The sequence below is a fragment of the Enterobacter cloacae complex sp. P15RS genome (genome assembly GCF_014895905.1).
Classification (GTDB): domain Bacteria; phylum Pseudomonadota; class Gammaproteobacteria; order Enterobacterales; family Enterobacteriaceae; genus Enterobacter; species Enterobacter quasihormaechei.
Genome location: NZ_JADBQL010000022.1, coordinates 61,297 through 118,223 on the forward strand (window position 1 = coordinate 61,297; position 56,927 = coordinate 118,223).

The window sequence follows — 56,927 nt, forward strand, 5'->3', positions numbered from 1 at the left end:
GAGCCGGTGCTGATCCTGACGGCGCGGGATGCGCTGAACCAGCGCGTGGAAGGCTTGCGCCTGGGGGCGGATGATTACCTGTGTAAACCGTTCGCGCTGATTGAAGTGGCAGCCCGCCTCGAAGCGCTGGTGCGCCGCAGTCACGGGCAGGCGCGCAGCGAGCTGCGTCACGGCAAGGTCACGCTCGACCCGACAAGCCTTGTCGCCACGCTGGACGGCGAAACGCTGGTGCTTAAACCAAAAGAGTTCGCCCTGCTGGAACTGCTGATGCGCAACGCGGGCCGCGTGCTGCCGCGCAAGGCCATCGAAGAGAAACTCTACAACTGGGATGATGACGTCTCCAGCAACGCCGTCGAAGTCCATGTACATCATTTACGCCGCAAGCTCGGCAGCGAATTTATCCGCACCGTGCACGGCATCGGTTATACCCTGGGTGACGCATGAAACTGACCCAACGCCTGAGCCTGAAGCTGCGCCTGACGCTGCTCTTTTTGCTGCTTTCCCTGGCGGCCTGGTTTGCCGCAAGCGTGGTCGCCTGGCACCAGACAACCGACAAGCTCGATAAACTGTTCGATACCCAGCAGATGCTGTTTGCCAAACGGCTGCTGACGATGGACATGGACGAACTCCGCGCGCCGGAGCGTATGCGCGAGGTGCCGAAAAAAGCGAAACACGGCCATCTTGACGACGACGCGCTGGCCTTCGCGATCTTCACCGCCGACGGCAGCATGGTGCTTAACGACGGCGAGAACGGGCGCGACATCCCCTATCACTACCGCCGGGACGGGTTTGATGACGGCCGGTTGCAGGATGACAGCGACGAATGGCGTTTCCTGTGGCTAACCTCCCCGGACGGGAAATACCGCGTGGTGGTCGGTCAGGAGTGGGAGTACCGACAGGATATGGCGCTGGACGTGGTCAGCTCGCAGCTGACGCCGTGGCTGGTGGCGCTGCCCGTGATGCTGCTGTTGCTGATTGTCCTGCTGAGCCGGGAACTGAAGCCGCTGAAAAACCTGGCGCAGACCCTGCGCTCGCGCTCGCCGGATGCGACCGATACGCTGCCCACCCACGGCGTGCCGACGGAGGTTCGTCCCTTGCTTGATGCGCTTAACCATCTTTTTGCCCGTACACAGGAGATGATGGCCCGCGAGCGCCGCTTCACCTCGGACGCCGCCCACGAGCTGCGCAGCCCGCTGGCCGCGCTGAAGGTGCAAACCGACGTGGCGCAGCTTTCGCACGACGATCCCGAGGCGCAGTCTAAAGCGCTGGGGCAACTGCATGCGGGCATCGACCGCGCCTCCCGGCTGGTGGACCAGCTTCTTACCCTGTCGCGCCTGGATTCACTGGATAACCTTGATGACGTCGAACCCGTAGCGATGGCTGATTTGCTGCAATCCGCGGTGCTGGACATCTGGCATCCGGCGCAGCAGGCGGGCATTGATGTTCGGCTCAACGTTAATGCGCCCGAGGTGATGCGTCATGGGCAGCCGCTGCTGCTGAGCCTGCTGGCGCGTAACCTGCTGGACAACGCCGTTCGTTACAGCCCGCGCGGCAGCGTGGTGGACGTGACGCTGAATACCCAAAACTTTACCGTGCGCGATAACGGACCGGGCATTTCTCCTGAAGTGCTGGCACGCATCGGCGAGCGTTTTTATCGTCCACCCGGGCAGGACGCTACCGGCAGCGGCCTGGGGCTGTCTATCGTGAAGCGTATCGCAACGCTACACGGGATGCGCGTCTCGCTGGACAATGCGCCCCAAGGGGGCTTTGCGGTGACCGTCAGCTGGTAAGATTATTGCGCTTAGCGCAAAAGACTTTGCACATTTTGCTTATTTTTCCGCTCCGTCCTCGCGCGTAGAATACCCGGCATACTCTCAGCATCGAGGACAAATAATGAGCAACATTCTGATTATCAACGGCGCAAAAGAATTTGCGCACTCTAAAGGCCAGCTGAATGACACCCTGACCGAGGTCGCGGATGGTTTCCTGCGCGACGCCGGACATGATGTTAAGGTCGTGCGCGCGGACAGCGATTATGACGTGAAGGCCGAAGTGCAGAACTTCCTGTGGGCCGACGTAGTGATCTGGCAGATGCCGGGCTGGTGGATGGGCGCACCGTGGACCGTGAAAAAATACATGGACGACGTGTTCACCGAAGGTCACGGTTCGCTGTATGCCAGCGACGGCCGTACCCGTTCAGATGCGTCTAAAAAATACGGTTCCGGCGGCCTGATTCAGGGCAAAAAATATATGCTCTCCCTGACCTGGAACGCGCCTCTTGAAGCGTTCACCGAGAACGATCAGTTCTTTGAAGGCGTGGGCGTAGACGGCGCGTATCTGCCGTTCCACAAGGCTAACCAGTTCCTGGGAATGACGCCGCTGCCGACCTTTATCGTCAACGACGTGATTAAAATGCCGGACGTCCCGCGCTATATCGCAGAATACCGCAAGCATCTCGCGGAAATTTTTGCTTAACTGTTAGCCTGGAATTAGAAGGAGTTAACCATGCTTACCGTAATTGCTGAAATCCGTACGCGTCCCGGCCAACATCACCGCCAGGCGGTGCTGGATCAGTTCGCAAAAATCATCCCGACCGTTCTGAAGGAAGAAGGCTGCCACGGCTACGCGCCGATGGTGGATGCCGCTACCGACGCTAGCTTCCAGGCAACCGCGCCAGACTCCATCATCATGGTGGAGCAGTGGGAAACCGTCGCCCACCTTGAAGCGCATTTGCAGACCGCGCATATGAAAGCGTGGAGCGATGCGGTGAAAGGGGATGTCCTTGAAACCCACATCCGTATTCTGGAGCAAGGGGTTTAAGTTCTGTGAAATTTGCCGGGTGGCACTGCGTTTACCCGGCCTACAACTTTCCCCCGCAGGCCCGGTAAGCGTTAACGCCACCGGGCTTTTTTTATCACCTTACCGCTCAACTGCTATGCTTATTCTGACTTCATGTTTAACAGGAGGATGGAATGGGTCTTTTTAACTTCGTGAAAGAAGCAGGCGAAAAGCTGTGGGACAACCTGACCGATCATAAGGGTCAGAGCGACAAAATCACCGAGCACCTCAAGAAACTCAACATTCCCGGTTCCGATAAAGTTCAGGTTAACGTCACCGACGGCAAGGCCAGCGTAACGGGCGACGGGCTGACGCAGGAGCAGAAAGAAAAAATCCAGGTCGCCGTCGGCAACATCGCGGGCGTCAGCGAGGTGGAGAACAATATCACCGCAACGGACGCCAAAGATGAAGCAACCTACTATACGGTGAAATCCGGCGACACTCTAAGCGCCATCTCTAAAACCGTGTACGGCGATGCCAACCAGTACAACAAGATCTTTGAGGCGAACCGCCCGATGCTCTCCAGCCCGGATAAAATTTATCCCGGCCAGACGCTGCGTATTCCTAAGGCATAACGTCTGAGGCTATTGGTTCACGTCGCGCAGAGGAACAGCATGAAAATCGCTTGTCTTGGCTGGGGCTCGTTAATCTGGAAAAGCGGCGCGTTACCGGTAGCCGGTGAGTGGCAAACCGACGGGCCATCACTGCCCGTCGAGTTCTGCCGCGTAAGCGATGGCGGCGAACTGGCGACCGCCATCTGCATGAACGCGCCCGCCCTGCCTGTGCTTTGGGTATGGCTGAACGCCACTTCGCTCAGCGTGGCCTCTCAGGCCCTGCGCGAGCGGGAGGGCATTCCTGACGATCGCTGCGATGGTATCGGCTCGCTGCTGATAACCGGACGCAACGCGGGAGTGATCTCAACATGGGCGAGGGAGAGAGGAATTGAGGCGCTCATCTGGACCGGGCTCCCTCCGAGAAGCGCGTCGCAGGAAGGCAGGGTTCCTGCCGTGGACGAGGCCATCGCTTATCTCGACGGCCTCAGCGGACAGACCCGCAGCCATGCGCGGGACTATATTTGCCGCGTGCCTGCCCAGCTTGATACGCCCTACCGGCGCGCCATAAAAGAGGTGCTTGGGTGGTGATACCCCTGCCCGTTACCAGTACAGCTTCCAGCTCTGGGTGAAGCGCACCAGCGCCTCAACATAGAAGTAATCGCCCCAGCTTGCGCATTCATCCACGCCTTTGTTGCTCGCCAGGTGGTAGACCGAGTGCTTCAGGATCCCGTTGCCCTTCTCGTCTTTGCCCATCAGATAGTGCTTCGTCAGCGACGACATGATGCCTTTCGCCCACTCCAGATAACCCTCCCGGTCCGGATCCGTCACCGGCAGATGCTTCACCAGCTCCAGCAGCCCGCACACCGCAATCGCCGCCGACGACGAGTCGCGCAGCGCATCAGTGCCTACCAGCGCCAGATCCCAGTGGCAGACGTAATCTTCCGGCAGGCGGTTGAGGAAGTAGTTCGCCAGCCGTTTCGACAGGGCAATCATCGTTTCATCGCCGGTATAGATATAGCTCAGCAGGAAGCCGTAAATCCCCCACGCCTGCCCGCGCGACCAGCACGAGTCGTCGGCATAGCCCTGCTGCGTGTTGCCGTAGCGCGGCGCGCCGGTTAACACATCCATATAGTAGGTGTGGAAGGTGGAGGCATCGTCACGAATAAGGTACGTCGCCGCCTGCATGACGTGCGCTTTGGCCGCGTCGGCAAAACGCGGATCGCCCGTTTGCTCGGTTGCCCAGTAGAGCAGCGGCAGGTTCATGTTGCAGTCGATGATCATCCGTCCGGCCTGATCGGGATCGGAGAGATCGCCCCACGCCTGGATGATCTTCGCCTTCTCATGGAAGCGCTCCAGCAGCGCCTCCGCCGCCAGCAGCGAGAAGCCGCGCGCCTCGCGGTTGCCGGTGAGTCGCCAGGCCGCCACGCAGGAAAGCGTGTACAGGAAGCCTAAATCGTGGGTGTTGGTGTCGTTGCGCCCGGCGATGCGCAGGCCAAACGAGCGCACGTGTTTTTCCGCCATCGCGCGAAATTTCTCCTCGCCGCTCATCTCCCACGCCAGCCACAGCTGGCCGGTCCAGAAGCTGGTGGTCCACTCCACGTTTTCGGTCAGCGGATAAAAGCCCTCTTTGCAGGTCTCCGCCGGGAATTTGTCGCCGAACACCGTTAAATGACGGCTAATCAGGTCGAGAACGTGGCCGCGGGCCGAACTCAGCTCATCGCTGAATGCGCGGGAATCAACGGGCGCAGCGATAGCAGACAGACGTTCCTCTTTGATACGACTTAACATATTTCGGTTCCTTCTTTGACGGCGTAATTAGCGTGTTGAGGTTTCTGCTACGTTCAGCGCACGGGCCCCGCGCCACTTGCTCTGACAGGCGGATAACGTAAAGGCAGAAATAAGGGTAAAGGTCAGCGCCGTAGCGCCCATGATGATATAGGTGTGCTCAAAGCCGATGCGGTCGTACATATAGCCGGCAGGAGAAGAGACCACCACGTTGCCAACGTACAGCATCGCCTGATAGCCAAGTAAATACATGGTGGCATTGACGCGCTTGTCGAAATGCTCGGCGATATATTTAAAGACCGACACCAGCAGCAGGCATATTTCCAGGCCGTACAGCGGCTTAAGCACGGAAATTAACAGGTGAGAGTCACACATGCCGGAAATAATTAGACGCGCCCCGACAACCAGCCCGACAATTAACAGCCCGCGCTTGGCGCCAATAAAATTCACAAACAGCGGGACCACCATATACATGACAAATTCCATGCCCGACTGCACCGTACCGAGGTAGCCAAATACCGCGTTGCCCTCGTGAATATCGTCGAAGAAGGTGACGAAATAGCGCGAGAACTGCTGCTCGGCGATAAACATCATCCACGCCACGCCCGCCACGTACAGGCAGAAGGCCCAGAATTTGCGGTTTCGCAGCAGGGCGTAAACGTCAGACGGGGCGATTTTCTCTTTCGTCAGCACCTCCCCTGCGTGAGCGGAGTTAGTGTTCACTTTCAGGTTCAGCAGGACGATCAGCATCACCACCGACGCCACGCTGCCGAGAATAAAGTTATACGCCGGTGAGAGGTTAAACAGCAGGCCGGAGAAGGACGACGCCACCGCCCAGCCGAGCGAGCCCCACATGCGAATTTGCCCGAACTCCATGCCGTTCAGGCGGCTAAAGCGGTCGGAATAAGATTCGCACGCCGCCACGCCCGCGTACCAGGCAAAGCTTAAATAGAGCGCGCCGATAATAATCCCCAGCAGGGTGTTGGACATTAACAGCGGCTGGTAAACATAAATAAAGAACGGAGCCATTAGCGCCGACATGATCACCACAAAATAGAGCAGGTATTTGCTCATGCCGATCTTATCGAGAATATAGCCGTAGATCGGTTTGAGAATAACGGAGAAGATCCCGTTAACCGCAAAGACGGTTCCAATCACCGACCCGCTAAGATTGGCTTTCTGGCCGAGCCAGATCGCCAGCAGGCCAATGCTGGCAGACCAGGTAAAGAAATAGAGAAAAATAAAGCTGCTGATTTTGTAATATTCCGTTCTGCTGGTTGTCGATGTACTTTTCATATCATCCTCGCCGACGTGTAGGGCCAGATTTTTTATAGTGTGAACGACAGCTTACGTTCGCTTCCGGGTTCGTGGATCACGACCTGGTGATGGGTAATGTTCAGCTGCGGTACCGCCGCAGCTATCGGTTTTTCGCAGGCCAGGACGGCGCAGCAGAGCCAGCTCTCCCCCGGCGGGAGTTCGGTTTGCAATAGCGGAATGGAGGCGCACCCGGCAAACATCACGCTGCTGTTGGGCGGGGTGACGACGCTGCCCGGCGCGCGGGTGATATCGGGCGAGAGATCGACAATCGCGCTGCTGCCGTTTTCTGCCGTCAGGTAACTTCCCCGCTCGCGCAGCTGGTGGTCCGTTTTCAGCACCGCAAAGCCGCCCTCGACGGTTTGCAGGGTACGTGCGCTGTTGATACGGTGCAGGCGCAGGTGCCACTCCCCGAACGGGATTTGCCAGGTCTCTATGTGCACGTCGCGCCACGGCGACCAGCGCGAAAAAATATAGTTTTCCTCCACCCGAACCTCGTCGCATTCGCGACGTCCGCGGAAATAGTCGTCTCCGTCCGCCAGCAGCAGCATGGAATCGCAGGCCGCATGCTTCAGGCCAAAACGCCCGCGCTCAATGGTGAAGCCGAAGCGGCTGGAGTAGGCAAATTTGGTGTATTTCGCTTCGGTGTTGACGTAGTTGTTCAGCTCCAGCTGGCCGGCGGTGAGCATGACGACGTGCTGAGAGTCTTTCGAGTGCATCAGGATCTGCTGCGCGTGCGGGATCACGCGCGTCTCAGCCAGCGCGGGCAGCGGCTGCTCGTCGGCCTGCCAGAACGGATGCGTCTCCGGCAGCGCCAGAATCAGGTAGGTTTTCAGCGCCCAGTACGGTGAACCGGGGGAGTTGTAGTCCTCGCACATCGCCAGGTTCGGGCAGGCAAAGCCGAGGGTGAGAATGCCGTCGCGGTCGGTAATCGGCTGCTGCTGCCACCAGCGCAGATGCCGCAGCACGATGCCCTTCACGATGCCTGGCGTGAACACGTCCAGCCCGGAAAAGGCCACCGCGCTCCAGAAGGCGACCATCGCAAAGCGGTAGGTCAGGCTGCGGCCAAACGGAACCGAGGCGCCGTCGGCGGCGGACCAGTAGATAAAGTCTTCCGCGAAGAGGCGCGAGCGCTCGCGCAGTACCTCCGCCCTTGCCTCGTCACCGCTCAGGGTGGCGTAAATCAGGCCGTAGAAGTGGAAGGCCATGGAGATGTAGTAGTCTTTCGGGCGGCCCGGGCCATCGGAATACCAGCCGTCGCCGAGGTAGTAGGCGTCCATCAGCGTAAAGCGACGGTCAATGGCGGCCTGGTCGTACGGCAGCCCGGCGCGCTTAAAGCCGAGCTGAACCATAATGGCAAAATAGTTCCAGTTGCTGTCCGGCATCTGCGCATCGGTGATTTGGTTGAGCCACGCGTGCAGGTTCATCACCTCGCGTCCGGTAAAGCGCGCGGTGAGCGTCTCCCCCAGCAGAGCAAGTCCCAGACCGTAGGCCGCCATCTCCACCAGACGCTGATCGTACGGGCCGGTTTCGCCCCAGTAACCGGTGCTTTGCGGGTCGGTACCGATCTTGATGGCGGTAAGGTACTTCTCGCTGAACGGCGTGCTTTCGCCGGACGCCATCAGCGGAAACAGCCCCCACAGCGCGCGGGAAAGGCCCTCCATCTGCGCAATATCCGTTGTGTAATGGGCGCAGGTATCACCCAGCGAGAACCGTGAACGGTTTGCCGGAAATTGCGTGTCCAGCGCTTGTAAAAGCTCATTCAACGACGCCACCACATCCTGGCGTGAAGACAACGGATTTGATTTTTCTTTGTTTGCCGCCCACATCGGTTCGCCCTCGTAATCAACTGCGGCAAAGCATAGTGAATCCGCAAGGGGCAGAAATGTTAGCCGTGTCACAGGCATGAACGATGAATAAACCTCCAGTTGAGAAAATTTAAAAAGGTGGTTTATAAAGACGATCAGACGGGAAAAAGTTGAGTTTTATTGCACTATGCGCGACACGCCGACATCCGACCTTCTGGAACTGATCGCCCTGAACGATACCGTGGCCTCGTTCAGCCGCCTGTTTGCCAATACCGTGCGCTACCATCACTGGCATCAGTGTCTGGAGATCCTCTACGTGGAAGAGGGCTTTGGCGTAGCGATCGTCGATAATCGTCACTACACCATGCGCCCCGGAAGGCTGTTTTTCTTCCCGCCTTTTACGCTGCATAAGGTGATGGTGGACGAACAGGCAGAGGCGATTTACCGCCGCACCATCATTCACCTCGACCAGCATGCGGTGCTGAAGATCCTGCGGGATTTTCCCCAGAGCCAGCAGCGGCTGGAGCGGCTGTCACGCCGCGGGGGCGAAGCGTGGGTCGCCGATTTAGCCCACTGCCATCACTATATCGACCATCTGTTTGGCTGCTACAAACCGCCGATGAACAGCGAGAGTATCGCCAGCCTGCTGATCGGGCTGTTTGCGATGCTTCCCGCCGATCGCGACGGTGAGCCGGGCAACAGCCAGGGGATCGCCAGCCGGGTGATGTTCTGGCTCGACGAGCATTATCAGGAGAAATTTCGCCTGGACGCGCTGGCCAATGAGCTGGGGAAATCCCGCAGCTACGTATCGCGAAAATTCCATGCGGAAACGGGCGAAAAAATTCATGACTATCTGAACACGCTAAGGTTGCGTAAGGCGTGTGAGTGTTTACTCCACACTGATTCAAGCGTGCGTGACATTGCCGCACAGACGGGTTTTTCCGACGTGACGTGGTTTATCAGCGCGTTTAAAAAAGGGATTGGCGAGACGCCGTTGCAGTACCGGAAAAACCATCGTGCGGTGTGATCGAGGGGACTGCTCACGGCTTATCATCCAGCCCACACGGAGAAAGTGTAAATCAACCGCTCTTCTTGCCCGGCTTTAACCCTCGGTGAAATTCGTTGATGCGCTTCATGGACCTGATGGTGCGCTGCGGCTCGGTGGAGGCGACGGACAAAATAATCATCTCCAGACACAGCAGCACCGTGCCGTGCAGCGGGATTTTGCCCTTCTCGCCACCGCGCGGGACGTGGATCACCACGCTGGCCTCTTTGCTAAAGCGTGAGTCAGTGGCGTTGGTCAGCAATATGGTGGGAATGCCCAGGCGCTTCGCTTCACGCAGCGTCGTCAGCCCTTCCCGGTGCGCGGATTTTTGCGCCATCATCACCAGCACATCACCGCGCTGTAAGGCTATCAGCTGTTCGGCGAGGCCGATACCGGTGCGGTTGAGTGGGATCGCAGGCAGGCCGATGCGGCTAAACAGGCGGGAGGTATACTCGGCCAGGATGCCGGATGCGCCAATACCAAAAATTGCGACCTGTCTCGCCTGCGCCAGCAGCGACACGGCCTGCGCCATCGCGTAACGGTTACCCGGTTCGGACAACACATTACAGGTATGCTGATGCCCTTCCAGCACAAAATCGATGCTCGCGTTGACGTCACTGGTCAGCGTATTCACCGTGGTGGACATCTTCTCGCTGGAGGTGACCACCGGACCAAACCACTGCTCAAGCGTCTGCTTGAGATCCCGTAGCCCGCCAAACCCCAGCGCCTGAATGGCTCGCACCACGGTGGCGTCCGAGGTTTTTAGCACTGCGGCGATCTCCATGGCCGTCTGTTCCATAACGGCTTCACGGTTTTCATTGATATAGCGCGCCACCTGGAGCAGGCGCGGTGTCAGCTGGTGCGCCCGCGAGCGAAAGCGGTCGCCGTAGACATCAATTTTTCGAATCATCGTGCGGCCTCCGGCAGCGGACGACCCGCTATCTGCGACTGCACCTGCGCGACCATCAGTCCTAGCGAGGCGAACGAATTTGAGATCGCTTCCTCGCGGGAGATCAGCACGTAATGCCCGGTCCGGCAGGCGTTAAGAAACTGGCACCAGCCCGGCATCACCGCGTCCATCGCCGCCAGCTCGTCCTGCGGTTTACCGCCTGTATCTCCGCGCCAGGTGGCAAAGACGAAATCAGCATCCAGCTCCGGCAGGCGCTCGGCGCTGACGTCGATGCGCCCGCCCTCCGGGATGCTCTCGATCAACGGCGGAAACGTAAATCCCGCATCGCGCAGTACGCGCCCAAGTGAATGGTAGCTGTGCATGGCGTTAATCTTTCCCTGGTTAGCCTGAATCACCGAGACGGTGATTTTGCGGGTATCGATGGTCGCCTTCAGGGCCTTAATTTGTTCCTGGTAGCGACGTTCCAGAACCTTCAGCTTCGCCTGCGTGCCGGTCAGCTGTGCCAGCTTGCGGTAGATTTCCGGCGCGCCGCCGTCCAGGTGATCGATACTCACCGTCGGGGCAATTTTTTCCAGCTGTTCCACCGGCGTGTTGCGGGTTGGCTCAGTGATGATCAGGTCCGGCTTCGCGGCGGCGATGGCTTCGATATCGATATCCGCGGTGCCGATGAATGTGATGTCGGCATTATCAAAATCGATGCCCGTCAGCATACCGCTGGAACGCAGAAAATGGCTGCCGTCCGGTCGGGTACGGCCATGGCTGGCAACCGGCGGTACGCCAAGCTCGATCAGCGGAATGGTAATATCCAGGTCGTGCAGGGAAACAATTCGTTTCGGCTTAACCGGCACCATCACTTTGCGGTTCAGGTCGTCAGTAAACGTCTGCGTTGGCTCTGCGGCTCCGACAGCAAAGCCCACCAGCAGCAGCATTGAGAAAAGTACGCGCATCACACACTCCTAAAATCGGTCCCGTCGTTGCCAGAGCAGCAGCAGGAAAAATGGTCCGCCAATCAATGAAATGACAATGCCCGCCGGCAGCTGCAACGGGAGGAATGCCAGCCGCCCGACGTTATCCGCCAGCAGTACCAGCAGCGCGCCCAGCACGGCGCTTCCCGTCAGCAATACGGTTTGCCCGCCGCGCAGCAGCAGGCGCGCCATATGCGGCGCAATCAGCCCGACAAAACCTATACTCCCCACGCAGGAGACGCAGGCCGCCGTCAGCACCACGGGCGCAAACACGCGCAGCAGCGCGAGACGTGAGGTGCGTACGCCGAGCCCCGTTGCGGCCTGGTTGCCGAGCAAGGCCACGTCCGCGGCGCGCCCGGTTAAAAGCAGCAGGGCAAACGCGGGCAGCGCCCAGGCCGCAGCCATGCCGAGCAGGGTCCAGTTAGCGGCATGCAGGCTTCCGGCCAGCCACAGCATCGCGGTCTGCACGTCGCGCACGTCGGCAGTGGTCATAAAGACGCCCATCGCGGCGGCAAACGTCCACGACACGCCTATGCCGATCAGGATGAATCGCGGACGCGAGATATCGCGAGACAGCGCCACCACCAGCAGCGCGGTGAGTAGCCCACCCGCCATGCCGACCAGCGGACGCCACGCCAGCCCCACTGCCGGAAACTGAAAAATCAGCAGCAGCACCGCCGCGCTACAGCCCTCTTTCACGCCGATGAGTCCGGGATCGGCGAGCCCGTTACGGGTGATGGACTGCATGGCTGCCCCCGCCATGCCAAGCATCGCCCCGCACAGCACCGCCATCAGCAGGCGCGGCAGGCGGATATCCATCACAATGTAATGCGCATCCGCCGTCAGACGTTCAGGGTAAAACAGCGCACGTCCGATGGCGGAAGCAGGAATGGGCAGCGAGCCGTGCGTCAGGCCAAAACTCAGCAGCAGTAAAGCGGCAAGGGTTAAAACGGTCAGATACCGCAGCGCCCTCGGGCGAACCAGCGCCGAGAGGGGCCCGAGACGTAACGCACGCAGTCCGGCCCGGTTCATTTGAACATCCTCGAGGCCATGAAGATAAAGATCGGTGCGCCGACCATGGCGGTCATGACGCCCGTTGCCAGCTCATAGGGCGTAAACAGCGTGCGGGCGGCGATATCCGCCAGCAGCAGAACCAGTGCCCCGCACAGGGCCGAAAGCGGAACCATCACCCGCAGATCCACCGAAACCAGACGACGCACGAGCTGCGGCACCACGAGCCCGATAAACCCGATCGGCCCGGCAATGGAAACGGCCGCGCCGCACAGCAGGGCAATGGCCAGCAGTGCGAACAGGCGGGTTTTTAAGAGCGACACGCCAAGCCCCTGCGCCATGCTGTCGCCCAACGCCAGCATGTTCATTGCTGGCGACAGCCAGAGCGCCAGCACAAAACCCACGGCTGCTACCCCAGCAGCGCTGCGGATAGCGTCTGCGTTTAACCCCGCCAAATCTCCCGCCAGCCAGGTCCGCATGGCGAGCAGCGTCTGTTCATCCAGAATCAACACGGTGGCGGTAATCGACGAGGCAAACGCCGACATCGCCACGCCGCACAGCGTGACCTTCATCGGCGTGAGCCCGGTACGCCCGGAAGAGGAAAACATCAGCACCAGCAGAAACAGCACGGCGGCGCCTGCGCAGGCAATCAGCGGCCGCCCAAACGGCAGTGACAGCCCGAGGGCGCTAGTCAGCACAACCGCCAGCGCAGCCCCGGCATTTAGCCCCAGGATGTGCGGTTCACCGAGCGGATTGCGGATCGCCGACTGCAACAGCACGCCCGCGACGCCGAGCGCGGCGCCCGTCACCATGGCGGCGCACAGGCGTATCAAGCGCAGCCTGACGATCACGTTATGGTCAAAATTGCGCGGATCGAAGTGGAAAAATGCCTCCACCACCGTTCGCGGAGCGATAACGCGCGCGCCAATGCCCAGGTGGGCAATCGCACCTGCCCCCAGCAGCAACGTGAACAGGATGAAAGCCAAAGACGTGCGCATCATGATTTGTCGACCGACTGGCGAAACGGCATAAAAAAGGGTTTACCGGTCAGCGGATTAACAGACATATGCACATCAACATCAAACACCGATTTAATGAGCGCCGGCGTGCAGGTGTCGCCTTCGTGCAATACGCCCTCGACTTTCCCCTGACGTAAAAAGACCAGCGAATCACCGTAGTTTACGGCGAAGTTGAGATCGTGCAGTACCACTACCACCGTGCGTCCGTGCCGGCGCGTGAGCGTATGCAGCAGTTCGAGGATCTCTACCTGATAGCGAAGATCGAGGTAAGTGGTCGGCTCATCAAGCAGGATATACGGCGTTTGCTGTGCCAGCGCCATCGCGATCCAGCAGCGCTGGCGCTGGCCGCCGGACAGGCTTTCCACGGGCAAATCGGCAAACGCCGCCGTGCCCGTCAAACATAACGCCTCTTCCACGGCCCGCTCATCTTCCTCGCTCCACTGGCGCATAAGGTTCTGCCAGGGAAAACGCCCGCGCGAGACCAGCTCAAATACGGTTAATCCTTCCGGCAGCAGCGGAGACTGCGGCAGGATGCCGAGCTGCCGGGCAACCGCTTTGGTGGGCTGCGCGTGGATGGCTTTGCCGTCGAGCACCGCGCTGCCGCCAAGCGGCTGGAGCAGACGCGCGATGGTGCTCAGCAGCGTGGATTTTCCACAGCCGTTCGCCCCCACCAGAACGGTTATTTTCTGCTGGGGGATCGTGAGGGAGATATCATCAACGATGATTTTTTTCTGGTAACCCGCCGAAAGGTTCTTCAGAACCAGACCCGAGGTTGTCGTGTTGTGAGCCACGTGAATGCCAACGTAATAAAAATAAAACTCATTCTCTTTTAAGAAGTTTGCCGCTGCGCCGTGTAGTAGTCAAGCCATGTAAAGCCCTAAAAAAACCAGGGGTGAATGCATAACACAACACAGTCATTAAGAATTATTTTTTGTTTTAATTCATAAAGTTAAACATCTGACGTCGCGCTAAATAGCCGCGATAACTCCCTGTAGTCGATTTTTTCTTTTTTTCATTTACTACTACATTTGCTCATGTTTGAATGATTCTCAATTACAAGTTCGATGCCATTCAGGCTAACGAACAGACCGTAAGGGCAATGACTCACACATTTCTCCGCGAGCCTTCTCTCGCCGGATTTTTCGGGATAACAGATTTAATGGCTAAATTCACACCTTCATTCTCTGGGATAAAAGGGCGCGCGCTCTTTTCACTGGTGTTTATGGCTCCCCTGGTACATGCAGCGGCAAAAGACGGCGACACCCTGACCGTTACCGCCGATCCGAATGCTACCCTTGACGCTACCAGCGGCTACCAGCCCCTGAACACCTCCACCGCCACGCTAACCAACATGCCGATGCTGGACATCCCGCAGGTGGTGAACACGGTTAGCGACAAAGTGCTGGAAGATCAACACGCGACGACGCTCGACGAGGCGCTGTATAACGTCAGCAACGTGGTGCAGACCAACACCCTGGGCGGCACGCAGGATGCCTTTGTGCGCCGCGGTTTTGGCGCCAACCGCGACGGGTCGATCATGACCAACGGCCTGCGTACCGTGCTGCCACGCAGCTTTAACGCGTCAACCGAGCGCGTGGAAGTGCTGAAAGGTCCAGCCTCAACGCTGTACGGGATCCTCGACCCCGGCGGGCTGATTAACGTGGTGACCAAACGCCCGAAAACCCAATTTGGCGGCTCGCTATCAGCCACCTCCTCAAGCTTTGGCGGCGGTACCGGGCAGTTCGATGTCACTGGCCCGGTTGAAGGCACGCGCCTGGCGTATCGCCTGACGGGTGAATATCAGGATGAAGATTACTGGCGCAATTTTGGCACCGAGCGCAGCACTTTTATTGCCCCGTCGCTGACCTGGTTCGGCAATGATGCCACCGTGACGGTGCTCTATTCGCATCGCGACTATAAGACGCCGTTCGATCGCGGGACAATTTTCGATCTCAATACTAAGCAGCCGGTAAACGTGGATCGCAAAACCCGCTTTGACGAGCCGTTTAACGTCACTGACGGGCAATCCGATCTCGCTCAGCTCAACGCGGAATATCGCCTCAACGGCCAGTGGACCGCGAAGTTCGACTACAGCTTTAGTCAGGATAAATACAGCGATAACCAGGCGCGCGTGATGGCCTACGATTCAAAAACCGGCAACCTGACTCGCCGCGTGGATGCCACGCAGGGATCGACCCAGCGGATGCACACCACCCGCGCGGATCTTCAGGGGAACGTGGATATCGCAGGCTTCTACAATGAGATCCTGACCGGCATCTCGTATGAGAATTACGACCTGCTGCGCACGGATATGATCCGCTGCAAGAACGTTAAAGGTTTCAATATTTACAACCCGACGTATGGCGATATTGGCAAGTGCACCACCGTTTCAGCCTCCGACAGCGACCAGACCATCAGGCAGGAGAGCTACTCCGCCTATGCGCAGGACGCGCTGTACCTGACCGATAAATGGATTGCCGTTGCCGGTCTGCGCTACCAGTATTACACCCAGTACGCGGGCAAAGGCCGTCCGTTTAACGTGAACACCGACAGCCGCGACGACCAGTGGACGCCGAAGCTGGGCCTGGTTTACAAGCTCACGCCTGCGGTCTCTTTATTTGCCAACTATTCCCAGACGTTCATGCCGCAATCATCAATTGCGAGCTACATCGGCAACCTGCCGCCAGAGACGTCAAATGCCTATGAAATCGGCGCTAAGTTCGACCTGTTTGACGGAATTACGGCTAATATTGCTCTGTTTGATATTCACAAGCGCAACGTGCTGTATACCGAGAGCGTGGGTGACGAAACCGTGGCTAAAACCGCAGGCCGCGTGCGCTCGCAGGGCGTGGAGGTGGATCTCGCCGGATCGCTTACGGAGAACACCAACATTATCGCGAGCTATGGCTATACCGACGCGAAAGTGCTGGAAGATCCGGACTACGCGGGCAAACCGCTGCCGAACGTGCCTCGCCATACCGGCTCCCTGTTCCTGACGTACGATATTCACAATGCGTTTGCCGGGAATACGCTGACAATTGGCGGCGGCGGGCACGGCGTAAGCCGTCGTTCAGCAACCAACGGTGCAGATTATTATCTGCCGGGCTATTTCGTGGCGGATGCATTTGCGGCGTACAAAATAAAGCTGCAATATCCGGTGACGCTACAGGTGAACGTGAAAAACCTGTTTGATAAGACCTACTACACGTCGTCGATTGCGACCAACAACCTGGGCAATCAGATTGGCGACCCGCGTGAAGTGCAGTTTACGGTGAAGATGGCATTTTAATAAGAACGGCCCGGTGGCGATACCCTCTACCGGGCCAGGACTTTTAACAGGAAAAATCTTAATTGCCCCGATAGCTAACAATCTCCGCATTTCAATTAATTCTTTATTCGGAATAAGCCGCTGTGAAATAGTAAAAGCTTCCTTAATCCTGGCTCCAAATTCTTAAATCCAGCCTTTTACTATATCGTTCTTATGCGCTGTTGATTACTATATTGCCCCTCAGGTAGAAGGAGTCAGTGAAGCCACCAAAAGGACAAGCGGTAGTATGATTTCGATTTTGCTTGCAGACGATCATCCAGCAATTTGCTTTGCTTTAAAGGTACTGCTGGAGAAACACGGAGATATGGTCGTCAGTACCTCTACAGGTGAAAAACTGCTGACCCAGCTGCATCAGCAGCGTCCGGACTTATTAATTCTGGATCTCGAACTTAAGCACGCCGATGGCCTCGACCTGTTGCCCCGAATTAAACAACACTTCCCGGAACTTAAAATCCTGATCTTTACCAGCCAGTCAGCAGGGTTATATGCGCTGAGAACGCTCCAGGCCGGGGCGCAGGGCTTTATCAATAAAAATATGCCGCTGGAAAACGTTGAGCCACTGTGCCGGCTTATTATGACGGGCTATCAATGTTTTCCCGAAGGAACGCTGTTCAAAGCCGCCAGCGTCAATGAAAAAAGCGATGCGCCTGAATCACTCTCAAGCCGCTTCTCGGATCGTGAAATGGCCGTTCTCAATTACCTGAAACAGGGCAAGAGTAACAAAGAGATTGCCGATCTCCTGATGCTCAGTAATAAAACCATTAGCACCTACAAAACCCGGATGCTGCAAAAATGCGGCTGCGACGATCTCAATCAGCTCATTTCGCTGATCTTCAGAGAGTCTGATAATGAGAATACTTAGCGGACTGCTGCTGTTGCTCGTCGCGTTTATGGCTCAAGGTGCGACGGCGCAAGAGCCTCTTAAGCTTCTCTCCCGCAGCATGGAGACGATTGCCGACCCGGGGCTGAGCGCAAGCGAATGGCGCTGGCTGCGTGAACACCGCAAGATCCGCCTGGCCGTCTGGCTGCCGATGTCGCCGCCCTATGACATTACCACCGGCCTGAATGATTACGGTGGCATCAATGCCGATTTCCTCGGTCTGGCGGCGGATAACCTGGGCGTCGAAATAGAGGTGATTCGCTACCCAAACTATCAGGCTGCACTGGAAGCGTTACGCGCAGGGGAAGCCGATTTCATCGCGCAGGCCAGCGATAACCAGCATCATCAGGGGCTGATACTGAGCCACCCTTACAGCCCAAATTCTGCCGTTGAAGTGGTCAATAACGAAGCCACACAGGATGATGCGGTCAGAAAGATTGCCATCGCGCCGGGCTACGATCCTCAACGCGTCCTGGAGCGCTACCCGAACGCGGAGATCGTCCCCTTCTATTCACCACGCCACGCGCTGGAAGCACTCGCGTTTCGAAAAATCGACCTTTTCTTTTGCGATGGCGTCACCGCTCGCTATCTGGTGAACCAGTCCAACATCAGCAACTTACTTATTCGCCCTCTCGACACCCCCTTCCCCGTGTCAGGATTTTCCTTTGCGGCAATGCCAAAGATGCACATCTGGATCACGGTGCTGAATAACTTTCTGGCCGCGTTACCGGAAAGTGCGAGCGTAGAGATACACCGTCGGTGGAATGGCGGCATCCCGCTTTCACTCAGCGAGCAGAAACCGGTCTTTACGTCGCTGGAGAATAAATGGATTGATGAGCACAAACGTATACGGGTGGCAGTGGCCGAGGATAACCCACCGATTGCCTTTTTTGATAAAGGCGGCAAGATGCGTGGCATTATTGCCGATGTCCTGACCGCATTACAGCTTCGCACCGGGTTTACCTTTGTTATCCAGCGTTTTCCTACCCAAAGGGCGGCCCTGGCGTCGGTAAAAGCGGGAAAATCGGATTTGGTTGCAGGCGTGACGCAGGGGGATATCTGGCGCACCGATTTACTGACCACCCGCACCTGGCTCTATAACTCCTGGGTGATGGTCGGACAAGCGCACTCAGTTCCTGGCGCGGTGAGTCCCGGCGTACTCAGCCTGGACGGGCAGTCGCCCGAAGAGTGGTTACGTAAGCAGAGCGGGGGCCAAACGGAAAAGGTCGACACCTGGCGACAGGGGCTTAACCGCATTGTTCACAGTAACGACAAAATGATGGCCATGCCGCTGATCGTCGCCAATACGCTCCTGGCGAATAAAGAGTATGCCGCGCTCCGTATTCTGGGAAGCATCGACATCGACCCAATGCGATTTTCGTTCGGGGCGTCCCGCCAGTCCTGGCCTTTGATCACCATTCTCAATAAAGCGCTCATTAATATTCCGCCGGAGGATCTCCATGCCCTGACCCGTGGCGGAAACGCGGGTAACAGCTTCACGTCGACAGGACCAAAACAGGTCGCGCTGAGCACGGTAGTGAGCGTCGGACTGGCAATCGCGTTCCTTCTCTGCCTCGCCGCCGCGTGGGGTTATCGTCGCCATCTGCACTATCAGCAGCGCATGCTGAAAATCATTTCGGCCCAGCGACAATCCAGGAAACTTGCGCACCGCGCCAGCCGTGCGAAAAGCGTGTTTCTGACAACCATGAGCCACGAGATACGCACACCGATCGGCGCCATCATGGGGATGCTGGAGCTCGTGATGAAACGCCCTGGCGATACCCAGCAAAACCGCCAGTCCGTGCAGGTGGCGTGGGATGCCGCCCAGGCCCTGCTGGATTTGATCGGCAACATACTGGATGTGTCGCGTATCGAATCTGGCCGTCTGGTGCTTCGCCCCGAGCGTTCCTCGCTGCGCAAGCTGATTGAGGAGCCCGCCATGTTGTTCGAAGGCATGGCGGCGCAAAAAGGGCTGGCCTTCGTACTGGAACGTGATGCCGAACAGCGGGAGGACGTATTGGTCGATCGCAGCCGTTTCAGGCAGATTCTGGTTAACATCGTCGGAAACGCGATCAAATTCACCGAACGCGGACAGATAACGCTGAGCGTGCAGCTCGACGGACGTGACGAGGGCTATCTGCTGTTGCGTATCACGGTCGTCGATACCGGGGTAGGTATCGACGAGGCCACCCAACAGCGGTTATTCCAGCCCTTCGCTCAGGGAAACACCCCTAACGTTGCACAGGGGAGCGGGCTGGGCCTTTATATCTGCCGCACGTTAACAATGATGATGGGCGGCAGTTTAGCGATCCACAGCGAGCCAGGACAGGGAACGACGGTCACAGTCTCCCTTAAGCTGCCGATAATGGCAGAACGCCAGGATGTTCCTGATATACAGCCCGCGCCCCCGCTTTCTCGCCCCTCCCTGCGCGTTTTGATTGTCGATGATAATCCCGTGGGCAGAATGGTACTCAGCCAGCAGCTGAGCTGGCTCGGTCATCGCGCGTTCGACGCCGACAGCTCAACCTCTGCGCTGGAAGCACTACAGCATGCGCAACCGGATGCGGTGATCACCGATTGCAATATGCCAGGCATGAGTGGGTTTGAGCTGGCACAGATAATTCATACGAACTACCCCGACATTGTGGTCTTTGGCGCGACCGCTGACGCACGGGAAGTTGTCCGGGAGAGGGCAAGAGAAGCCGGTATGCGCCACTGTCTGTTTAAGCCGATCACCCTCACTATGCTTGCGGAACTGCTGGCTCCCCTGAAGGGATCAGCCCCGATTGCCGAAAGCTCGCAAGGGTCAATAGCGTGCAACCTGCCGCCCGAATTGCTGGAAGGGGATAACCTGCCCCTGTTCCTTTCGCTCCAGATTTCGGTCATTGATGAATCCCTTGCCCACCTGCGCGCCTGGCTCGTGACGCCGGATACCGCTCTGCATGAGACGCTGCACAAACTGCGCGGCGGGCTGGCGTTACTGGGCGTGCCCGCGTTGATAGCCCGCTGTGAAGCCCAGGAAGCCAACCCGGACCGCGACGGGATCCACCAGCTGTTAGCTGAACTTGAGCAGCTACGCGCCGCGTTACAGCGTTGGTACGATTCAGGACGACAACCTTAATCCACGTCCTACATGCGTTGAGGACGCGTCTGCATCGTTTTGGCTATCCGCGTTGCAGTACTCTTTTGTTCACAGGAGATTGCCGGAGCATCCGTTCAGGCAATACATCAACAAAGGAGAAAGACTATGAAGAAATTAGTTTCCGTTCTGTCTGTCGTTGCAGCTGTTGGTATGTTCGCAACAGCATCAGCACATGCCGCTGAAAGCTGTGCTGCTAAAAGCGCTGCGCTGGAAAAAGAGATCAAAATTGCCCAGCAGTACGGCAATATCTACAAAGTGAATGGCCTGAAAAAAGCCCTGGCAGAAGTCAAAGCCCACTGTACTAACGCAAGCGTTCTGGCTGATGCCCAGAAAGACGTGCGTAAGCTGGAGAAAAAACTGGCTGAAAAACGTGGCGACGTTGCTGAAGTTCAGGCCGATCTGGCAGAAGCTAAAGCGAAGGGTGATGCTAAGAAGATCGCCAAGTACCAGAGAAAACTGGCAGAAAAACAGGCCGATCTGCGTGAAATTCAGCAGGAGCTGAATCAGGCTCGTGCTGAGCTGGCTGCCCTCAATAAATAAGCCATAGCGAGCTTAATCGTGGGCAGCAAAAGCTGCCCACGATGTTAACGCAGATGCAGATCCACCATGCAATTCGAGTGATGGTGCTGTTACTGACAGCAAACGCTGCGTCTGCAAATGAAAAGACATGGGTTATTCTTAATAACGACTATAAAGGCTCAATCTTTCTGGATTTTCACTCCGGTAAACCCTGCCTGACGCGTCCTCTCCTTGAAGAGTGGGGCGTAAAATCCTCCGTGCTTGACAGGCTTCACTGGGACACCAGGGCATGTCTGAGCGCCGACTCGGCGAACGCCTTCGACCTCCAGTCCTGGTATCGTCCGGATGCCAGCCTGCTCACGCTTTTATTTCCCCAGGAGGCGTTTAATCCGCAGCAAAACGGGGTCAGTACCAGCCGCTGGGATGATGGAATTAATGCCCTGTTTGTTAACTACCGGCTGGACGTCAATAACCAACGTGCACAGTACCGTTGGGATACGCCGGGCACCGATGCAACGCTCGTGCTGGAAAACGGCCTCAACGTCGGACCATGGCGCATGCGCTACCAGAATACATTCTGGCGAGAGGCGGACCGCCAGCACGGCTCTTACAGCAATTCAGCCTCTGTCTGGCGCAGTATCACCTCTATGCGCTCCCGGCTTAACCTTGGCGACGGTTACACCTCATCGAACCTGTTCGACAGTATGTCCTATCGGGGGATTTCCCTGGCCAGCGATGAGGCGATGTTCCCGGATAGCTGGCGGCCCTATTCGCCGCTGATTAACGGCTATGCGCGCAGCGAAGCAGAAGTCACGCTTCGCCAGAACGGCGAGCGCGTCTATCGCATTCACGTCCCACCGGGGCCCTTTGTTATCCGTGATTTTTATCCCCCAGATTTACAGGGCAACCTTGAGCTGACGATTCAGGAGAGCGACGGGAGCGAGCGTACCCGGTCCATTCCGTACTCGATCATGCCCAATCTGGTGCAGTATAAAATGTTCAGTTACGAGCTGGTCGCCGGGCGTTATAAACCCTTTCACGGCGTGGAGCTGGATAGAGATCGTTTCTGGCAGAGCACGCTCTCCTGGGGCGTCGCCCCGCGCGCTACCGTTTTTGGTGGCATACAGCAGGGCGAGAATTACTTCAGTCATGTTGTGGGTTTGGGCGGCAATATGGGCAAATGGGGAGCGTTGTCTGTGGATATACGTAACGCCCGTTACCGTCAGCAGGGCAAAGCGCTGAGCGGCAGCGTCGGGCGAATGCGTTATGCCAAAACATTTTTTCAAACCGAAACCAGCCTTAACGCCCAGCTTCAGTGGTACCCGCGCGGTAGCCAGTATCGTTCGCTTGAGGAGCGGTTAAACCGCGCCTCGGTGCTGGCCTGGGGTTTTGATGATGACACCACCCAGCGTGCCCTTGAGGGCCAGATTGAGCTGACGCAAAACTTCGATGAAAACTCGAGTCTGAGCCTCTCGTGGCGCTGGCTGAAATCACGCGCTCGCGAGGCGGGCAGTAACAGCCTCACCCTGAGCCTTGACGCCAGCTGGGAGGACGTCGATTTTTCGCTTTATGGCGGCTATGACCGCTACGGCGACTCTGCCCCTGAATCAACGCTGGGGTTTAACATCAGCATCCCCTTCAGCATTGGAAGCCATTTTACCAATGTGGGACTGGTTTCTGACCTCGCCAGCCGAAACAAGAATACCCATGGAATCAACGTCAATGGCTCGCTGCTGGAGGATTATAGCCTGCGTTATGACGTGACGGCGGAGCATAGCGAACACGGGAACGATGCCCTGAAAAGCAGTATCGGCTATCAGTACAACAGCGGGGAGCTGAACGTCAGTATGACCCGCAGCGGCACGCAACGTGATTATCATGGTGACGTCAGCGGCAGCGTGCTGTTATATCAGGAGGGGGTTGTCCTGGGCCAGACGCTGGGAAGCACTGCGGCACTGGTTCAGGTGCCAGGTTCGGCGAAGATTGGATTTTATAACCAGTTCGGTTCGACCACCAACGCAGAGGGCGATCTGCTGGTGAGTTACCTCACCCCCTGGCGAGTAAACCGCATCACGGTTGACAGCCTCAGCCTGCCTGAAGGGACCGATATGGATGTGAATGAGCTGGAGACCGTCCCCACCGACGGCGCAATTGTTAATCTGCGTTTTTTGAAACCGGAAAAGACAGCGTTTCGCTGACGGGATTATGGAGCAATGCCCCGGTGCCCGGCGATCCCTCAGCCGCCTGGGAGGCTGAGGGCCAGTACATCAGGCTTCAATATCCGCCATATCGCCTTTCTCCTGTAGCCAGTTACGTCGGTCTTCAGAACGTTTCTTGGCCAGCAGCATGTCCATCACGGCGTTGGTTTGCTGTTCGTCTTCGTCGCTGATGGTCAGCTGCACCAGACGGCGGGTGTTCGGATCCAGCGTGGTTTCACGCAGCTGCATCGGGTTCATCTCGCCCAGCCCCTTAAAGCGCTGCACGTTCGGTTTGCCCTTCTTGCGTTTGAGCTGCTCCAGCACGCCCGCTTTCTCTTCTTCCGTCAGCGCATAGTAAACTTCTTTGCCGAGGTCGATACGGTACAGCGGCGGCAGCGCCACGTGGACGTGACCGTTTTTCACCAGCGTGCGGAAGTGCTTAACGAACAGCGCACAGAGCAGCGTGGCGATGTGCAGCCCATCGGAGTCCGCATCCGCGAGAATGCAGATCTTGCCGTAGCGCAGCTGGCTCAGATCGTCGCTGTCCGGATCGATGCCGATCGCCACGGAGATGTCGTGCACTTCCTGCGAGGCCAGCACTTCATCGGACGAGACTTCCCAGGTGTTCAGGATCTTACCCTTGAGCGGCATGATCGCCTGATATTCACGATCGCGCGCCTGCTTGGCCGATCCGCCCGCCGAGTCCCCTTCCACGAGGAACAGCTCGGTGCGGTTGAGATCCTGCGCGGTACAGTCCGCCAGCTTGCCCGGCAGCGCGGGGCCGCTGGTCAGCTTTTTACGCACCACTTTCTTCGCCGCGCGCAGACGACGCTGGGCGCTGGAGATGGCCATTTCAGCCAGCATCTCAGCAGCCTGAACGTTCTGGTTCAGCCACAGGGTAAACGCATCTTTCACCACGCCGGAAACGAACGCCGCGCACTGGCGCGACGACAGACGCTCTTTAGTCTGACCGGCAAACTGCGGATCCTGCATCTTCACGGAAAGCACGTAGGCGCAGCGGTCCCAGATATCTTCTGCGGAAAGCTTCACGCCGCGCGGCAGAATGTTGCGGTATTCGCAGAACTCGCGCATCGCATCCAGCAGGCCCTGACGCAGGCCGTTAACGTGCGTACCGCCGAGCATGGTTGGGATCAGGTTGACGTAGCTTTCGGTCAGCAGCTCGCCGCCTTCCGGCAGCCACAGCAGCGCCCAGTCCACCGCCTCGGTGTCGCCTTCGAAATTACCGACGAACGGTTTTTCTGGCAGGGTCGGCAGGCCGTTAACCGCTTCGCTCAGGTAGTCGTTGAGACCCTTTTCGTAGCGCCAGCTCTGCTCGGTGTTGTTAACGTGATCCTTAAAGGTAATTTCCACGCCGGGACACAGCACCGCTTTGGCTTTTAGCAGGTGCGACAGGCGAGAAACGGAAAAACGTGGGCTGTCGAAGAAGCTTTCGTCAGGCCAGAAGTGGACGCTGGTGCCGGTGTTGCGCTTACCGCACGTCCCGACGACCTGCAAATCCTGCACCTTTTCGCCGTTTTCAAACGCGATGTTATAGACCTGACCGTCGCGACGGACGTTCACTTCCACGCGCTTCGACAGGGCGTTAACCACGGAGATCCCCACGCCGTGCAAACCGCCGGAGAACTGGTAGTTTTTGTTGGAGAACTTACCGCCCGCGTGCAGACGACAGAGAATCAGCTCAACGGCAGGGACGCCCTCTTCCGGGTGAATATCCACCGGCATGCCGCGGCCGTCGTCGATGACTTCCAGCGACTGATCGGCGTGCAGGATAACGTCCACGCGTTTGGCATGGCCTGCCAGCGCTTCGTCCACACTGTTATCAATTACTTCCTGGCCCAGGTGGTTTGGGCGCGTCGTATCGGTGTACATCCCCGGGCGGCGGCGAACCGGCTCAAGCCCGGTGAGTACCTCAATGGCATCAGCGTTATAGGTTTGCGTCATGATTTAAACTAGCAATTCGCATTGATTGTCAGTGGCTGTGCAGTCCAAGAAAATCGACAATCTGGGTGAAATGATCTTCAAAGCCCGTGAAAGCATGGTTTCCGCCCTCCTCTACAGTCTGGCGGCAGGATGCGTAATACGCCACTGCCTGGCGGTAATCCAGCACTTCATCTCCCGTCTGTTGCAGCAGCCAGATAAGATCGGGCGCTTCAAGCGGGTCGACCTGCATAACTTTGAGATCGTAAATATGGCGTGACTCTAGCACATATTGTTGGCCGGTGTAGGGGTTCTCGTTTTCACCGAGAAAGTCCCTTAACAGCTCAAATGGCCGGACCGCCGGGTTGACGACGACAGCGGGCAACATAAAGCACTGCGACAGCCAGGTGGCGTAGTAGCCGCCGAGCGACGACCCGACAACGCCAAACGATTCGCCGCCGTGTTCAAGCACAATCGATTCCAGCATCTCTGCCGCATCCGCCGGATAGGGGGGCAGCTGCGGAATAATCATCTCCACGTGCGGATGATGTTCGCTCAGCCACTGGCGAAACTGCGTCGCCTTTGCGGAACGCGGTGAACTGTTGAACCCATGGAGGTAAAGGAGCGTTGACATCAGTAGCCTTCTGAAGCGGTATCCGGGCGGAATTCAGCCCCGGCCAGACGGCAAACTTCGGTGGTCAGCGTGCCGTCGGCATGCAGTTCCAGCCAGCGCCAGCCCGGCGCGATGGTATCCAGCGTGAAGTTGGCGCAATGCGGCTTAAACTGCACGCAGGTGGATGGCGTCGCGAGCAGGCGGCGACCGTTCCAGTCGAGATCCTGCTCCTGGTGAATGTGCCCGCACAGCAAATGCTTCACGCGCGGGAATTTCGCCAGCACGCTGTCCAGCGCCGCTGAATTGCGTAAGCTGTGCTGATCGAGCCAGCTACAGCCCGCCGGCAGCGGATGATGATGCAGTAGCAGCAGCGTATTGCGATCCGGCTCGGCGGCCAGTTTTGTCTCCAGCCAGTCAAGCTGATAGTCGCTCAACTCACCGTGCGGAACGCCAAACACCTGGCTGTCGAGGAGCAGAATTTGCCACTGGTCCCCCACAAAGACACATTTTGCCGGTGAAATCCCCGCGTCCTGAAGCGAACTGTACATGGCGGGCTGAAAATCGTGGTTGCCGGGTAGCCAGACGCAAGGCACGCTAAAGCTCGCAATCCCTTCAGCGAAATGCTGATAGGCTGCGGAAGATTGATCCTGCGCCAGATCGCCCGTCGCGACGATCAGATCGCATGGCCGGTTTTCAGCATGAATTGCGCTAAGCACCGCCTGATAACTCTCCCAGGTGTTCACGCCCAGCAGCGTCTCATGCTTTTCGGCAAAAAGGTGGGTGTCGGTGATTTGTAATATCCTGACTGGCGCCCCACCAGCAACAGTCAGGTTCAACAGGCTTTCCAAATGGTGTCCTTAGGTAGGTTTATGACGCTAACAAACCGGAATCGCCATTGCTCCATGTGCTAAACAATATCTTAGCCAGTCGGCTAAAAACTGGTTAATTTGATGCTTTTCGTCGCGTTGATGCAACTTTTTATTCGGGTAATCATACCGCGCTTTGAAGCGAAAGATCTGCTGGCTTGAACACACTTCAGCGACCATCGCATCGTGATAAAGACGTACCGTCATCGACGGCAGGCTCCAGTAGCTGATTTTCGGCGCCGTTTGCTCAATTTCCACCAGCGTAGTGTAGCGCGTTGATTCTGTTATCGTTAACCGATACTGGGCGTTGCTCACCTGATAGCTCACCGTTTCGCCGGGTGCGTCGTTTCGCGGCAGCAGGCGGCGCAGCTGTGCAAAATTGGTTTCGCACAGGCGCATCATTTCTGGGAAGTCAGGCGTATAGCGCTTCATTTTTTCCACTCGTTTCGTAAACTCTGATAGTGCAGTTGCAGCCATTGCAGGGCAATGACAGACGCTGCGTTGTCGATTTTCCCCTCTTCTACCCATTGGTAAGCCTGCTCCCGACTCACCACATGAACCCGAATATCTTCGTTTTCATCTGCCAGACCGTGGATCCCTTCCGCCGTCGTGGCGTCCACTTCGCCCACCATAATAGATGAACGTTCCGTTGTGCCGCCCGGGCTTGCCAGGTAGCTCAACACCGGTTTCGTCCGCCCCACCACCAGGCCCGCTTCTTCCAGCGCCTCGCGGCGAGCGACGTCCTCGACCGACTCACCTTCTTCAATCATCCCGGCCACCATTTCCAGCAGCCACGGGGTTTCGCTGGTATCATAAGCCGCAATGCGAACCTGCTCGACCAGCACAACTTCATCACGCACTGGGTCAAAGGGTAGCAACACAGCCGCATGCCCGCGCTCAAAAATTTCGCGTTTGATCTCACCGCTCATTTCACCGTTAAACAGACGATGCCTGAAACGGTAAAGTTCCATTGAAAAAAAACCGCTATAAAGCGTTTCTCGTGCAATAATTTCTACATCGTTTTTGGCGAAGGTGACAGGCACGTTTTCTGGTTTTTGCATCGGTCAAGTCCTGGTAGCAATGGTGATGAAATTGTGAATTTCAAGGCTGTTTGGCTGCCGTTTGTATGGCTATATGGTAGATTGGAGCAAATTACCGCCAGATGGCACGTTACGCCAACCTTTTGGTGTGGATGATTCTGTTAGAATCGGCAATTATTTTTAATTAGATCAGCGCTAATACTGCTTCACAACAAGGAATGCAAATGAAGAAATTGCTCCCCATCCTTATCGGCCTGAGCCTGACGGGCTTCAGTGCAATGAGCCAGGCAGAGAACCTGTTACAGGTCTACCAGCAGGCACGTCTGGGCAACCCTGATTTACGTAAATCAGCGGCCGATCGTGATGCTGCGTTTGAAAAGATTAACGAAGCACGTAGCCCACTGCTGCCGCAGTTAGGCTTAGGTGCAGATTATACCTACACTAACGGTTTTCGCGATAACAACGGCATCGACTCGAATGCCACCAGCGCCTCTTTACAGCTTACACAGACTCTGTTCGATATGTCCAAATGGCGTGAACTGAGTTTGCAGGAAAAGAGTGCGGGCATTCAGGATGTCACCTATCAGACCGATCAGCAAACGCTGATCCTGAATACCGCGACCGCGTATTTCCAGGTACTGAGCGCGATTGACGCCCTTTCCTACACTGAAGCGCAGAAACAGGCGATTTACCGTCAGTTAGATCAGACTACCCAGCGTTTCAACGTGGGTCTGGTTGCGATCACTGACGTGCAGAACGCCCGTTCACAGTACGATACCGTACTGGCTAACGAAGTGACCGCACGTAACAACCTCGATAACGCGCTTGAAGCTCTGCGCCAGGTCACCGGTAACTACTATCCTGAGCTGGCCTCTCTGAACGTGGACAGCTTCAAGACGGACAAACCGCAGGCGGTAAACGCCCTGCTGAAAGAAGCGGAAAACCGCAACCTGACCCTGTTGCAGGCACGCCTGAGCCAGGATCTGGCACGCGAGCAGATCCGCCTTGCACAGGACGGCCACCTGCCAACCCTGAGCCTGAGCGCCTCGACCGGCGTATCGGATACCAGCTACAGCGGCTCTAAAACGACGTCTCAGGCCTATGACGACAATAACATTGGTCAGAACAAAGTGGGCCTGAGCTTCTCCCTGCCGCTGTACCAGGGCGGGATGGTTAACTCCCAGGTTAAACAGGCGCAGTACAACTTTGTTGGCGCAAGCGAGCAGCTGGAAAGCGCGCACCGCAACGTGGTGCAAACCGTGCGTTCTTCCTTTAATAACGTGAACGCGTCTATCAGCAGCATCAACGCCTACAAACAGGCCGTTGTCTCTGCGCAAAGCTCTCTGGACGCGATGGAAGCGGGCTACTCCGTCGGTACGCGTACCATCGTTGACGTGTTAGACGCAACGACCACGCTGTATAACGCTAAGCAGCAGCTCTCCAGCGCACGTTACCAGTACCTGATTAACCAGCTGAACATCAAGCAGGCTCTGGGTACGCTGAACGAGCAGGATCTGCAAATGCTGAACAGCACGCTGGGTAAACCGGTTTCCACGTCGCCTGACAGCGTCGCGCCGGAAAATCCAGAGCAGGATGCCGCGGTTGATAACTTCAACGCTAACGGCAGCATGCCAGCAGCGCAGCCAGCGGCCGCGCGTAGCACGGCACCTGCAAGCAGCGGTTCTAACCCGTTCCGTAACTAAGCATTGCCCGATGGCGCTTCGCTTATCGGGCCTACTGAATCGTAGGCCGGGTAAGCGCAGCGCCACCCGGCGCAAAATCCCCCCGAACGTAAGCCAACGTAAAGATCCCCTGCATTTCGCCCCTCTTCGCTTCATTTTCAACCACTCATCCTCTATCCTGAGCGTTATTACCACTGGGTCCCGGAAGACAAATATGAAACGGACAAAAACGATGAATCACGCGTCGTTCCGCAAAAGCTGGAACGCGCGCCACCTGACACCTGTCGCGCTGGCGGTCACTGCCGTCTTTATGCTGGCAGGCTGTGAGCAGAGCGACGAAACGGTCTCGATGTACCAAAACGCCGACGACTGTTCGGCTGCCACCGGTAAAGCCGCCGAATGTACAACGGCCTATAACAACGCCCTGAAAGAAGCGGAACGTACCGCGCCGAAATATGCCTCACGCGAAGACTGTGTCGCTGAATTCGGTGAAGGCCAGTGCCAGCAGGCGCCGGCTCAGGCGGGTATGGCTCCGGAAAACCAGGCGCAGGCTCAGTCCAGCGGCAGCTTCTGGATGCCGCTGATGGCGGGTTATATGATGGGCCGTCTGATGAGCGGCGGTGCGGGCTATCAGCAGCAGCCGCTGTTTAGCTCCAAAAACCCGAACAGCCCGGCGTACGGTAAATACACCGATGCCACCGGCAAGGGTTACGGCGCAGCAACGCCGGGCCGTACGATGACCGTACCGAAAACCGCGATGGCACCGAAACCCGCAACCACCAGCACCATCACCCGTGGCGGCTTCGGTGAGTCTGTGGCGAAACAAACCACCATGCAGCGTAGTGCGGCCGGCTCTTCGACTCGCTCAATGGGCGGCTGATCATGGAACGAGTCAGTATTGTCGAGCGCCCGGACTGGCGCGAAAAAGCCACCGAATACGGTTTCAACTTTCACACCATGTACGGCGAGCCGTACTGGTGTGAAGACGCTTACTATAAGCTCACGCTCGCTCAGGTTGAAAAGCTTGAAGAGGTGACCGCTGAGCTGCACCAGATGTGCCTGAAGGTGGTCGGGAAAGTCATCGACAGCGATGCGCTGATGACCAAATTCCGCATTCCAAAGCACACCTGGAGCTTCATCCGTCAGTCATGGAAAACGAATCAGCCTTCGCTTTACTCTCGCCTCGATCTGGCATGGGACGGCGTCGGTGAGCCGAAGCTGTTAGAAAACAACGCGGATACGCCAACCTCGCTGTACGAAGCCGCGTTCTTCCAGTGGATCTGGCTGGAAGATCAGGCGAATGCCGGAAACCTGCCGGAAGGCAGCGACCAGTTCAACAGCCTACAGGAAAAGCTGATTGAGCGTTTCGCCGAACTGCGTGAACAGCACGGTTTCAACCTGCTGCACCTCGCCTGCTGCCGCGATACCGAAGAAGATCGCGGTACGGTTCAGTATTTGCAGGACTGCGCAGCCGAAGCGGAAGTGGCGACGGAGTTCCTCTATATCGAAGATATCGGTTTAGGTGAAAAAGGTCAGTTTACGGACATGCAGGATCAGGTGATCAGCAACCTGTTCAAGCTCTATCCGTGGGAGTACATGCTGCGCGAGATGTTCTCGACCAAACTGGAAGACGCCGGCGTGCGCTGGCTGGAACCGGCCTGGAAGAGCATTATTTCCAATAAAGCCCTGCTGCCGATGCTGTGGGAGATGTTCCCGAACCACCCGAACCTGCTGCCTGCGTACTTTGCCCAAGATGAGTTCCCGCCGATGGAGAAATACGTCGTTAAGCCGATCTTCTCCCGCGAAGGCGCGAACGTCTCCATTATTGAAAACGGTAAAACGCTGGAAGCGGTTGAAGGGCCGTACGGTGAAGAAGGGATGATCGTCCAGGAGTTTTATCAACTGCCGAAGTTTGGCGACAGCTATACGCTGATCGGCAGCTGGCTTATTAACGATCAACCTGCCGGGATTGGTATTCGCGAAGATCGCGCGCTGATAACGCAGGATCTGTCACGGTTCTATCCGCATATTTTTGTTGAATAAAACTTGCCCGGTGGCGCTACGCTTACCGGGCCTACGCTCAACATACAGGCCGGGTAAGGCGAAGCCGCCACCCGGCATGTTTTTACCCCACCTGCACCGACAGCATACTCAAACTCCCCATCTCAATGCCGTCGACCGGGATGGTAATCTCCTCCTGACCATTCCACGTGCCTAACACATACAGCAGCGGCAGGAAGTGATCCGCCGTGGGGTTAGAGAGCGAACCGCCTTCGTGATCCAGATAGTTCACCAGCGGATGCTGTTCAACCGGCCCCTGCCAGGCGAGGTTATCTTTTACATAGTCGTTAAAAGACGTCGCCCAGGGATACGGGGTATTCTCCCCGTGCCAGCGCGCCGTACGCAGGTTATGCACCACGTTACCGCTCGCGACCAGCATGATGCCTTCATCACGCAGGGTTGCCAGCTTGCGGCCCATCTCCATATGCCAGGCCGCTGGTTTGGTACTGTCTACGCTCAACTGCACCATCGGGATATCGGCCTCGGGATACATTTTAATCAGGACGCCCCAGGAGCCATGATCAAAGCCCCAGGCTTCTTTATCCAGCGTCACCGGAACCGGTGCGAGCAGATCCACCAGCCGCTGCGCCAGCGCAGGGGAGCCGGGCGCAGGATAGTGCGTGTCATACAGGGCCTGCGGAAAGCCGCCAAAATCATGGATAGTTTTCGGCGCTTCCATGGCCGTTACGCCGGTACCACGGGTAAACCAGTGCGCAGACACCACCACAATCGCCTTCGGCCGCGGCAACGTCTCACCCAGGTGATGCCAGGTGCGGGTATAGACGTTATCTTCCAGAACGTTCATTGGGCTGCCATGGCCTAAAAACAGTGCTGGCATACGAGATGAAGACATGGTGATATCCTTACAGGAGGTGTCAATTTGATGGTTCTACATTACGCGCATTCAGGTGAAGATGAACGCAGATAACCGTGAAGATCATCATCAGGAAATTTGAATGTCAGATACAGCTTAAGGAGAGTGCATGTCAGTACCCTTGATTTTGACCGTACTTGCGGGTGCCGCGACCTTTATCGGCGCGTTCCTCGGCGTGCTCGGACAAAAACCGTCTAACCGCCTTCTGGCCTTTTCGCTGGGTTTCGCTGCCGGGATCATGCTGCTTATCTCGCTGATGGAGATGCTGCCCGCAGCCCTTCATACCGAGGGAATGTCGCCAGTGCTGGGCTACGGCATGTTCATCGTCGGCCTGCTGGGCTACTTTGCGCTCGACCGCATGCTGCCCCACGCGCACCCTCAGGATCTGATGCAAAAGCGCGCGGCTCCCCTTCCGGGCAACATCAAGCGCACGGCCATCCTGCTGACGCTCGGCATCAGCCTGCATAACTTTCCGGAAGGCGTTGCCACCTACGTCACGGCCAGCAGCAATCTGGAAATGGGGTTTGGCGTGGCGCTGGCGGTAGCCTTACACAATATTCCTGAAGGACTTGCCGTTGCCGGCCCGGTCTACGCGGCCACCGGTTCAAAACGGACTGCCGTGCTCTGGGCTGGGGTTTCCGGCCTGGCTGAAATTCTCGGCGGCGTACTGGCGTGGCTGATCCTCGGCAGCCTCGTTTCGCCTGTGGTGATGGCTGCCATCATGGCGGCGGTGGCCGGGATCATGGTCGCGCTCTCTGTCGATGAGCTGATGCCGCTGGCGAAAGAGATCGACCCTAACAATAATCCCAGCTACGGCGTGCTGTGCGGCATGTCGGTGATGGGGCTCAGCCTGGTTCTGCTGCAAACGGCAGGTATAGGCTGACTCGGATGCCCTCATCAATGAGGGCAATTCTTTGATGCGCCCCGGCGCAGCCGTTGCATTTTACACTGTCTGCGACTCTGTATTTACAATTGGAAAATCAAGAATTTTTATGGATATTTTTAAGCGCAATATTTCCCAATTAAATTGCGCTTAAAAAGCCGCTGCTGCATGAAATATTAACCGGTTACGATAGTAATAAATTATATATTAACCTCATCTAAAAATATCTTTAAGTCTCATTAATCGCAAACGCCTCCCTCATCCCGTTATACTTTGCGAGTATTCTGAAAATTAATATTCAGATTATGAATTCAATTGAAAAAGGATATTTTCATGTATATGGGTAAAAAAGTACTGTTAGCGGTTGCGATGGCTGCCATTGTTTCGGGTTCTGCTTTTGCTGAAGAACAGGGTTCAGGCAAAATCAAATTCAAAGGTGTGGTCATCGATGCGCCGTGCAGCATTGCACCAGACAGCGTTGATAAAGAAGTTGACCTGGGTGAAGTCACCACCGCCGTTATCAATGCCAACAAAAAATCAACGCCTGTTCCGGTCGATATTAATCTGGAAAACTGCCAGCTTGACGATCCGGCAGACGAGACCGACACGCCAATTACCAAAGTCGATGTCACCTTCACCAGCGCAGCAACGGACGCGACGGATACCAGCCTGATGAGCAACACCTATGCCAGCGGTGCTCAGAACGTGGGTGTGCGTTTGATGGATAACGCGGAGTCTAATATTACGCTGGGACAAGCTAACGAGATTGACCTGCTGCCAGGTTCAACCACGCAGACGCTGCATTTTAAAGCGCTTATGGAAGTCGCGGCAGGTAAAACCGCGACAGCAGGCCAGGTGGAAGCTACCGCTAACTATGTCCTGATGTACAAATAAAAACGTTGCATCACGGTATAAACCGACTGGCATTTTATGCCAGTCGGCACGAAATATTATTCTTCGAGTAACAGGATGATGACATATAAATTACAATGGTTACTCATCATTACGTCCCTGTTAATGACGAAAGTCGCCTCTGCCACCGAATTCAACATTAATGCCATCGATAAAGATCAGCGCGGCGGCGTTGATTTGTCGCTTTTTAAAGATCAAATATCCGTTATCCCGGGGCGTTATTTCGTCACGGTTTCAATTAATGATATTCCGCTGGCCAATGGCTGGCAGCTAAACTGGCGGGAAATAAACGATGCGGTTCAGGTCTGTATTCCTCCCGAGCTGGCCGATACGTTTGCGTTGCAGGATAACGTTCGTCAGGCGTTACCGGAAAAAGAGGGATGCATTGACTTCACCGCCAGGCCAGACATCAAATTCAACTTTGAGCAGGCCAGCCAGACGCTGAAAGTGACGATCCCTCAGGCGTGGTTGCAGTATCGCGCAGCCGACTGGATGCCCCCGGCCACCTGGGATAACGGCGTACCGGGCGTGCTGCTGGATTACAATCTTTTCGCCAGCCATTATCAGCCCGATAGCGGCAGCAGCAATGACAACGCCAATACCTACGGCACCGCCGGTGCGAACATGGGGGCGTGGCGGCTGCGCAGTGATTTCCAGTACACGCAAAGCCATACCGAAGCGGGCTCGGAGCACGACGGCCGTTTTTCTCGCGTCTATATGTTCCGCCCCCTGCCCTCGCTCGGCGCAAAGCTGACGCTCGGGGAAACGGATTTCCAGTCCGCGATTTTCGACGCCTTCACCTATACCGGCGCCTCGCTGATCAGCGACGAGCGCATGCTGCCGTGGTCGCTACGCGGCTATGCCCCGCAAATTACCGGCATTGCCCAGACCAACGCCACGGTGACCGTTAGCCTTGCCGACCGCGTGATTTACCAGAGTAAAGTGCCGCCTGGCCCCTTTGTTATTCAGGATCTAAATCAGTCGGTTCAGGGTACGCTGGACGTTAAGGTGACGGAGGAGGACGGGCGCGTGAGCACCTTCCAGGTTTCTGCCGAATCCGTCCCCTTCTTAACGCGCAAGGGCCAGCTACGCTACAAGCTCGCGGCCGGGAAGGCGCGCAAGGACGCCTCTCACGACGTTGAAGATAACGGCTTCATGAGCGGTGAGTTTTCCTGGGGCGTACTGTCACAAACTTCCCTGTACGGCGGCACGCTGGCTGATGGCGACCATTATCGCTCCGTTGCCGCCGGGATAGGCCAGAACATGGCGTACCTCGGCGCGCTCTCGTTTGACGTTACGCAGTCCACCAGCCAGCTACCCGGCCAAAGCAGCCAGACAGGCTACAGCTACCGCGTTAACTACAGTAAGCGTTTCGATACGACCGGCAGCCAGCTCACGCTTGCCAGCTATCGCTACTCGGACCCGCAGTTTTTGAGCTACGCCCGTTATCTTGATTATGACGACAGTGAACGCCAGACCGAAAAACAGACGCTCAGCGTCACGGCAAGCCAGTATATTTCGGCATTATCGCTGAATTTGTATGTGAACATGCTGCGCCAGACCTGGTGGAACGACGCGCCCTCCACAACGGGCAGCATCACGGCGGGCTACAACTTTGACGTGGGCCGCTGGAAAAACCTGGGCGTGAGCGTGTCCTGGAGTAAAACGCATTACGAAGATGAAGACGAGAACGACGACACCCAGTTTTACCTCTCGCTCAGCGTACCGCTCGATCCCGACCATCGCCTGAACTATGACCTGCGCAACAGCGACACGCTCAGCCATAACGTGTCGTGGTATGACACCTCGGACCGCAATAATACATGGGGCGTTTCCGCAGGTGCGGAAAGTGAAAAGCCGGACGCCGGCGCGCAGGTCAGCGGAAATTATCAGCATTATTCGACCTTTGGCGATCTGAATCTATCCGGCAGCTATAAGGCCGATGAATACACATCCCTCAGCGCAAGCTGGAACGGATCGTTCACCTCAACGGCGAAAGGTGCCGCCCTGCACCGACGCAGCTACGGCAATGAGCCGCGCGTGATGGTAAGCACCGACGGCGTGGGCAGTATCCCGCTGAACATGTCGCGGGATGAGACCAACCGGTTTGGCATTGGCGTTTTGCCGTCATTCTCCAGCTATACGCCCTCCAGCGTGCAGGTCAATATGAACAACCTCCCGGATGGCGTGGATGTGGACAACCGCGTCGTCACCTCCACCTGGACCGAGGGCGCCATTGGATACCGTCAGATTGCCACGCGGGCGGGTAAGGACATCGCGGGCATTTTACGAACGCCGTCAGGTACGCCGCCGCTGGGGGCGATCGTTCGACTTAAGGAGAGCGATTTGCAGGTTGGGATGGTCGCCGATGAAGGCCACGTCTGGCTGGGCGCGGTTGAGCCAGAACAACAGTTTCGGGTGACGTGGGGCGACAATCAGCAGTGTCGCTTCTCGCTACCTTCTCACTTAGAAAACAGTATGCAGCTGATACTGCCTTGTCAGTAAGAAATCATGATGAAATTAACCCCGCTTAAAAGCCTGTGTCTGATGCTCTTCAGCGCAGCATTTACCACTCACGCCGCCATTAACCTGGACCGCACGCGCATTGTCTTTCCCGAAAGCGATAAGGCCAGCAGCCTGAAAGTGGACAACCAGAGCAAGGCGCTGCCTTACCTGGCGCTTTCCTGGATTGAAGATGAAAAAGGACGCAAAGAAGACGCGCACTTTATGGCGCTTCCGCCCATTCAGCGCATTGAGGCAGGCTCCTCATCCCAGGTGAGAATTGTGAAACAAGCCGCGACCGGTCAGCTGCCTAAAGACCGGGAGTCCCTGTTTTACTTCAACCTGCGCGAAGTGCCGCCTAAAAGCAGCAGCGCAAGCGAGGAGCGCAGCGTGATGCAGGTGGCGATGCAGAGCCGAATCAAACTCTTCTGGCGTCCAAAGGCGATCGCCAAAAAACCGGGGGAGATGACGGAAATGCGGATGGAAATTACCGCCAGCGCGAAAGGCCTGACGGTGCATAACCCGACGCCCTACTACATCACGCTGGCGTGGCTGAGCAAAAACGCCAAAACCATGCTGCCGGGCTTTGACAGCCTGATGATTGCGCCTTTTGCCACGGAAACCACCTCCACCGGGGATTATCACGGCAGCTATTACAGCATCGGGTATATCGACGATTACGGCGCGCTCAGGAAAGTGGATGCGCAATGCGCGGGAAAGGCTTACTGCAAGCTCACCGAACGGAAGGTCAGCCCAGATGCGAAAGCTCATTAACCTCATGCTGCTTCTGCTGGCGTTTTTGCCGCTGAAAGAGGCGCTGGCGCTTAACTGCTATCTGGGCGGCTCGGGCGGGCCCGTCGAGGAGACAAAAACGATCTCGCCTTTTGCTATCCCCAGCAACGCGCAGGTTGGGCAAAAAATCTGGGAATCGAACGACATTAAAATTCCGGTGACGTGCGATCACAACGTCACCAGCGGGTTTGAGCCAGAAGATGTGTATGCCTGGGTCAACCCGTACCCCTCCGCAACCGATCCTTACTATGAGCTCGGCGTCACGTATGAAGGGATGGATTACGATGCGACAGGCCAGTCCAACGGCGTTGATACGCATCAGTGCCTGGATAACAACAACATCACGATCTACACCCCTTCACAGATACGCCAGATGGGCTGGGAAAACCGCATCTGCTCCGGTAACCCGGACGATATCCACACCTCGCGCACGTTTATCGCCCGCCTGCGTCTGTTCGTCAAAATCAAGGCCGTTCCGCCCCACGGCTACGTCAGCTCGCTGAGCGATTACATCGTGGTGCAGTTTGACGGCAAGGGCGGGGTGAACCAGATGGTTGACGCGAAGAACCTTAAGTACCACATCAACGGTCTGCAAAACATTACGGTACTGGACTGCGGGGCAACCTTCAGCATTTTCCCGGAAAATCAGGAAATTGATTTCGGCACCTTTAGCGCCCGCGATATTGTGAATCAGCAAACGCGCAAGCGGACCTTTTCGGTCAGGACCACGAAGGTTCAGGACGCCCAGTGCTCCGACGGATTTAAGATGGATTCGTCGTTTTACACTACCGACACGCTCACCGCGGACGATACCGCGCTGCTGATTGGCAACGGCTTAAAGCTGCGTATTCTGAACGGGACGGAGCCCTATACGTTTAACCAGTATAAAGAGTATGCGGATTTTACGGGCAGCACGTTGCAGTATGAGCAAAACTACACCGCAGAGCTGTCACCGGTGGAGGGAAAAGCGATCCGGTCCGGGCCGTTTGAAACCGTGGTACTGTTCAAAATTAACTACCACTAGCAACAAAAAAGCCGGGTTTCCCCGGCTTTTTCACGTCAGCGCGTTCAGCTGGCCTTGCGCTCATGCGCATGGCGGTACTCCACCAGATCGTCAATCGTCACCACCGGCATGTTGTGCAGACGGGCAAAGGTGATGCACTCCGGCGCGCGCGCCATGGTGCCGTCATCGTTGGTCAGCTCGCACAGGACGCCCGCAGGCTTGAAGCCAGCCAGCGTCACCAGATCGATGGTCGCTTCGGTATGACCACCACGGGTCAGCACGCCGCCCGGCTGCGCGCGCAGCGGGAAGACGTGGCCAGGACGGTGCAGATCGGAAGGTTTCGCGCCATCGGCAATGGCTGCACGGACGGTAGTCAGGCGGTCAGCCGCCGACACGCCAGTGGTTACGCCATGCGCCGCTTCAATGGTCACGGTAAAACCGGTCCCGAAGGCGCTGGTGTTGTTTTCAACCATCATCGGCAGCTCAAGCTGCTGGCGACGGTCTTCAGTAATACACAGGCATACGATGCCGCTGCCGTGACGAATGGTCAGCGCCATCTGCTCAACGGTCATGTTTTCGGCGGCGAAAATCATGTCGCCTTCGTTTTCACGATTTTCGTTGTCCAGCACCATCACGCCGCGGCCTTCGCGCAGTGCATCCAGTGCATGTTCAACACGTTGAGTTGAAGTGCCAAAAGAGGAAAGTAGCGTCTGATTCATGGTAAAAAAACCTCATTAACTTTATGGTTACCAGAATCAGGGCAGTCTTAGGAGCGCCGTACAAGCGGCAAAAAAATAACGTGAGCGGGCCTCGCCCGACTTGATCGTTACTCTCTCCCATCCGGACTCTAACCGTCGGCCCCGGAATTACACCGGATCTGCTGACCTTTGAGAATTCACCCAAAGCGCTCGCGGGCTTTCAGCGCTAAGCTGATTTACCGCCGGTGGGGAATTTCGCCCCGCCCTGAGAATAAGCGAGATAACTATAACGCTATTGATTACCCTGGGCAATGCATAAGCTTCAAACAATTTTGTTTAACCCGCGGCATGACGCGCTACAATAGGCACTAACACCTTTTCATCAAGGGAAACGACAATGATTGACCCAAAGAAAATTGAGCAGATCGCGCGTCAGGTTCATGAGTCCATGCCGAAAGGCATTCGTGAGTTTGGTGATGACGTTGAGAAGAAAATCCGCCAGACGTTGCAGGCACAGTTGGTTCGCCTTGATTTAGTCAGCCGCGAAGAGTTTGACGTGCAGACCCAGGTTCTGCTGCGCACTCGCGAGAAGCTGGCGCTGCTGGAACAGCGTCTGAGCGATCTGGAAAACCGTAATGCGCCGGAAGAAGTGAAGCCGGCTCCGGCCATTCCGCCGGTGGATGACCAGGAGTAAGTGCGGCCTGTTGTGCCCGGTGGCGGCTCTGCCTTACCGGGCCTGGATGAACGCGTAGGTCGGGTAAGGCGCAGCCGCCACCCGACATAAAAAAACGGGCCAGCTGGCCCGTTTTTTTACTGACTGTCTTTCTGGATCTTCCTGATGATGTTGGTGGTTGAGCACCCGTCCTCAAAGTTGAGCACCATCACTTCACCGCCATTCGCCCAGACCTCTTCGCTACCCGCGATTTGCTCTGGCTTGTAATCGCCGCCCTTCACCAGCAGGTCAGGCAGGATCCCGGCAATCAGGCGCTGCGGGGTATCTTCTTCAAACGACACCACCCAGTCCACCGCTTCCAGCGCGCCGAGCACGATCATGCGCTGCTCCAGCGGGTTCACCGGGCGCGTTTCGCCTTTCAGACGTTTGGTCGACGCATCGCTGTTGACCGCCACAATCAGGCGATCGCCCAGCTTGCGGGCATTCGCCAGATACGAAACATGACCCGCATGCAGGATGTCGAACACGCCGTTGGTCATCACCACTTTTTCACCGCGTTTGCGCGCGGCGGCAACGGCCACCTTCAGCTCGTCTTCGGTCATGACGCCAAAGCCGGTATCCGCACGCCCGCGCACCGCGTTTTCCAGCTCGATTGGCGAAACGGTGGAGGTCCCGAGTTTACCGACAACCACGCCCGCCGCGGCGTTCGCGAAGTAGCACGCCTCTTCCAGGGAGTTACCCGCCGCCAGCGTCGCCGCCAGCACGCCGATCACCGTATCACCGGCACCGGTCACGTCGTAAACTTCCTGCGCCTGGGTTGGCATATGCAGCGGTGCCTTGCCCGGTTGCAGCAGCGTCATGCCCTGTTCGGAACGGGTGACCAGCAGCGCAGACAGCTCGAAATCAGCGATGATTTTCATGCCGCGCTCAACCAGCTCTTCTTCCGTTTTGCACTTGCCCGCCACCGCTTCGAACTCAGAAAGGTTTGGCGTTAGCAGGGTTGCGCCGCGATAGCGCTCAAAATCGGTGCCTTTCGGGTCGATCAGCACCGGTACGCTGGCTTTACGCGCCAGCTGGATCATGGTCTGCACGCTCGCCAGCGCACCTTTGGCATAATCAGACAGCACCAGCGCGCCGATATTGCCCAGCGCCTGGCTGATGCGCTCGTGCAGCGGCTCAGGATCAACGCCTTCGAACCCTTCTTCAAAATCGAGGCGGATCAGCTGCTGGTTACGCGACAGCACGCGCAGCTTGGTGATGGTTGGGTGTGTCGGAACAGAAACGAAGTCGCACTTCACGTTCACGTCCGCCAGCGACTGACTCAGCGCACGCGCCGCATCGTCAATGCCGGTCAGGCCCACCAGACGCGAATGCGCGCCCAGCGAGGCGATGTTCATCGCCACGTTTGCCGCGCCGCCTGGACGCTCTTCAATGGTGTCGACCTTAACCACCGGCACCGGCGCTTCCGGAGAGATACGGCTGGTCGGCCCATACCAGTAGCGATCCAGCATCACATCACCGACAACCATAACTCCAGCACGTTCAAACTCTGGCAGTGTTACTTTCATTCCTGACTCCAGAAAGATTCACAATTTGCGCGCGATAATATCACACTTGTTTTGATACGCACGGTTCCACCAGCCACTTCTGCCAGCTTGTGGTCACCTGCGCGCGTTCATCGGTGAAACAGTCCAGCGCCACATGGCCCGGCTGTTCCTGCAACGCCAGGTGGTGCAGCTCATCACGCAGCGTGGTGTAGGCGCGGGTTAAGGCCTGCGCCTCCTGCTCGTCCATAATGTCGTTCTGTGCCAGCAGTTCCAGAATGCGCACGTTATCGGACCAGCGGGTCAGCTTCGGCTTGTCGTGCGCGTGCAGCAGCACCAGATACTGGGTGATGAACTCAATATCGGTAATTCCGCCCTCGTCGGCTTTGATATCAAAGCGATCGCGATGTTTGTTGCCCAAATGCGCGCGCATTTTCTCACGCATTTCGCGCACTTCAGTTTGCAGGTTGCTGCCCTCACGCGGGGTCGTCATCACTGACTTGCGGATCGCATCGAACTGCGTTTTGAGCTGCGGATCGCCGTACACCACGCGGGCGCGCACCAGCGCCTGATGTTCCCACGTCCAGGCTTCATTCTTCTGATAGTCAGCAAAAGCGTCCGTCGAGGTGACCAGCATGCCTGCCGCGCCGGACGGGCGCAGGCGCGCATCCACCTCGTACAGAATGCCCGACGAAGTGCGGGTGCTGAACAGGTGCATGATGCGCTGGGCCAGGCGAAGGTAGAACTGCCGCCCGTCGATTTCACGTTCGCCGTCGGTCATCACGTCAACCGGGCAGTCGTGCAGGAAAATCAGATCCAGATCGGAGCTGTAGCCCAGCTCCCAGCCGCCCAGCTTGCCGTAACCCACCACCGCAAATCCACGGCCTTCGCGGTCGGCAAGGTGCGTCGGCTGGCCGTAGCGGGCCACCATCTGCACCCACGCCTGGTGGACTACCGCATCGATGATCGCCTCCGCCAGCCAGGTTAAGTGATCGCTCACTTTCATTACCGGCAGCGTACCGGCGATATCCGCCGCCGCCACGCGCAGCATCTGCGCCTGCTTAAACTGACGCAGCGCCTCCAGCTGCTGCTCTTCGTCCTCTTCCGGCACGCGCAGCAGATACTGGCGCAGCTCGTCGCGGTAGGCGTCCGTCGCCGTCGGCTGATAGAGCGTATTCGGATCGAGCAGCTCGTCCAGCAGCAACGGATAACGCGCCAGCTTGTTGGCGACCATCGGCGAGGCGGCGCAGAGGGAAATCAGGTGCTTCAGCGCGCCGGGAAACTCGCTCAGCAGTTCCAGGTAGGTGGTACGCGTGACGATCCCGCTCAGCAGCGGCATCATGCGCGACAGCGGCACCGGCGCATCCTCGCGGGAGCAGACGTCGCTCAGCAGATGCGGCATCAGATGATCCAGCACCTGCCGACCGCGCGGGCCAATGGCGCGCTTGTTCAGCTCAAGGCGGAAATCGGCAATCAACGCCACCACGCGATGGCGGGCGTCGTCGCTTAAGTGTGCCAGCACCGGCGTAGTGTCATCTTCCTGGAGCGCGTCCTGCCACAGTTCGCGCCAGTGCTCGGAGAGCGCATCGTCCTGCGATTCACTTTCGTCGTCACCAATCAGATCGTTAAAGATGCGGCGCACGCCCGCCATATGGGCTTCCAGCCGTGCCGTCAGCGCCGCCCAGTCATCCACCCGCATGCCCCAGGCCAGACGCGCCCGGTTCAGTTCGTCGCCGGGCAGCGTCTGGGTCTGTTCGTCGTTAATGCTTTGCAGCAGATTTTCCAGACGGCGCAGGAAGAGATAGGCCTCCCGCAGCGTTTGCGCGTCGCCTTCCGGCAGAAGATGCAGCCGATCGATTGCGCTCAGCGTCGGCAGCAGCGAGCGGGACTGCAACGAGGGCTCACGCCCGCCGCGAATCAGCTGGAAGACCTGCACGATAAATTCGATTTCACGTATACCGCCCGCGCCGAGCTTGATGTTGTCTTTCAGGCCGCGCCGGCGCACCTCGCGGGCGATCATCCCTTTCATATTGCGCAGGGACTGGATCACGCTGAAGTCGATGTAGCGGCGGAAAACAAACGGGCGCAGCATGGCGCGCAGCTCGTTGGCGTAGGCGTCTTCGCCGTCGCCCATGATCCGCGCTTTGACCATCGCGTAACGCTCCCAGTCGCGTCCCTGCTCCTGGTAATAATCCTCAAGCGCAGCAAAGCTCAGCACCAGCGGACCGCTGTCGCCAAACGGACGCAGGCGCATGTCCACGCGGTAGACAAAACCGTCCTGCGTGGGCTGATCCAGCGCCTTAATCAGCCGCTGGCCCAGGCGGGTAAAGAACTGGGCGTTATCCAGCTCGCGACGACCGCCGCGCGTGGAGCCGTTCTCCGGCCAGGCAAAAATCAGGTCAATGTCCGAGGAGAAGTTCAGCTCGCAGCCGCCCAGCTTGCCCATCCCCAGAATCAACAGCGGCTGCGGAACCCCGTCTTCGCTGCACGGCGTGCCCCACTCCTTACAGCAGGCGGCGTAGAGCCAGTCCCGCGCGGCAACAATCAGCGTCTGCGCCAGCTCGCTCAGCTGCTGCAAGGTGCTCTCTTCGCTCACCAACGCCAGCGCCTGCGCCCAGGCAATGCGTACCATCACCCGGCGGCGGAACTGGCGCAGAACGCGCATCAGCGTGGCTTCATCCGCTACCCCTTCCAGCGCGGTTTGCAGCCAGCCAGCATAATGCCGCCACTCGTCAGCCTGCGGCGGCGCGCTTTCCAGCTCTGCCAGCCAGTCCGGGTTGGCGCTGATGCTCTCCTGCACAAAATCACTGAACGTGAGCACGCTTTTCGCCTGCTCGCTTAACGATGACGCGGGTAACGACTCGGGCAGACGTTCGCAAACGGTCTGCCAGTGCTGCTGTAACTGCGAAGAAAGCGGCATATCAGGGGTTCCTTGCCAGAGTTAACGTTTTCCGCTGTGCAGCCAGTACGGATCCTGCGAAATGGCCTCGTTGCGGAAATGCTCGATCTCAATCTGCTGACGGGTCTCGATGGCATGCTGAAGCCCCTGCCAGTTCTCCAGCCAGGCCTGCGCCTTCACGCCCTCATACGCACCGGACAGCAGCAGCATGCAGTCGATGTTACGCGCCAGACGGGGAAGCTGGTCGCCATACTGGTCGCCCAGCGGATGCGCGAAGGTGGTTCTCAGCTCGGCGGCGTGACGGGACAGATGGATATCCGCGAAGCGTTTGAAGTTCTCCGCGATTTTGGTCTGGCCTTTCGCATCCAGGAATGTGCGCCAGCCGCGGGTCACCAGAAACTCGGTCAGCGCCAGTTTCGCGCTGGCGTTTTGCGGGCTGTAGATTGCCGTTTGCGCCGACACGTCGGAAAGCATCAGCGTTTCGGTTTGGGTGAGCAAATCACGTAAGTGAGCGCTCGCTTTACGCGGGACGATACCGCCGAACAGCGCCAGGGTATGACGCACCAGCCCCATGGCAGCAAGCACCTGTTTTTTGGCGTTTTTCACGTTACGCGCCCACAGCTCTTCGTGGTACTGCCACTGAGAGAGCGCCAGCTCCAGCGCCGCCTCCATGCCCTGCTCAACGCTGGCTTTCGGCACAACGCGCAGAATCGGGGTTTCCCGCAGCACGCGCGGCGCATTCCCGGCGGCCAGGTGATAGCCGCGCGCCGCTTTACTCAGGCTGCCCTGACGCAGGCCTGGCTGGTTCACCAGCTTGCGCGCCAGCTTCAGCACATCGCTCGCCTCGCCTTCCAGCAGTTCAAGTTCCAGCTCGCAGATCGGCTCCTGCTCTTCACCCGCCTTAATCTCACCCCGATCAAACGCGATTTCAATGCGGCTCTTGCCTTCCGTCACCAGCCATTTCTCGCGCCAGAAATCGGTGCTGAACAGCGGTTTTGCCTCTGCCGACAGCGTTGCGGGCAGCGTCCCTTCAGGCCAGACTTCCGCCGGAAAACGATCCAGCTCAAGTTCTGGCTTACTGATGTCGATATTGTATTCCGGACGCTGGTGCAAACCGCCGACCACGCGACCGGCGATTTTCATCGTCATCTCGTAACGCCCGTTCGCACCGCGGATGCGCAGGCCCATATCGTGGTTGCGCAGCCAGTTGTCCGGCGTTTCGTAATAGATGTTGAGCAGCTGTACGGGTTCATGGTGCTCGCCGGACAGCGTTTTCAGATGCTGGCGGAGCGCGTCAGCGCTGTCTTTTTCGACGATAAACTTTAATTCAATCTCTTGTGCCATAGCCTTGTACTTTTGCGTGCGTCACAGACGCGTCGATGAAGGCGAACTTCCTCGCCATTTGTTTGTCAGTACATAGTATTTTGCGCCAAATTGCCACGCAATGAGCAATTTGACGGGCGTAAAAGTTTAAAGCGGTGGAAATCATGACACAGATGATTCCGATTGATGATGAATCCTTTGCGTAGCGACACTGATACCACTACTATCGTTCCACTTTTTATGAAAATAACGACTGATATGCTTAAATTACGCCTGATTGGACTTACTTTACTCGCTTTTAGCGCCGCAACGGCGGTCCACGCTGAAGAGAAACGTTACGTTTCTGATGAACTGAACACCTGGGTACGCAGCGGCCCTGGAGACAATTATCGCCTCGTGGGCACGGTAAATGCCGGCGAGGAAGTGACTCTGCTGCAAACTAACGCAGACACCAATTATGGTCAGGTTCGTGACAGCTCCGGCCGCACCTCGTGGATCCCACTGAAAGAGCTGAGCACGGTGCCAAGCCTGCGCACCCGCGTGCCGGATCTGGAAAATCAGGTGAAAACCCTGACCGATAAGCTGAACAACATTGACGGCACCTGGAACCAGCGCACCGCAGAGATGCAGCAGAAAGTCGCTCAAAGCGACAGCGTGATCGCCGGTCTGAAAGACGAAAACCAGAAGCTGAAAAACGAGCTGATCGTCGCGCAGAAGAAAGTAAACGCCGCTAACCTTCAGCTGGATGATAAACAGCGTACCATCATCATGCAGTGGTTTATGTATGGCGGCGGCGTGCTGGGCGTCGGCCTGGTGCTGGGCCTGGTGCTTCCTCACCTCATTCCAAGCCGCAAGCGTAAAGACCGCTGGATGAACTAACTCGTCTTCTCTGCCACACTTACGTATCATCTTGCGAAAAGAGAAAACGGGAGTGTAAGGCGTGAAGAGTTATCTGGTCGGTGGTGCGGTACGTGATGCGTTGTTAGGTCTGCCGGTCAAAGATAAAGACTGGGTCGTGGTTGGCGCCACGCCCGAAGCGATGATTGACGCGGGCTACCAGCAGGTAGGCCGCGATTTTCCCGTGTTCCTCCATCCGCAAAGCCGGGAAGAGTACGCCCTGGCGCGTACCGAACGGAAATCCGGTTCCGGTTATACCGGCTTCACCTGTTACGCCGCACCGGATGTGACGCTGGAGCAGGATCTGCTGCGCCGCGATCTCACCATTAACGCCCTGGCTCAGGACGAAAACGGCCATATCATCGACGCCTACGGCGGGCAGAACGATCTGCGCGATCGTCTTTTACGCCATATTTCCCCCGCCTTTTCTGAAGATCCGCTTCGCGTGCTGCGCGTGGCGCGTTTTGCCGCCCGTTATGCCCATCTCAGCTTCCGTATCGCCGACGAGACGATGGCGCTGATGACGGCCATGACCGAGGCGGGCGAGCTGGAACACCTGACGCCAGAACGCGTCTGGAAAGAGACCGAAAACGCCCTGACCACCCGCAACCCGCAGGTCTTTTTCCAGGTTCTGCGCGACTGCGGGGCGCTGAAGGTGCTGTTCCCGGAAATAGACGCGCTGTTTGGCGTGCCCGCCCCGGCGAAATGGCACCCGGAAATTGATACCGGCATTCACACCCTGATGACGCTGAGCATGGCTGCCATGCTCAGCCCTGAGGTGGACGTGCGCTTCTCTACCCTGTGTCACGATCTCGGTAAAGGATTAACACCTAAAGCACTCTGGCCGCGTCATCACGGGCATGGCCCGGCTGGGGTGAAGCTGGTTGACGGGCTGTGCCAGCGCCTGCGCGTGCCGAATGACATTCGCGACCTGGCAAAGCTGGTCGCTGAATTTCACGACCTGATCCACACTTTCCCGATCCTCAAACCCGCCACTATCGTTAAGCTGTTCGACAATATCGACGCCTGGCGCAAGCCGCAGCGCGTGGAGCAGATTGCGCTGACCAGCGAAGCGGACGTGCGCGGCCGCACCGGGTTTGAAGCATCTGATTACCCGCAGGGGCGTTTGCTGCGCGAAGCGTGGGAAGTCGCAAAAGCGGTGCCAACGAAAGAGGTGGTGGAGGCTGGGTTTAAAGGCCCGGCGATCCGCGAAGAGTTGACGAAACGGCGGATTGATGCGGTAGCGGCGTGGAAGGAAAAACGTTGCCCTCAGCCGAAAGACTGAGGGCGGTTGGTCATCAGAAGAAGACCACGTACACGGCAGCCGCGACGATAAAGCGGTAGATCGCGAACGGAATAAACGAGATACGCTTAATCAGTTGCAGGAAGGTTTTGATGGCAATCAGCGCCACGATAAAGGCGGTGATAAAGCCTACGGCGAACATCGGAATGTCGCCCACGGTCAGGAAGCCGATGCTTTTGTAGAGGTCCAGCGCGGTGGCGCCCATCATCATCGGCACCGCCAGCAGGAATGAGAATTCAGACGCGGCGTAACGGCTCACGCCCATCAGCATCCCGCCGGAAATGGTTGCTCCTGAACGGGAGAAGCCCGGCCACAGCGCCAGACACTGGAAGCAGCCAATGATAAACGCCTGGCGATAGGTCATATCGTCCAGACCTTCCGCACGCGGGGTTTTGGGCTTCAGCACTTCTGCGGCAATCAGCAGGAAGCCGCCGACGACCAGCGCGTACATCACGTTAATCGGGTTAAAGAGCGATTTAATGGTGTCGTGGAACACCAGCCCCAGCACCACTGCCGGGATCATCCCGAGCAGGATATGAATCAGCGTCAGGCGCCCTTTGCCCTCTCCTTCACGCTGCGGCAAACGCCCGAAATGGATGCCGATCAGACCAAACAGACGACGCCAGAACATCACGACCACCGCCAGAATAGAGCCCAGCTGAATCACCACCTCAAACGTCTTTGCGGTATCGCCTTCAAAGCCCAACAGATGGCCAACGATAATCATATGGCCCGTACTGGACACCGGCAAAAACTCCGTCAATCCTTCGACCACACCCAGTATTGCCGCCACCAGCAGCGAGTGCATATCGCTCATCTATAAACCCCTAAAAAGATATAAAAAAACGGTGCCCCACACGGACAACCGTGAAAGATACAGCGTTAAGACCGATATAACCTAAAATGGTTTAGCAATTATGACGTTAAATCTTTCCTTTCAGATTTGTGCCACGCTCAATGATGACGCCCACGTTGGCGGCGCGCGCCACCGCGCCCGGCTTGCTCAGCTTGATGCGCACCCACGGGGAGTTAAACTTGCTCAGCAGCAGTTCCGCCACCTCTTCCGCCACGCGTTCCACCAGCGCAAAACGTTGCCCTTCCACGTGGCCGATGACCGCTTCACTGATGTCGGCGTAGCTCAGACAGTCATTCACATCGTCGCTTTTTGCTGACTTGCGGTTATCCCAGCCCATTTCGATATCGAACACCAGTTTCTGCTCGATGGTCTGTTCCCAGTCGTAAACACCAATTGTGGTGATTACCGAAAGTTGCTCTATAAATACAATATCCATTACGACCTGCCTGCTTTTTGGCTAAACCGGATACCACTTCCGGCGAATTATGCGTATTATCCACAGATGCTGAGAATACAGATACATTTTCAAAACGGAACAGCGTTATGAGTGCAATCGCGCCTGGAATGATCATCCTCGCCTACCTTTGCGGCTCAATCTCCAGCGCCATTCTGGTCTGCCGCATCGCGGGGTTACCCGACCCACGCGAAAGTGGTTCCGGGAATCCGGGGGCGACCAATGTACTACGAATTGGCGGCAAGGGAGCAGCCGTAGCGGTTTTGATTTTTGATGTCCTGAAAGGAATGCTTCCCGTCTGGGGTGCGTATGCGCTGGGCATCACGCCCTTCTGGCTGGGGCTGATTGCCATCGCTGCCTGCGTCGGCCATATCTGGCCCGTTTTCTTTGGTTTTAAGGGCGGCAAAGGCGTTGCCACCGCGTTTGGTGCGATTGCGCCTATCGGCTGGGATCTCACCGGCGTGATGGCGGGCACCTGGCTGCTGACCATCCTGCTGAGCGGCTATTCGTCGCTGGGCGCCATCGTCAGCGCGCTGATCGCTCCGTTCTATGTCTGGTGGTTCAAACCGCAATTTACCTTCCCGGTGTCGATGCTCTCGTGCCTTATCCTGCTGCGTCATCATGACAACATTCAGCGCCTGTGGCGTCGTCAGGAAACCAAGATCTGGACGAAGCTCAAACGTAAGAAGAAAGACGCTCAGTAAACCGTTCGTTATGCCTTATAACCAAATGTGATTTTTGTCACCTTCTGCCTGTGGTAACTGTTAGGTACACAACACCACTACACAAAAAGAAAATGGCAGAAATCACAGACGCAACTCCCCTTCCAACGGCAGGAAACACCCCGGATGGCGACATCAGATGGGTACGCAGCGCCTCGGACGTTTCACGTCTCGTTAACGACGGCTCTCAGGGCCGGGCAAATGCCCGCATCGTGGTCGGTATCGCGCTCGGGGGAATTTTCCTCGATGCCTACGATCTGGGTGCACTGGCCTTTGGTATCAAAGACATCACCCGCGAATTTAACCTGACGCCCGCCGGTACCGGCATGGTGGCCTCGGCGATTACCTTTGGCGCCATTGTCGGGGCGCTGCTCGGCGGTTATCTCACGGATAAAATCGGGCGCTACCGCGTCTTTATGGCCGACATGGTATTCTTTGTCGTCGCCGCTATCGCCTGCGCGCTGGCCCCGAATGAATATGTGCTGGCGGGTGCGCGCTTTGTGATGGGCCTTGGCGTGGGGATCGACCTTCCCGTCGCGATGGCGTTTCTCAGTGAATTTGCCAGGCTGAAAGGCCCGGGGAATAAGGCCTCCAGCGTCGCGATGTGGTGCCCTACCTGGTATGCGGCGATCAGCATCTCTTACCTTCTGGTTCTCTTTTTCTACGCCGTACTGCCGGAAAGCCACAGCGACTGGCTCTGGCGTCTGATACTGGGCTTTGGCGCGGTACCCGCGCTGGTGATTATCGCCATCCGCAGCCGCTACATGAGCGAATCCCCGGTCTGGGCGGCGAATCAGGGCAACCTGAAAGAGGCGGCGTCCATTTTACGGCAGTCGTACAACATTAATGCCCACGTGCCGCAGGATGCGCTCGACCAGCCCGCGCCGGTGGTCAATAAGGCTAAATGGTCGAACTACCTGAACCTGTTCCGTGGCATCTATCTGCGGCGCACCACGCTCGCCACGCTGCTGTCGGTTGTCTCCTCGTTCGCCTATAACGCCGTGGCCTTTGGTCTGCCGGTAATCATCTCCAGCTTCTTCGTGCAGTCGATGCTGACCACCATTCTGATCTCCCTCGCGCTTAATCTGCTTTTCGCGTTTGTCGGTGGGCTGCTGGCGGTGCGCTATGTTCCGCGCTTCGGCGCGTGGCGAATGTCACTGGCAGGTTATGCCTGCCAGCTTGTGGCGCTGCTCGGGCTGGGGCTGATTGGCCGCCCTGACGGAGCAACGGAAGGCGTGGTCGCCGTCGCGATGCTGGCGCTGTTTCTGTTTGGTCAGGGTTTTGGACCCGGCGCACACACCATGACGTTTGCCTCTCTGAGCTATCCAACCTCCCTGCGCGGCGTGGGCGTCGGCTTAAACCAGACGCTGATGCGCAGCAGTTCCACGCTATCGCTGTTCCTCTTCCCGCTGCTGGTCGCCTCGCTGGATACCGCCGTGTTCTGGGTGATTGCGCTGGCGCCGTTTATCGGACTGGCGTCCCTGCTGGCGATCCGCTGGGAGCCGTCGGGGTATGATGTGGATGCAGAGGATTATCGCTAGCCTTTCTTGCCGGGTGGCGCTGCGCTTACCCGGCCTACATTACACCACCATATCAACAAATTGCGCATCCCCTTGTAGGCCCGTGCAAGCGTAGCGCCGCCGGGCGAAACTTACAAAATGCACTTTATCAACAGTCTGAAACCGGCTCACATGAGCCGGTTTTTTATCCATAAGCGACTCATATGACAGCCTTCATTTCCGCCAGGGCATACTGAAACGTATCCCGATAGTGCGGAAATGGAAGCACCATGTTAGCAACTCAGGTCACTGATAATGCATACAAAGGCTGGCAGGCCTCGCTGGCCCTCCAGTTTTGTTATACCCCTGAGAAAACCCTCCTCCGTTCCGCGCGTCACGTCGGGCCGCTCACCGTTCAGCGTCCGTTTTATCCCGAAGGGGAAACCTGCCACCTTTATCTGCTGCACCCGCCAGGCGGGATTGTGGGCGGTGATACGCTGGATATTTCTGTGAGGCTCGACGCCAAAAGCCACGCGCTTATCACCATGCCCGGCGCCAGTAAGTTCTATCGCAGCAGCGGTCCGCAGGCCTCTCTCAATCAGCATTTTTATCTCGATGAAGATGCCACGCTGGAGTGGCTGCCGCAGGACACCATTATCTTCCCCGGTGCGCACGCCGCGCTGCGTTCCGTCTTTCACCTGCACGCCACCAGCACGCTGCTGGCGTGGGAGCTGTACTGCCTTGGCCGACCGGTGATAAACGAAACCTTCAGCCACGGCACGCTGGAGAGCCGCGTTGAGGTGTGGGTGGATGGCGAGCCGCGCCTGATTGAACGCCAGCATCTCAGCGAAGGCGATATCGCGCCCGTAGCGGGCCATCCGTGGGTCGGCACGCTGCTGTTCTATCCGGCCCGGGAAGCACATCTCGACACGGTGCGCGAACAGCTAACCCCGTCAGAAGACGTTGCCGGGGCAACGCTCACCGACGGCCTGCTGTCGGTGCGTTTTCTCTCCCACGACAACCTGATTTGCCAGCGGATGATGCGCGATATCTGGCAGTCGCTTCGCCCGCTGTTAACCCCCAAAACCGCCTGTTCGCCGCGTATCTGGCAGACATAAGAGAAACGCTATGGAACTGACCCCTAGAGAAAAAGACAAGCTGTTGCTGTTCACCGCCGCGCTGGTTGCCGAACGTCGCCTTGCGCGCGGGGTAAAGCTCAATTATCCCGAATCGGTCGCGCTGATCAGCGCCTTCATCATGGAAGGCGCACGCGACGGCGAAACCGTCGCCACGCTGATGGAGGCGGGCCGCCACGTCCTGACGCGCGATCAGGTGATGGAGGGCGTACCGGAGATGATCCCGGATATACAGGTGGAAGCCACCTTCCCGGACGGATCCAAGCTCGTCACCGTCCACAACCCGATCGTGTAAGGAGCGCGTGATGATCCCAGGCGAATACCGGATCCAGTCCGGCAGCATTGCCCTTAACGTCGGGCGAGACACCCAAAGCGTGATTGTGGAAAACCACGGCGACAGGCCGATCCAGGTGGGATCGCACTATCACTTTTACGAGGTCAACCCCGCGCTGAAGTTTGACCGGGAAGCCACCAAGGGCTACCGACTGAACATTCCGGCGGGCACTGCCGTGCGCTTCGAGCCAGGCCAGAAGCGGGAAGTGACGCTGGTTCAGGTGACGGGCGCTCAGCGCATTTTTGGCTTTCGCGGCGAGGTCATGGGAGAGGTGAAACATGGCTGACATTTCACGCCAGGCGTATGCCGATATGTTTGGTCCCACTACCGGGGATAAAGTGCGGCTGGCGGACAGCGAGCTGTGGATCGAAGTGGAAGATGATCTCACGATCTACGGCGAAGAAGTTAAATTCGGCGGCGGAAAAGTGATCCGCGACGGCATGGGGCAAGGGCAGATGACCGCCGACGACTGCGTGGATCTGGTGCTCACCAACGCGCTGATCGTCGATCACTGGGGGATCGTCAAGGCCGATATCGGCGTGAAGAACGGGCGGATCTTCGCCGTCGGCAAAGCCGGAAATCCGGATATTCAGCCCGGCGTGACGATCCCGATCGGTGCCGCAACGGAAGTCATCGCCGCCGAAGGGAAGATCGTCACCGCCGGCGGGATCGACACCCACATTCACTGGATCTGTCCGCAGCAGGCGGAAGAGGCGCTGGTTTCCGGCGTCACCACCATGATCGGCGGCGGCACCGGCCCCGCGGCAGGCACGAACGCCACCACCTGCACGCCGGGGCCATGGTATATCGCCCGCATGTTGCAGGCCGCCGATACGCTGCCGGTGAATATTGGCCTGCTGGGCAAAGGAAACGGTTCAAACCCGGACGCGCTGCGCGAGCAGATCGCCGCCGGCGCCATCGGGCTTAAGATCCACGAGGACTGGGGCGCGACGCCCGCGGCGATCGACTGCTCGCTGGAGGTGGCTGAAGAGATGGACATTCAGGTGGCGCTGCACAGCGATACGCTGAACGAGTCCGGTTTTGTCGAAGATACCCTGGCGGCCATCGGTGGACGCACCATCCACACCTTCCACACCGAAGGCGCGGGTGGCGGCCACGCGCCGGATATCATCACCGCCTGCGCGCACCCGAATATTCTGCCCTCCTCCACCAACCCAACGCTGCCCTACACGGTTAACACCATCGACGAGCACCTCGACATGCTGATGGTTTGCCATCACCTTGACCCGGATATCGCCGAGGACGTGGCGTTTGCCGAATCCCGCATTCGCCGGGAGACCATCGCCGCTGAAGACGTGCTGCACGATATCGGCGCGTTCTCGCTCACCTCGTCAGATTCGCAGGCCATGGGCCGCGTGGGGGAAGTGATTATCCGCACCTGGCAGGTGGCGCACCGCATGAAGGTTCAGCGCGGCGCGCTGCCGGAAGAGACCGGCGATAACGACAACTTCCGGGTGAAGCGCTATGTCGCCAAATACACCATCAACCCGGCGCTGACCCACGGCATTGCCCATGAAGTGGGATCGATTGAGGCAGGCAAGCTGGCGGATCTGGTGGTCTGGTCCCCCGCCTTCTTTGGCGTAAAACCGGCCACCATCGTCAAAGGCGGGATGATCGCCTGCGCGCCGATGGGCGATATCAACGCCTCGATCCCCACGCCGCAGCCGGTGCATTACCGCCCGATGTTTGGTGCCCTGGGCGCCGCACGCCACGCCACGCGGCTGACGTTTGTCTCGCAGGCTGCTCATGCCAGTGGCGTGCCGCAGCAGCTCAACCTGCAAAGCGCCACCGCGGTGGTGAAAGGCTGCCGGACGGTGAAAAAGGCCGACATGATCCACAACGATTTACAGCCCAATATCACCGTTGACGCGCAAACCTACGAGGTACGCGTCGACGGCGAACTGATTACCAGCGAACCGGCAGAGGTTTTGCCGATGGCGCAACGCTATTTCCTGTTCTGAGGAGTGATGATGATCTACCTAACCCAACGCCTGGACCACGCGCACCCGATCACCGCCAGCGTCACGCTGCCGATTGACGTGCGGGTGAAAAGCCGCGCCCGCGTGGCGCTGAACGACGGTCGCGAAGCCGGGCTGATGCTGCCGCGCGGTTTGCTGCTGCGCGGCGGGGATCTGCTGACCACCGACGACGGCAGCGAGGTGATCGAAGTGATCGCCGCTCCGGAGTCGGTTTCCGTGGTGCGCTGCACCGACCCGTTCCTGCTCGCCCGCGCCTGTTACCACCTGGGCAACCGTCACGTGCCGCTGCAAATTATGCCCGGCGAGCTGCGCTACCACCACGACCACGTCCTTGACGACATGCTGCGTCAGTTCGGGCTGGAGGTGACCTTCTCCAGCCTGCCGTTTGAACCGGAAGCGGGCGCTTACGCCAGCGATGCCCACGGCCATAGCCATTCTCACGCCCATTCACATTAAGGATCCATCATGCGTAAGTATTTACCCTTGTTATTGCTGGCCTTTTCCGTTCCGGCGCTTGCCCATCCGGGACACGGCACCGACAGCTTCCAGGCCGGCTTTCTCCATCCGCTGACCGGGCTCGATCACCTGCTAATGCTGACAGGCGCGGGCGTGCTCTCGGCGCTGAGCGGCCGCAAGCTCCTGCTGCCGTTTGCCACCCTCGGCATGATGCTTATTGGCGCGATTGCGGGCAGCCTGCTCGGCGGCTTTAGCGGCATGGAGATGCTGATTATCGCCTCGCTGGCGGTCTGCGGCGTGATGATGTTTAAGACCGAAAACCGCCTGCTGCTGGCGGTGCCTGCCCTGGCGATGTTCCACGGCTGGGCGCACGGCGTGGAGATGTCTGGCCACAGCTTCTGGCTGTTCACCAGCGGTTTTATGCTCGCCAGCGCGACGGTGCTGGGCACCAGCTTCGCGGCGGGGCTGCTGCTGCGCCGCCACGACGGTCTGCGTAAAACCTTCGGCGGCGGGCTGATTGTCTCCGCCCTGCTGGCGCTGATGAGCTAATGGAGCACGCCCGCCAGTGGCTGCGCCTGATGCAGCTCTCCAGCAGTAGCCTGCCGGTCGGGTCGTTTACCTGGTCGCAGGGGCTGGAGTGGGCCGTCGAGGCCGGGTGGATCACCAGCGCCGACGCGTTCAGACGCTGGCAAATCCAGCAGATGGAGCAGAGCTTTTTCTGCGTCGACCTGCCGCTGTTCATCCGCCTGTACCGTGCCTGCGAGCAGCAGGACGTCGCGGCAGCAAAACGCTGGACGGCATACCTGCTCGCCTGTCGGGAAACGCGCGAACTGCGCGAGGAAGAACGCAACCGCGGCGCGGCCTTTACGCGGCTGGTTAAAAGCTGGGAACCCGCCTGCCCGACAGAGTGGCTGCCGCTGTTGATGCAGAGCCAGCTCGGCGGCATGGCGTGGCTCGGCGTGCGCTGGGGAATTGGCGCGCGCGAGCTGGCGCTGAGCCTCGGCTACAGCTGGATTGAGAGCGCGGTGATGGCGGGCGTCAAGCTGGTGCCGTTCGGGCAGCAGGCCGCACAGCAGCTGATTATCGACCTGAGCGACCATTTTGCCGCCGGGTTTGAACAGGCTTTTTCACGCAGCGACGACGCGCTGGGGGCCGCTACGCCGCTGTCCGCCATCGCCTCTGCGCGCCACGAAACCCAATATTCACGACTATTTCGTTCCTGAGGAGTCAACATGGCTGATTACAAACATCCCCTGCGCGTTGGCGTGGGCGGCCCGGTAGGCTCGGGCAAAACCGCCCTGCTGGAAGCGCTTTGCAAGGCAATGCGCGACACGTACCATCTGGCGGTGGTGACCAATGATATCTACACCAAAGAGGATCAGCGCATCCTGACCGAAGCGGGCGCGCTTGAGCCAGAGCGCATCGTGGGGGTAGAGACCGGCGGCTGCCCGCATACCGCTATTCGTGAGGACGCCTCAATGAACCTCGCGGCGGTAGAAGCGTTAAGCGAGAAGTTCGGCAATCTGGACCTGATCTTCGTGGAAAGCGGCGGCGACAACCTGAGCGCGACCTTCAGCCCGGAGCTGGCGGATCTGACCCTCTACGTGATCGACGTGGCCGAAGGGGAAAAAATTCCGCGCAAGGGCGGGCC

General features: G+C 57.8%; 53 protein-coding genes and 1 riboswitch (1 of these 54 running past the window's edge). Of the genes, 33 read left to right on the forward strand and 20 right to left on the reverse strand.

Going from position 1 to position 56,927, the window contains the following annotated elements; translation table 11 throughout:
* From IM267_RS13930 to IM267_RS13955, 6 genes are all read left to right on the forward strand, one after another.
* A partial coding sequence (locus IM267_RS13930; RefSeq protein ID WP_226848085.1) for a winged helix-turn-helix domain-containing protein occupies positions 1 to 444 on the forward strand: 444 nt, incomplete at its 5' end.
* Positions 441 to 1,790 carry a quorum sensing histidine kinase QseC gene (qseC, locus tag IM267_RS13935; RefSeq protein ID WP_193033607.1) on the forward strand — a complete coding sequence of 450 codons (1,350 nt, stop codon included), beginning with the start codon at positions 441 to 443 and terminating at the stop codon, positions 1,788 to 1,790. The genes IM267_RS13930 and qseC, both read left to right, overlap by 4 nt.
* Before the next feature lie 103 nt (positions 1,791 to 1,893).
* Positions 1,894 to 2,475: an NAD(P)H-dependent oxidoreductase gene (locus IM267_RS13940; protein WP_063451173.1), complete on the forward strand. Its 582-nt coding sequence runs from the start codon at positions 1,894 to 1,896 to the stop codon at positions 2,473 to 2,475.
* Positions 2,476 to 2,505: 30 nt separating this feature from the next.
* Entirely contained in the window at positions 2,506 to 2,820 is a 315-nt protein-coding gene (locus IM267_RS13945; protein WP_008502984.1) for a putative quinol monooxygenase, read from the forward strand.
* A gap of 152 nt (positions 2,821 to 2,972) precedes the next feature.
* A complete protein-coding gene (gene lysM / locus IM267_RS13950) occupies positions 2,973 to 3,413 on the forward strand; it encodes a peptidoglycan-binding protein LysM (protein ID WP_003862507.1) in 441 nt (146 codons plus the stop codon).
* 39 nt (positions 3,414 to 3,452) lie between these two features.
* A complete protein-coding gene (locus IM267_RS13955; protein WP_193033608.1) occupies positions 3,453 to 3,980 on the forward strand; it encodes a hypothetical protein in 528 nt (175 codons plus the stop codon).
* A gap of 12 nt (positions 3,981 to 3,992) precedes the next feature.
* Here the strand turns inward: IM267_RS13955 and IM267_RS13960 are convergent, their stop codons facing one another.
* From IM267_RS13960 to IM267_RS13970, 3 genes are read right to left on the reverse strand one after another with little or no spacing between them, the layout of a single operon-like run.
* Positions 3,993 to 5,180, reverse strand: coding sequence for a glycoside hydrolase family 88 protein (locus tag IM267_RS13960; RefSeq protein ID WP_193033609.1), 1,188 nt, complete (start codon positions 5,178 to 5,180; stop codon positions 3,993 to 3,995).
* A gap of 27 nt (positions 5,181 to 5,207) precedes the next feature.
* Complete coding sequence (locus tag IM267_RS13965; protein WP_063867744.1) at positions 5,208 to 6,473, reverse strand: oligosaccharide MFS transporter; 1,266 nt, start codon at positions 6,471 to 6,473, stop codon at positions 5,208 to 5,210.
* Between the two features lie 32 nt (positions 6,474 to 6,505).
* Entirely contained in the window at positions 6,506 to 8,320 is a 1,815-nt protein-coding gene (locus tag IM267_RS13970) for a DUF2264 domain-containing protein (RefSeq protein ID WP_193033610.1), read from the reverse strand.
* 166 nt (positions 8,321 to 8,486) lie between these two features.
* Between IM267_RS13970 and IM267_RS13975 the strand changes: the two genes are divergently transcribed.
* On the forward strand, positions 8,487 to 9,326 hold the full coding sequence (locus IM267_RS13975; RefSeq protein WP_193033611.1) for an AraC family transcriptional regulator: 840 nt from the start codon (positions 8,487 to 8,489) through the stop codon (positions 9,324 to 9,326).
* Between the two features lie 52 nt (positions 9,327 to 9,378).
* Here IM267_RS13975 and IM267_RS13980 read toward each other — a convergent pair whose 3' ends face one another.
* Genes IM267_RS13980 through IM267_RS14000 form a run of 5 tightly spaced genes read right to left on the reverse strand, consistent with a single transcriptional unit; the run spans position 9,379 to position 14,040 of the window.
* A complete protein-coding gene (locus IM267_RS13980; protein ID WP_063451166.1) occupies positions 9,379 to 10,254 on the reverse strand; it encodes a MurR/RpiR family transcriptional regulator in 876 nt (291 codons plus the stop codon).
* On the reverse strand, positions 10,251 to 11,201 hold the full coding sequence (locus IM267_RS13985; protein WP_193033612.1) for an iron-siderophore ABC transporter substrate-binding protein: 951 nt from the start codon (positions 11,199 to 11,201) through the stop codon (positions 10,251 to 10,253). Before IM267_RS13985 ends, IM267_RS13980 begins: the two co-directional genes overlap by 4 nt.
* 9 nt (positions 11,202 to 11,210) lie before the next feature.
* Positions 11,211 to 12,251, reverse strand: a complete 1,041-nt coding sequence (locus tag IM267_RS13990) for an iron ABC transporter permease (protein ID WP_193033613.1) — start codon at positions 12,249 to 12,251, stop codon at positions 11,211 to 11,213.
* The gene (locus IM267_RS13995) at positions 12,248 to 13,231 is read right to left on the reverse strand and encodes an iron ABC transporter permease (RefSeq protein WP_193033614.1); all 984 of its coding nucleotides are present in this window, start codon (positions 13,229 to 13,231) and stop codon (positions 12,248 to 12,250) included. The genes IM267_RS13990 and IM267_RS13995 overlap by 4 nt, the downstream gene beginning before the upstream one ends.
* The gene (locus IM267_RS14000; RefSeq protein WP_193033615.1) at positions 13,228 to 14,040 is read right to left on the reverse strand and encodes an ABC transporter ATP-binding protein; all 813 of its coding nucleotides are present in this window, start codon (positions 14,038 to 14,040) and stop codon (positions 13,228 to 13,230) included. Before IM267_RS14000 ends, IM267_RS13995 begins: the two co-directional genes overlap by 4 nt.
* Before the next feature lie 368 nt (positions 14,041 to 14,408).
* Between IM267_RS14000 and IM267_RS14005 the strand changes: the two genes are divergently transcribed.
* The 5 genes from IM267_RS14005 to IM267_RS14025 all read left to right on the forward strand — a co-directional run bounded on the left by IM267_RS14005 (position 14,409) and on the right by IM267_RS14025 (position 23,316).
* Positions 14,409 to 16,538 carry a TonB-dependent siderophore receptor gene (locus IM267_RS14005; RefSeq protein WP_193033616.1) on the forward strand — a complete coding sequence of 710 codons (2,130 nt, stop codon included), beginning with the start codon at positions 14,409 to 14,411 and terminating at the stop codon, positions 16,536 to 16,538.
* 265 nt (positions 16,539 to 16,803) lie between these two features.
* A complete protein-coding gene (locus tag IM267_RS14010) occupies positions 16,804 to 17,439 on the forward strand; it encodes a response regulator transcription factor (protein ID WP_193033617.1) in 636 nt (211 codons plus the stop codon).
* Entirely contained in the window at positions 17,426 to 20,578 is a 3,153-nt protein-coding gene (locus IM267_RS14015; protein WP_193033618.1) for a transporter substrate-binding domain-containing protein, read from the forward strand. Before IM267_RS14010 ends, IM267_RS14015 begins: the two co-directional genes overlap by 14 nt.
* A gap of 126 nt (positions 20,579 to 20,704) precedes the next feature.
* Positions 20,705 to 21,139, forward strand: a complete 435-nt coding sequence (locus tag IM267_RS14020; protein WP_063451158.1) for a DUF1090 domain-containing protein — start codon at positions 20,705 to 20,707, stop codon at positions 21,137 to 21,139.
* A 41-nt stretch (positions 21,140 to 21,180) separates the two neighbouring features.
* On the forward strand, positions 21,181 to 23,316 hold the full coding sequence (locus IM267_RS14025; protein ID WP_226848086.1) for a fimbria/pilus outer membrane usher protein: 2,136 nt from the start codon (positions 21,181 to 21,183) through the stop codon (positions 23,314 to 23,316).
* 69 nt (positions 23,317 to 23,385) lie between these two features.
* On the opposite strand, the gene parE is transcribed toward IM267_RS14025, so the two are convergent.
* The 5 genes from parE to nudF are packed head-to-tail and all read right to left on the reverse strand — an operon-like array spanning position 23,386 to position 27,794.
* The gene (gene parE / locus IM267_RS14030) at positions 23,386 to 25,278 is read right to left on the reverse strand and encodes a DNA topoisomerase IV subunit B (protein ID WP_063451156.1); all 1,893 of its coding nucleotides are present in this window, start codon (positions 25,276 to 25,278) and stop codon (positions 23,386 to 23,388) included.
* Positions 25,279 to 25,306: 28 nt separating this feature from the next.
* Positions 25,307 to 25,888, reverse strand: coding sequence for an esterase YqiA (gene yqiA / locus IM267_RS14035; protein WP_023306967.1), 582 nt, complete (start codon positions 25,886 to 25,888; stop codon positions 25,307 to 25,309).
* Positions 25,888 to 26,715, reverse strand: a complete 828-nt coding sequence (cpdA, locus tag IM267_RS14040; RefSeq protein WP_063867725.1) for a 3',5'-cyclic-AMP phosphodiesterase — start codon at positions 26,713 to 26,715, stop codon at positions 25,888 to 25,890. The genes yqiA and cpdA overlap by 1 nt, the downstream gene beginning before the upstream one ends.
* A 27-nt stretch (positions 26,716 to 26,742) precedes the next feature.
* Positions 26,743 to 27,165, reverse strand: a complete 423-nt coding sequence (locus IM267_RS14045; RefSeq protein WP_063451153.1) for a DUF1249 family protein — start codon at positions 27,163 to 27,165, stop codon at positions 26,743 to 26,745.
* Positions 27,162 to 27,794, reverse strand: coding sequence for an ADP-ribose diphosphatase (gene nudF, locus IM267_RS14050; RefSeq protein WP_102751121.1), 633 nt, complete (start codon positions 27,792 to 27,794; stop codon positions 27,162 to 27,164). The genes IM267_RS14045 and nudF overlap by 4 nt, the downstream gene beginning before the upstream one ends.
* A 203-nt stretch (positions 27,795 to 27,997) precedes the next feature.
* Here nudF and tolC point away from each other — a divergent pair, with 203 nt between their 5' ends.
* From tolC to IM267_RS14065, 3 genes are all read left to right on the forward strand, one after another.
* Positions 27,998 to 29,476 carry an outer membrane channel protein TolC gene (gene tolC, locus IM267_RS14055; RefSeq protein ID WP_063867721.1) on the forward strand — a complete coding sequence of 493 codons (1,479 nt, stop codon included), beginning with the start codon at positions 27,998 to 28,000 and terminating at the stop codon, positions 29,474 to 29,476.
* A 193-nt stretch (positions 29,477 to 29,669) separates the two neighbouring features.
* Positions 29,670 to 30,335: a DUF1190 family protein gene (locus tag IM267_RS14060; RefSeq protein ID WP_063867719.1), complete on the forward strand. Its 666-nt coding sequence runs from the start codon at positions 29,670 to 29,672 to the stop codon at positions 30,333 to 30,335.
* Between the two features lie 2 nt (positions 30,336 to 30,337).
* Entirely contained in the window at positions 30,338 to 31,498 is a 1,161-nt protein-coding gene (locus IM267_RS14065) for a glutathionylspermidine synthase family protein (RefSeq protein ID WP_193033619.1), read from the forward strand.
* Between the two features lie 82 nt (positions 31,499 to 31,580).
* Here the strand turns inward: IM267_RS14065 and ygiD are convergent, their stop codons facing one another.
* Complete coding sequence (gene ygiD, locus IM267_RS14070; protein WP_112792135.1) at positions 31,581 to 32,369, reverse strand: 4,5-DOPA dioxygenase extradiol; 789 nt, start codon at positions 32,367 to 32,369, stop codon at positions 31,581 to 31,583.
* Positions 32,370 to 32,499: 130 nt separating this feature from the next.
* Between ygiD and zupT the strand changes: the two genes are divergently transcribed.
* The 5 genes from zupT to IM267_RS14095 all read left to right on the forward strand — a co-directional run bounded on the left by zupT (position 32,500) and on the right by IM267_RS14095 (position 38,503).
* Positions 32,500 to 33,273: a zinc transporter ZupT gene (gene zupT, locus IM267_RS14075; RefSeq protein WP_063867714.1), complete on the forward strand. Its 774-nt coding sequence runs from the start codon at positions 32,500 to 32,502 to the stop codon at positions 33,271 to 33,273.
* A gap of 333 nt (positions 33,274 to 33,606) precedes the next feature.
* On the forward strand, positions 33,607 to 34,167 hold the full coding sequence (locus IM267_RS14080) for a fimbrial protein (protein WP_063867712.1): 561 nt from the start codon (positions 33,607 to 33,609) through the stop codon (positions 34,165 to 34,167).
* 75 nt (positions 34,168 to 34,242) lie between these two features.
* Complete coding sequence (locus tag IM267_RS14085; RefSeq protein ID WP_193033620.1) at positions 34,243 to 36,690, forward strand: fimbria/pilus outer membrane usher protein; 2,448 nt, start codon at positions 34,243 to 34,245, stop codon at positions 36,688 to 36,690.
* Between the two features lie 9 nt (positions 36,691 to 36,699).
* Positions 36,700 to 37,461 (forward strand): molecular chaperone, encoded by a 762-nt coding sequence (locus IM267_RS14090; protein ID WP_193033650.1) that lies wholly within the window; start codon positions 36,700 to 36,702, stop codon positions 37,459 to 37,461.
* Complete coding sequence (locus tag IM267_RS14095) at positions 37,445 to 38,503, forward strand: type 1 fimbrial protein (RefSeq protein WP_131636410.1); 1,059 nt, start codon at positions 37,445 to 37,447, stop codon at positions 38,501 to 38,503. Before IM267_RS14090 ends, IM267_RS14095 begins: the two co-directional genes overlap by 17 nt.
* A 44-nt stretch (positions 38,504 to 38,547) precedes the next feature.
* Here IM267_RS14095 and ribB read toward each other — a convergent pair whose 3' ends face one another.
* Positions 38,548 to 39,201 carry a 3,4-dihydroxy-2-butanone-4-phosphate synthase gene (gene ribB / locus IM267_RS14100; RefSeq protein ID WP_193033621.1) on the reverse strand — a complete coding sequence of 218 codons (654 nt, stop codon included), beginning with the start codon at positions 39,199 to 39,201 and terminating at the stop codon, positions 38,548 to 38,550.
* A 105-nt stretch (positions 39,202 to 39,306) separates the two neighbouring features.
* Positions 39,307 to 39,457, reverse strand: a riboswitch (FMN riboswitch).
* 120 nt (positions 39,458 to 39,577) lie between these two features.
* Between ribB and ubiK the strand changes: the two genes are divergently transcribed.
* Positions 39,578 to 39,874 (forward strand): ubiquinone biosynthesis accessory factor UbiK, encoded by a 297-nt coding sequence (gene ubiK / locus IM267_RS14105; RefSeq protein ID WP_063451141.1) that lies wholly within the window; start codon positions 39,578 to 39,580, stop codon positions 39,872 to 39,874.
* A 116-nt stretch (positions 39,875 to 39,990) separates the two neighbouring features.
* Here ubiK and hldE read toward each other — a convergent pair whose 3' ends face one another.
* From hldE to IM267_RS14120, 3 genes are read right to left on the reverse strand one after another with little or no spacing between them, the layout of a single operon-like run.
* On the reverse strand, positions 39,991 to 41,421 hold the full coding sequence (hldE, locus tag IM267_RS14110) for a bifunctional D-glycero-beta-D-manno-heptose-7-phosphate kinase/D-glycero-beta-D-manno-heptose 1-phosphate adenylyltransferase HldE (protein ID WP_063867704.1): 1,431 nt from the start codon (positions 41,419 to 41,421) through the stop codon (positions 39,991 to 39,993).
* Positions 41,422 to 41,461: 40 nt separating this feature from the next.
* Complete coding sequence (gene glnE, locus IM267_RS14115) at positions 41,462 to 44,317, reverse strand: bifunctional [glutamate--ammonia ligase]-adenylyl-L-tyrosine phosphorylase/[glutamate--ammonia-ligase] adenylyltransferase (RefSeq protein ID WP_193033622.1); 2,856 nt, start codon at positions 44,315 to 44,317, stop codon at positions 41,462 to 41,464.
* A 21-nt stretch (positions 44,318 to 44,338) separates the two neighbouring features.
* Positions 44,339 to 45,640 carry an inorganic triphosphatase gene (locus IM267_RS14120; protein WP_193033623.1) on the reverse strand — a complete coding sequence of 434 codons (1,302 nt, stop codon included), beginning with the start codon at positions 45,638 to 45,640 and terminating at the stop codon, positions 44,339 to 44,341.
* A gap of 237 nt (positions 45,641 to 45,877) precedes the next feature.
* Between IM267_RS14120 and IM267_RS14125 the strand changes: the two genes are divergently transcribed.
* On the forward strand, positions 45,878 to 46,498 hold the full coding sequence (locus IM267_RS14125) for a TIGR04211 family SH3 domain-containing protein (protein WP_001303390.1): 621 nt from the start codon (positions 45,878 to 45,880) through the stop codon (positions 46,496 to 46,498).
* Between the two features lie 61 nt (positions 46,499 to 46,559).
* A complete protein-coding gene (locus tag IM267_RS14130) occupies positions 46,560 to 47,801 on the forward strand; it encodes a multifunctional CCA addition/repair protein (RefSeq protein WP_102751127.1) in 1,242 nt (413 codons plus the stop codon).
* Positions 47,802 to 47,814: 13 nt separating this feature from the next.
* Here IM267_RS14130 and bacA read toward each other — a convergent pair whose 3' ends face one another.
* Positions 47,815 to 48,636, reverse strand: a complete 822-nt coding sequence (gene bacA, locus IM267_RS14135; RefSeq protein WP_063867696.1) for an undecaprenyl-diphosphate phosphatase — start codon at positions 48,634 to 48,636, stop codon at positions 47,815 to 47,817.
* Positions 48,637 to 48,742: 106 nt separating this feature from the next.
* Positions 48,743 to 49,111: a bifunctional dihydroneopterin aldolase/7,8-dihydroneopterin epimerase gene (gene folB, locus IM267_RS14140; RefSeq protein ID WP_063451134.1), complete on the reverse strand. Its 369-nt coding sequence runs from the start codon at positions 49,109 to 49,111 to the stop codon at positions 48,743 to 48,745.
* Positions 49,112 to 49,218: 107 nt separating this feature from the next.
* Here folB and plsY point away from each other — a divergent pair, with 107 nt between their 5' ends.
* The 10 genes from plsY to ureG all read left to right on the forward strand — a co-directional run.
* On the forward strand, positions 49,219 to 49,833 hold the full coding sequence (gene plsY, locus IM267_RS14145; RefSeq protein ID WP_193033624.1) for a glycerol-3-phosphate 1-O-acyltransferase PlsY: 615 nt from the start codon (positions 49,219 to 49,221) through the stop codon (positions 49,831 to 49,833).
* A 92-nt stretch (positions 49,834 to 49,925) separates the two neighbouring features.
* Positions 49,926 to 51,392, forward strand: a complete 1,467-nt coding sequence (locus tag IM267_RS14150) for an MFS transporter (RefSeq protein ID WP_063867694.1) — start codon at positions 49,926 to 49,928, stop codon at positions 51,390 to 51,392.
* Between the two features lie 248 nt (positions 51,393 to 51,640).
* Positions 51,641 to 52,468 (forward strand): urease accessory protein UreD, encoded by an 828-nt coding sequence (locus tag IM267_RS14155; RefSeq protein WP_193033625.1) that lies wholly within the window; start codon positions 51,641 to 51,643, stop codon positions 52,466 to 52,468.
* 10 nt (positions 52,469 to 52,478) lie between these two features.
* Positions 52,479 to 52,781: an urease subunit gamma gene (locus IM267_RS14160; RefSeq protein WP_063438602.1), complete on the forward strand. Its 303-nt coding sequence runs from the start codon at positions 52,479 to 52,481 to the stop codon at positions 52,779 to 52,781.
* 10 nt (positions 52,782 to 52,791) lie between these two features.
* Positions 52,792 to 53,106: an urease subunit beta gene (locus tag IM267_RS14165; RefSeq protein ID WP_063451131.1), complete on the forward strand. Its 315-nt coding sequence runs from the start codon at positions 52,792 to 52,794 to the stop codon at positions 53,104 to 53,106.
* Positions 53,099 to 54,802, forward strand: coding sequence for an urease subunit alpha (gene ureC, locus IM267_RS14170; protein WP_193033626.1), 1,704 nt, complete (start codon positions 53,099 to 53,101; stop codon positions 54,800 to 54,802). Before IM267_RS14165 ends, ureC begins: the two co-directional genes overlap by 8 nt.
* Before the next feature lie 9 nt (positions 54,803 to 54,811).
* A complete protein-coding gene (ureE, locus tag IM267_RS14175) occupies positions 54,812 to 55,276 on the forward strand; it encodes an urease accessory protein UreE (protein WP_063867688.1) in 465 nt (154 codons plus the stop codon).
* A gap of 9 nt (positions 55,277 to 55,285) precedes the next feature.
* Positions 55,286 to 55,825 carry a HupE/UreJ family protein gene (locus IM267_RS14180; RefSeq protein ID WP_193033627.1) on the forward strand — a complete coding sequence of 180 codons (540 nt, stop codon included), beginning with the start codon at positions 55,286 to 55,288 and terminating at the stop codon, positions 55,823 to 55,825.
* The gene (locus IM267_RS14185; RefSeq protein ID WP_107533848.1) at positions 55,825 to 56,499 is read left to right on the forward strand and encodes an urease accessory protein UreF; all 675 of its coding nucleotides are present in this window, start codon (positions 55,825 to 55,827) and stop codon (positions 56,497 to 56,499) included. The genes IM267_RS14180 and IM267_RS14185 overlap by 1 nt, the downstream gene beginning before the upstream one ends.
* 9 nt (positions 56,500 to 56,508) lie before the next feature.
* On the forward strand, positions 56,509 to 56,927 hold the 5' portion of the coding sequence (ureG, locus tag IM267_RS14190) for an urease accessory protein UreG (protein WP_063867682.1). The gene runs 199 nt beyond the window's last position; 419 of the gene's 618 nt are visible here — the first part of the coding sequence; its start codon is at positions 56,509 to 56,511; its stop codon lies beyond the right edge, outside the window.

Bases quoted from the DNA above. Each gene is read 5' to 3' on its own strand.
- tolC (WP_063867721.1), top strand. From the start codon at position 27,998: ATGAAGAAATTGCTCCCCATCCTTATCGGCCTGAGCCTGACGGGCTTC.
- IM267_RS14015 (WP_193033618.1), top strand. From the start codon at position 17,426: ATGAGAATACTTAGCGGACTGCTGCTGTTGCTCGTCGCGTTTATGGCT.
- IM267_RS13995 (WP_193033614.1), bottom strand. From the start codon at position 13,231: ATGATGCGCACGTCTTTGGCTTTCATCCTGTTCACGTTGCTGCTGGGG.
- bacA (WP_063867696.1), bottom strand. From the start codon at position 48,636: ATGAGCGATATGCACTCGCTGCTGGTGGCGGCAATACTGGGTGTGGTC.
- ureE (WP_063867688.1), top strand. From the start codon at position 54,812: ATGATCTACCTAACCCAACGCCTGGACCACGCGCACCCGATCACCGCC.
- IM267_RS14085 (WP_193033620.1), top strand. From the start codon at position 34,243: ATGATGACATATAAATTACAATGGTTACTCATCATTACGTCCCTGTTA.
- IM267_RS13975 (WP_193033611.1), top strand. From the start codon at position 8,487: ATGCGCGACACGCCGACATCCGACCTTCTGGAACTGATCGCCCTGAAC.
- hldE (WP_063867704.1), bottom strand. From the start codon at position 41,421: ATGAAAGTAACACTGCCAGAGTTTGAACGTGCTGGAGTTATGGTTGTC.
- IM267_RS14060 (WP_063867719.1), top strand. From the start codon at position 29,670: ATGAAACGGACAAAAACGATGAATCACGCGTCGTTCCGCAAAAGCTGG.
- IM267_RS13990 (WP_193033613.1), bottom strand. From the start codon at position 12,251: ATGAACCGGGCCGGACTGCGTGCGTTACGTCTCGGGCCCCTCTCGGCG.
- IM267_RS14010 (WP_193033617.1), top strand. From the start codon at position 16,804: ATGATTTCGATTTTGCTTGCAGACGATCATCCAGCAATTTGCTTTGCT.
- nudF (WP_102751121.1), bottom strand. From the start codon at position 27,794: ATGCAAAAACCAGAAAACGTGCCTGTCACCTTCGCCAAAAACGATGTA.
- plsY (WP_193033624.1), top strand. From the start codon at position 49,219: ATGAGTGCAATCGCGCCTGGAATGATCATCCTCGCCTACCTTTGCGGC.
- ubiK (WP_063451141.1), top strand. From the start codon at position 39,578: ATGATTGACCCAAAGAAAATTGAGCAGATCGCGCGTCAGGTTCATGAG.
- IM267_RS14180 (WP_193033627.1), top strand. From the start codon at position 55,286: ATGCGTAAGTATTTACCCTTGTTATTGCTGGCCTTTTCCGTTCCGGCG.
- glnE (WP_193033622.1), bottom strand. From the start codon at position 44,317: ATGCCGCTTTCTTCGCAGTTACAGCAGCACTGGCAGACCGTTTGCGAA.
- parE (WP_063451156.1), bottom strand. From the start codon at position 25,278: ATGACGCAAACCTATAACGCTGATGCCATTGAGGTACTCACCGGGCTT.
- IM267_RS14120 (WP_193033623.1), bottom strand. From the start codon at position 45,640: ATGGCACAAGAGATTGAATTAAAGTTTATCGTCGAAAAAGACAGCGCT.
- IM267_RS13970 (WP_193033610.1), bottom strand. From the start codon at position 8,320: ATGTGGGCGGCAAACAAAGAAAAATCAAATCCGTTGTCTTCACGCCAG.
- yqiA (WP_023306967.1), bottom strand. From the start codon at position 25,888: ATGTCAACGCTCCTTTACCTCCATGGGTTCAACAGTTCACCGCGTTCC.
- IM267_RS14160 (WP_063438602.1), top strand. From the start codon at position 52,479: ATGGAACTGACCCCTAGAGAAAAAGACAAGCTGTTGCTGTTCACCGCC.
- IM267_RS13980 (WP_063451166.1), bottom strand. From the start codon at position 10,254: ATGATTCGAAAAATTGATGTCTACGGCGACCGCTTTCGCTCGCGGGCG.
- IM267_RS14185 (WP_107533848.1), top strand. From the start codon at position 55,825: ATGGAGCACGCCCGCCAGTGGCTGCGCCTGATGCAGCTCTCCAGCAGT.
- zupT (WP_063867714.1), top strand. From the start codon at position 32,500: ATGTCAGTACCCTTGATTTTGACCGTACTTGCGGGTGCCGCGACCTTT.
- ygiD (WP_112792135.1), bottom strand. From the start codon at position 32,369: ATGTCTTCATCTCGTATGCCAGCACTGTTTTTAGGCCATGGCAGCCCA.
- ureC (WP_193033626.1), top strand. From the start codon at position 53,099: ATGGCTGACATTTCACGCCAGGCGTATGCCGATATGTTTGGTCCCACT.
- IM267_RS14090 (WP_193033650.1), top strand. From the start codon at position 36,700: ATGAAATTAACCCCGCTTAAAAGCCTGTGTCTGATGCTCTTCAGCGCA.
- IM267_RS14080 (WP_063867712.1), top strand. From the start codon at position 33,607: ATGTATATGGGTAAAAAAGTACTGTTAGCGGTTGCGATGGCTGCCATT.
- IM267_RS13965 (WP_063867744.1), bottom strand. From the start codon at position 6,473: ATGAAAAGTACATCGACAACCAGCAGAACGGAATATTACAAAATCAGC.
- IM267_RS14155 (WP_193033625.1), top strand. From the start codon at position 51,641: ATGTTAGCAACTCAGGTCACTGATAATGCATACAAAGGCTGGCAGGCC.
- IM267_RS14020 (WP_063451158.1), top strand. From the start codon at position 20,705: ATGAAGAAATTAGTTTCCGTTCTGTCTGTCGTTGCAGCTGTTGGTATG.
- IM267_RS14150 (WP_063867694.1), top strand. From the start codon at position 49,926: ATGGCAGAAATCACAGACGCAACTCCCCTTCCAACGGCAGGAAACACC.
- IM267_RS13985 (WP_193033612.1), bottom strand. From the start codon at position 11,201: ATGCGCGTACTTTTCTCAATGCTGCTGCTGGTGGGCTTTGCTGTCGGA.
- IM267_RS13955 (WP_193033608.1), top strand. From the start codon at position 3,453: ATGAAAATCGCTTGTCTTGGCTGGGGCTCGTTAATCTGGAAAAGCGGC.
- IM267_RS13960 (WP_193033609.1), bottom strand. From the start codon at position 5,180: ATGTTAAGTCGTATCAAAGAGGAACGTCTGTCTGCTATCGCTGCGCCC.
- IM267_RS14095 (WP_131636410.1), top strand. From the start codon at position 37,445: ATGCGAAAGCTCATTAACCTCATGCTGCTTCTGCTGGCGTTTTTGCCG.
- ribB (WP_193033621.1), bottom strand. From the start codon at position 39,201: ATGAATCAGACGCTACTTTCCTCTTTTGGCACTTCAACTCAACGTGTT.
- IM267_RS14165 (WP_063451131.1), top strand. From the start codon at position 52,792: ATGATCCCAGGCGAATACCGGATCCAGTCCGGCAGCATTGCCCTTAAC.
- qseC (WP_193033607.1), top strand. From the start codon at position 441: ATGAAACTGACCCAACGCCTGAGCCTGAAGCTGCGCCTGACGCTGCTC.
- IM267_RS14045 (WP_063451153.1), bottom strand. From the start codon at position 27,165: ATGAAGCGCTATACGCCTGACTTCCCAGAAATGATGCGCCTGTGCGAA.
- folB (WP_063451134.1), bottom strand. From the start codon at position 49,111: ATGGATATTGTATTTATAGAGCAACTTTCGGTAATCACCACAATTGGT.
- lysM (WP_003862507.1), top strand. From the start codon at position 2,973: ATGGGTCTTTTTAACTTCGTGAAAGAAGCAGGCGAAAAGCTGTGGGAC.
- IM267_RS13945 (WP_008502984.1), top strand. From the start codon at position 2,506: ATGCTTACCGTAATTGCTGAAATCCGTACGCGTCCCGGCCAACATCAC.
- IM267_RS13940 (WP_063451173.1), top strand. From the start codon at position 1,894: ATGAGCAACATTCTGATTATCAACGGCGCAAAAGAATTTGCGCACTCT.
- IM267_RS14025 (WP_226848086.1), top strand. From the start codon at position 21,181: ATGTTAACGCAGATGCAGATCCACCATGCAATTCGAGTGATGGTGCTG.
- IM267_RS14065 (WP_193033619.1), top strand. From the start codon at position 30,338: ATGGAACGAGTCAGTATTGTCGAGCGCCCGGACTGGCGCGAAAAAGCC.
- IM267_RS14125 (WP_001303390.1), top strand. From the start codon at position 45,878: ATGCTTAAATTACGCCTGATTGGACTTACTTTACTCGCTTTTAGCGCC.
- IM267_RS14005 (WP_193033616.1), top strand. From the start codon at position 14,409: ATGGCTAAATTCACACCTTCATTCTCTGGGATAAAAGGGCGCGCGCTC.